Annotated in this window: 49 protein-coding genes (2 of these 49 only partly in view); 28 read left to right on the forward strand and 21 right to left on the reverse strand. The window is 68.9% G+C overall.

Features of this window, described 5'->3' with window-relative positions; all coding sequences use genetic code 11:
• From ACLFA2_RS10545 to ACLFA2_RS10585, 9 genes are all read left to right on the forward strand, one after another.
• Positions 1-655, forward strand: the end of a protein-coding gene (locus ACLFA2_RS10545; RefSeq protein ID WP_167255260.1) for a tripartite tricarboxylate transporter permease. It extends 1,001 nt beyond the left edge of the window; only the last 655 of its 1,656 coding nucleotides appear in the window; its start codon lies beyond the left edge, outside the window; the stop codon is at positions 653-655.
• Positions 652-1,521, forward strand: a complete 870-nt coding sequence (locus ACLFA2_RS10550) for a dihydrodipicolinate synthase family protein (protein ID WP_029264774.1) — start codon at positions 652-654, stop codon at positions 1,519-1,521. Before ACLFA2_RS10545 ends, ACLFA2_RS10550 begins: the two co-directional genes overlap by 4 nt.
• A gap of 119 nt (positions 1,522-1,640) precedes the next feature.
• A complete protein-coding gene (locus ACLFA2_RS10555; RefSeq protein WP_021201700.1) occupies positions 1,641-2,081 on the forward strand; it encodes a DoxX family protein in 441 nt (146 codons plus the stop codon).
• A gap of 280 nt (positions 2,082-2,361) precedes the next feature.
• Positions 2,362-3,678: an ABC transporter substrate-binding protein gene (locus ACLFA2_RS10560; protein WP_021201701.1), complete on the forward strand. Its 1,317-nt coding sequence runs from the start codon at positions 2,362-2,364 to the stop codon at positions 3,676-3,678.
• Between the two features lie 79 nt (positions 3,679-3,757).
• Entirely contained in the window at positions 3,758-4,648 is an 891-nt protein-coding gene (locus ACLFA2_RS10565; RefSeq protein WP_021201702.1) for a carbohydrate ABC transporter permease, read from the forward strand.
• Positions 4,645-5,532 (forward strand): carbohydrate ABC transporter permease, encoded by an 888-nt coding sequence (locus ACLFA2_RS10570; RefSeq protein WP_021201703.1) that lies wholly within the window; start codon positions 4,645-4,647, stop codon positions 5,530-5,532. Before ACLFA2_RS10565 ends, ACLFA2_RS10570 begins: the two co-directional genes overlap by 4 nt.
• Positions 5,529-7,040, forward strand: a complete 1,512-nt coding sequence (locus ACLFA2_RS10575) for an FGGY-family carbohydrate kinase (protein ID WP_426621264.1) — start codon at positions 5,529-5,531, stop codon at positions 7,038-7,040. Before ACLFA2_RS10570 ends, ACLFA2_RS10575 begins: the two co-directional genes overlap by 4 nt.
• Positions 7,037-7,693, forward strand: a complete 657-nt coding sequence (locus tag ACLFA2_RS10580; RefSeq protein WP_021201705.1) for a class II aldolase/adducin family protein — start codon at positions 7,037-7,039, stop codon at positions 7,691-7,693. Before ACLFA2_RS10575 ends, ACLFA2_RS10580 begins: the two co-directional genes overlap by 4 nt.
• A 9-nt stretch (positions 7,694-7,702) precedes the next feature.
• Positions 7,703-8,662 (forward strand): ketose-bisphosphate aldolase, encoded by a 960-nt coding sequence (locus tag ACLFA2_RS10585; protein ID WP_167255268.1) that lies wholly within the window; start codon positions 7,703-7,705, stop codon positions 8,660-8,662.
• A gap of 45 nt (positions 8,663-8,707) precedes the next feature.
• On the opposite strand, the gene ACLFA2_RS10590 is transcribed toward ACLFA2_RS10585, so the two are convergent.
• Entirely contained in the window at positions 8,708-9,505 is a 798-nt protein-coding gene (locus ACLFA2_RS10590) for a DeoR/GlpR family DNA-binding transcription regulator (RefSeq protein ID WP_029264769.1), read from the reverse strand.
• A 157-nt stretch (positions 9,506-9,662) separates the two neighbouring features.
• Between ACLFA2_RS10590 and ACLFA2_RS10595 the strand changes: the two genes are divergently transcribed.
• On the forward strand, positions 9,663-10,649 hold the full coding sequence (locus ACLFA2_RS10595) for a LacI family DNA-binding transcriptional regulator (protein ID WP_021201708.1): 987 nt from the start codon (positions 9,663-9,665) through the stop codon (positions 10,647-10,649).
• Between the two features lie 17 nt (positions 10,650-10,666).
• Here ACLFA2_RS10595 and ACLFA2_RS10600 read toward each other — a convergent pair whose 3' ends face one another.
• A complete protein-coding gene (locus tag ACLFA2_RS10600) occupies positions 10,667-10,957 on the reverse strand; it encodes a hypothetical protein (protein ID WP_021201709.1) in 291 nt (96 codons plus the stop codon).
• A gap of 194 nt (positions 10,958-11,151) precedes the next feature.
• Here ACLFA2_RS10600 and ACLFA2_RS10605 point away from each other — a divergent pair, with 194 nt between their 5' ends.
• The 3 genes from ACLFA2_RS10605 (at position 11,152) to ACLFA2_RS10615 (ending at position 15,560) form a co-directional block, all read left to right on the forward strand.
• Positions 11,152-12,687, forward strand: a complete 1,536-nt coding sequence (locus tag ACLFA2_RS10605) for an FGGY-family carbohydrate kinase (protein WP_426621265.1) — start codon at positions 11,152-11,154, stop codon at positions 12,685-12,687.
• Positions 12,684-14,318, forward strand: a complete 1,635-nt coding sequence (locus ACLFA2_RS10610; protein ID WP_021201711.1) for a hypothetical protein — start codon at positions 12,684-12,686, stop codon at positions 14,316-14,318. The genes ACLFA2_RS10605 and ACLFA2_RS10610 overlap by 4 nt, the downstream gene beginning before the upstream one ends.
• A 315-nt stretch (positions 14,319-14,633) precedes the next feature.
• Positions 14,634-15,560, forward strand: a complete 927-nt coding sequence (locus ACLFA2_RS10615; RefSeq protein ID WP_426621266.1) for an endo-beta-N-acetylglucosaminidase H — start codon at positions 14,634-14,636, stop codon at positions 15,558-15,560.
• Between the two features lie 43 nt (positions 15,561-15,603).
• Here the strand turns inward: ACLFA2_RS10615 and ACLFA2_RS10620 are convergent, their stop codons facing one another.
• Genes ACLFA2_RS10620 through ACLFA2_RS10635 form a run of 4 tightly spaced genes read right to left on the reverse strand, consistent with a single transcriptional unit; the run spans position 15,604 to position 21,994 of the window.
• The gene (locus tag ACLFA2_RS10620; RefSeq protein WP_426621267.1) at positions 15,604-18,834 is read right to left on the reverse strand and encodes a GH92 family glycosyl hydrolase; all 3,231 of its coding nucleotides are present in this window, start codon (positions 18,832-18,834) and stop codon (positions 15,604-15,606) included.
• Complete coding sequence (locus ACLFA2_RS10625) at positions 18,831-19,766, reverse strand: carbohydrate ABC transporter permease (protein WP_021201715.1); 936 nt, start codon at positions 19,764-19,766, stop codon at positions 18,831-18,833. Before ACLFA2_RS10625 ends, ACLFA2_RS10620 begins: the two co-directional genes overlap by 4 nt.
• Positions 19,763-20,689: a carbohydrate ABC transporter permease gene (locus tag ACLFA2_RS10630; protein ID WP_021201716.1), complete on the reverse strand. Its 927-nt coding sequence runs from the start codon at positions 20,687-20,689 to the stop codon at positions 19,763-19,765. Before ACLFA2_RS10630 ends, ACLFA2_RS10625 begins: the two co-directional genes overlap by 4 nt.
• 3 nt (positions 20,690-20,692) lie before the next feature.
• Entirely contained in the window at positions 20,693-21,994 is a 1,302-nt protein-coding gene (locus ACLFA2_RS10635) for an ABC transporter substrate-binding protein (protein ID WP_021201717.1), read from the reverse strand.
• Between the two features lie 231 nt (positions 21,995-22,225).
• On the opposite strand from ACLFA2_RS10635, the gene ACLFA2_RS10640 reads away from it, so the two are divergent.
• The gene (locus ACLFA2_RS10640) at positions 22,226-23,536 is read left to right on the forward strand and encodes a glycoside hydrolase 5 family protein (protein WP_021201718.1); all 1,311 of its coding nucleotides are present in this window, start codon (positions 22,226-22,228) and stop codon (positions 23,534-23,536) included.
• Between the two features lie 7 nt (positions 23,537-23,543).
• Here the strand turns inward: ACLFA2_RS10640 and ACLFA2_RS10645 are convergent, their stop codons facing one another.
• Entirely contained in the window at positions 23,544-24,575 is a 1,032-nt protein-coding gene (locus tag ACLFA2_RS10645) for a LacI family DNA-binding transcriptional regulator (protein WP_021201719.1), read from the reverse strand.
• Between the two features lie 159 nt (positions 24,576-24,734).
• Between ACLFA2_RS10645 and ACLFA2_RS10650 the strand changes: the two genes are divergently transcribed.
• The 3 genes from ACLFA2_RS10650 to ACLFA2_RS10660 all read left to right on the forward strand — a co-directional run bounded on the left by ACLFA2_RS10650 (position 24,735) and on the right by ACLFA2_RS10660 (position 29,858).
• Positions 24,735-26,324, forward strand: coding sequence for a family 20 glycosylhydrolase (locus ACLFA2_RS10650; RefSeq protein ID WP_426621268.1), 1,590 nt, complete (start codon positions 24,735-24,737; stop codon positions 26,322-26,324).
• A complete protein-coding gene (locus ACLFA2_RS10655; protein WP_167255276.1) occupies positions 26,317-29,337 on the forward strand; it encodes an alpha-mannosidase in 3,021 nt (1,006 codons plus the stop codon). Before ACLFA2_RS10650 ends, ACLFA2_RS10655 begins: the two co-directional genes overlap by 8 nt.
• A gap of 110 nt (positions 29,338-29,447) precedes the next feature.
• Positions 29,448-29,858: an MmcQ/YjbR family DNA-binding protein gene (locus ACLFA2_RS10660; RefSeq protein WP_031208403.1), complete on the forward strand. Its 411-nt coding sequence runs from the start codon at positions 29,448-29,450 to the stop codon at positions 29,856-29,858.
• A 63-nt stretch (positions 29,859-29,921) separates the two neighbouring features.
• Here ACLFA2_RS10660 and ACLFA2_RS10665 read toward each other — a convergent pair whose 3' ends face one another.
• A complete protein-coding gene (locus ACLFA2_RS10665) occupies positions 29,922-31,004 on the reverse strand; it encodes an SEC-C metal-binding domain-containing protein (protein WP_167255278.1) in 1,083 nt (360 codons plus the stop codon).
• 53 nt (positions 31,005-31,057) lie between these two features.
• Here ACLFA2_RS10665 and ACLFA2_RS10670 point away from each other — a divergent pair, with 53 nt between their 5' ends.
• A complete protein-coding gene (locus ACLFA2_RS10670) occupies positions 31,058-31,426 on the forward strand; it encodes a VOC family protein (RefSeq protein WP_029259327.1) in 369 nt (122 codons plus the stop codon).
• Between the two features lie 18 nt (positions 31,427-31,444).
• Here ACLFA2_RS10670 and ACLFA2_RS10675 read toward each other — a convergent pair whose 3' ends face one another.
• Complete coding sequence (locus tag ACLFA2_RS10675) at positions 31,445-32,032, reverse strand: hypothetical protein (protein ID WP_426621269.1); 588 nt, start codon at positions 32,030-32,032, stop codon at positions 31,445-31,447.
• A 125-nt stretch (positions 32,033-32,157) separates the two neighbouring features.
• Here ACLFA2_RS10675 and ACLFA2_RS10680 point away from each other — a divergent pair, with 125 nt between their 5' ends.
• Positions 32,158-33,390: a glycosyltransferase gene (locus ACLFA2_RS10680; protein WP_426621270.1), complete on the forward strand. Its 1,233-nt coding sequence runs from the start codon at positions 32,158-32,160 to the stop codon at positions 33,388-33,390.
• Between the two features lie 5 nt (positions 33,391-33,395).
• Positions 33,396-34,625 carry a glycosyltransferase gene (locus ACLFA2_RS10685; protein ID WP_426621271.1) on the forward strand — a complete coding sequence of 410 codons (1,230 nt, stop codon included), beginning with the start codon at positions 33,396-33,398 and terminating at the stop codon, positions 34,623-34,625.
• Positions 34,626-34,673: 48 nt separating this feature from the next.
• Here ACLFA2_RS10685 and ACLFA2_RS10690 read toward each other — a convergent pair whose 3' ends face one another.
• Together ACLFA2_RS10690 and ACLFA2_RS10695 are read right to left on the reverse strand one after the other, a co-directional pair.
• Entirely contained in the window at positions 34,674-35,264 is a 591-nt protein-coding gene (locus ACLFA2_RS10690) for a hypothetical protein (RefSeq protein WP_315072045.1), read from the reverse strand.
• Positions 35,265-35,307: 43 nt separating this feature from the next.
• Complete coding sequence (locus tag ACLFA2_RS10695) at positions 35,308-35,469, reverse strand: hypothetical protein (RefSeq protein WP_021201728.1); 162 nt, start codon at positions 35,467-35,469, stop codon at positions 35,308-35,310.
• An 84-nt stretch (positions 35,470-35,553) separates the two neighbouring features.
• Here ACLFA2_RS10695 and ACLFA2_RS10700 point away from each other — a divergent pair, with 84 nt between their 5' ends.
• The gene (locus tag ACLFA2_RS10700) at positions 35,554-36,528 is read left to right on the forward strand and encodes a GlxA family transcriptional regulator (protein WP_029259322.1); all 975 of its coding nucleotides are present in this window, start codon (positions 35,554-35,556) and stop codon (positions 36,526-36,528) included.
• Between the two features lie 38 nt (positions 36,529-36,566).
• Here ACLFA2_RS10700 and ACLFA2_RS10705 read toward each other — a convergent pair whose 3' ends face one another.
• A complete protein-coding gene (locus ACLFA2_RS10705; protein ID WP_021201730.1) occupies positions 36,567-37,268 on the reverse strand; it encodes an NRDE family protein in 702 nt (233 codons plus the stop codon).
• Positions 37,269-37,335: 67 nt separating this feature from the next.
• Here ACLFA2_RS10705 and coaBC point away from each other — a divergent pair, with 67 nt between their 5' ends.
• Together coaBC and ACLFA2_RS10715 are read left to right on the forward strand one after the other, a co-directional pair.
• A complete protein-coding gene (gene coaBC, locus ACLFA2_RS10710; RefSeq protein WP_347123799.1) occupies positions 37,336-38,535 on the forward strand; it encodes a bifunctional phosphopantothenoylcysteine decarboxylase/phosphopantothenate--cysteine ligase CoaBC in 1,200 nt (399 codons plus the stop codon).
• A gap of 149 nt (positions 38,536-38,684) precedes the next feature.
• Complete coding sequence (locus ACLFA2_RS10715; protein ID WP_021201732.1) at positions 38,685-40,895, forward strand: ATP-dependent Clp protease ATP-binding subunit; 2,211 nt, start codon at positions 38,685-38,687, stop codon at positions 40,893-40,895.
• Positions 40,896-40,996: 101 nt separating this feature from the next.
• Here the strand turns inward: ACLFA2_RS10715 and ACLFA2_RS10720 are convergent, their stop codons facing one another.
• From ACLFA2_RS10720 to ACLFA2_RS10735, 4 genes are all read right to left on the reverse strand, one after another.
• Positions 40,997-41,503, reverse strand: coding sequence for an ATP-binding cassette domain-containing protein (locus tag ACLFA2_RS10720; RefSeq protein WP_426621272.1), 507 nt, complete (start codon positions 41,501-41,503; stop codon positions 40,997-40,999).
• Between the two features lie 13 nt (positions 41,504-41,516).
• Positions 41,517-43,274: an excinuclease ABC subunit UvrA gene (locus ACLFA2_RS10725; protein ID WP_426621273.1), complete on the reverse strand. Its 1,758-nt coding sequence runs from the start codon at positions 43,272-43,274 to the stop codon at positions 41,517-41,519.
• A gap of 71 nt (positions 43,275-43,345) precedes the next feature.
• Complete coding sequence (locus ACLFA2_RS10730) at positions 43,346-43,933, reverse strand: nitroreductase family protein (RefSeq protein ID WP_426621274.1); 588 nt, start codon at positions 43,931-43,933, stop codon at positions 43,346-43,348.
• A 140-nt stretch (positions 43,934-44,073) separates the two neighbouring features.
• Complete coding sequence (locus tag ACLFA2_RS10735) at positions 44,074-44,982, reverse strand: LysR family transcriptional regulator (protein WP_426621275.1); 909 nt, start codon at positions 44,980-44,982, stop codon at positions 44,074-44,076.
• 147 nt (positions 44,983-45,129) lie between these two features.
• Here ACLFA2_RS10735 and ACLFA2_RS10740 point away from each other — a divergent pair, with 147 nt between their 5' ends.
• A complete protein-coding gene (locus tag ACLFA2_RS10740; protein ID WP_426621276.1) occupies positions 45,130-48,615 on the forward strand; it encodes a proline dehydrogenase family protein in 3,486 nt (1,161 codons plus the stop codon).
• Positions 48,616-48,762: 147 nt separating this feature from the next.
• Here ACLFA2_RS10740 and ACLFA2_RS10745 read toward each other — a convergent pair whose 3' ends face one another.
• The 5 genes from ACLFA2_RS10745 to ACLFA2_RS10765 all read right to left on the reverse strand — a co-directional run bounded on the left by ACLFA2_RS10745 (position 48,763) and on the right by ACLFA2_RS10765 (position 54,108).
• A complete protein-coding gene (locus tag ACLFA2_RS10745; protein WP_021201737.1) occupies positions 48,763-49,851 on the reverse strand; it encodes an ABC transporter permease in 1,089 nt (362 codons plus the stop codon).
• Positions 49,848-50,732, reverse strand: coding sequence for an ABC transporter ATP-binding protein (locus ACLFA2_RS10750; protein WP_021201738.1), 885 nt, complete (start codon positions 50,730-50,732; stop codon positions 49,848-49,850). Before ACLFA2_RS10750 ends, ACLFA2_RS10745 begins: the two co-directional genes overlap by 4 nt.
• A gap of 206 nt (positions 50,733-50,938) precedes the next feature.
• Complete coding sequence (locus tag ACLFA2_RS10755) at positions 50,939-52,111, reverse strand: benzoate/H(+) symporter BenE family transporter (RefSeq protein WP_426621277.1); 1,173 nt, start codon at positions 52,109-52,111, stop codon at positions 50,939-50,941.
• A gap of 54 nt (positions 52,112-52,165) precedes the next feature.
• Entirely contained in the window at positions 52,166-52,846 is a 681-nt protein-coding gene (locus ACLFA2_RS10760; protein ID WP_021198207.1) for a response regulator, read from the reverse strand.
• Complete coding sequence (locus ACLFA2_RS10765) at positions 52,843-54,108, reverse strand: sensor histidine kinase (RefSeq protein ID WP_021198208.1); 1,266 nt, start codon at positions 54,106-54,108, stop codon at positions 52,843-52,845. The genes ACLFA2_RS10760 and ACLFA2_RS10765 overlap by 4 nt, the downstream gene beginning before the upstream one ends.
• A 150-nt stretch (positions 54,109-54,258) precedes the next feature.
• Between ACLFA2_RS10765 and ACLFA2_RS10770 the strand changes: the two genes are divergently transcribed.
• From ACLFA2_RS10770 to ACLFA2_RS10785, 4 genes are all read left to right on the forward strand, one after another.
• Positions 54,259-54,696 (forward strand): VOC family protein, encoded by a 438-nt coding sequence (locus tag ACLFA2_RS10770; protein ID WP_208323791.1) that lies wholly within the window; start codon positions 54,259-54,261, stop codon positions 54,694-54,696.
• Position 54,697: 1 nt separating this feature from the next.
• On the forward strand, positions 54,698-55,390 hold the full coding sequence (locus ACLFA2_RS10775; protein ID WP_021198210.1) for a winged helix-turn-helix transcriptional regulator: 693 nt from the start codon (positions 54,698-54,700) through the stop codon (positions 55,388-55,390).
• Entirely contained in the window at positions 55,387-56,040 is a 654-nt protein-coding gene (locus tag ACLFA2_RS10780) for a dihydrofolate reductase family protein (protein WP_426621278.1), read from the forward strand. Before ACLFA2_RS10775 ends, ACLFA2_RS10780 begins: the two co-directional genes overlap by 4 nt.
• Before the next feature lie 156 nt (positions 56,041-56,196).
• A protein-coding gene (locus ACLFA2_RS10785; RefSeq protein ID WP_426621279.1) for an MSCRAMM family protein crosses the window boundary here: on the forward strand, positions 56,197-57,671 show its 5' portion. The gene runs 553 nt beyond the window's last position; the window shows 1,475 of its 2,028 coding nt (coding positions 1-1,475); the start codon lies at positions 56,197-56,199; its stop codon lies off the right edge, out of view.

Below are 57,671 nucleotides of genomic sequence, written 5' to 3' on the forward strand. Positions count from 1 at the left end.
GATGATCATCTGGGGCATCACCCCCGGTCCCACACTCTTCACCAACCGCCCCGACCTGGTCGTCTCGATCGTGGGCATCATGCTGATCGCGACGATCCTCTCCCTCGCGCTCAGCCTGGTGCGCATGAAGGGCATGGTGAAGCTGCTCGACGTGCCGCAGCCGTATCTGTGGAGCGGCATCCTGATCTTCTGCATCATCGGCACCTACGCCACCTCGAACAGCCTCTCGACGGTCGTGACGATGCTCGTCTTCGGTGTGATCGGAGTGCTGCTCAAGCGCATGCAGGTGCCGGCCGGTCCGGTCGTGCTCGGCCTCCTGCTCGGACCGCTCGCCGAGGAGAACCTCGCCCGCACGCTGGCGATCCTCCCCACGCGTCCGTTCTTCGAGGTGGTCAGCCCCATCGCGCTCGTGCTGCTCGCCCTGGCCGTGCTCTCGATCGTGATGCCGGCCATCCGCGCCGCCCGGAGGCCCCGTGCCGAGCGCGCCTCGCTCGCGGACTCGATCCTGCACGACGACAGCATCCAGCAGATCGAGAAGGCACACGACGAGCTCGCCGCCCAGCCCGATCTGCTCACCTCCACCGTCCGCAACGTCGACACCTCAGGGCGTCGTGCCCGCAAGACCCGCAAGAACTCCGAGGAGACCGAGAAGTGACCCGCTATGACATCCTGACCGCCGTGCCCACCGCGTTCCACCGCGACGGCACCCTCGACATCGAGGGCTCGCGTGCGATCTTCCGGTTCGTCGCCGATTCGGGGAACGAGGGAGCGTTCGTGCTCGGCACGACGGGCGAGTTCCCCGCCGTGGACGCCGACGAGTTCGCGGCCATCGTGGAAGCGGCGTTGGCCGAGCTGCAAGAGCGCATGCGCGTGGTCGTGCACGTCGGTCGCCCCAGCACCTTCGAGGCCGTGCGGCTGACCCGTATCGCCCGCCGACTGGGCGCGACCGAGTTCGCCGCGCTGACGCCGTACTACCTGCAGGCCACGGACGACGCGATCTTCGAGTACTACCGCGCGGTGTCGGAGGCCGTCGGGGACGGGCGGCTGTACGTGTACATCTACCCGGCCCGCAGCGGCAACCCGGTGTCGCCGGAGCTCCTCGCGCGTCTCGCACGACTGCCCAACGTCGTGGGCGCCAAGATCAGCGAACTCTCCCTCGACGACATCGCCGCCTACCGTGCCGTCGTGCCCGCCGACTTCGACCTCTACACCGGCGCCGACCGCGACCTGATCGCGGCCGTCGAGGTGGGGGCGCAGGGCGTCGTGTCCGGGGTGTCGTCCGTCACGCCGAAGCCGTTCCGCGCCCTCGCGGACGCCGCGCGGTCCGGGGACGCGGCGGCCATCGTCGCTGCGCAGGCCGCGGTCGACGATGTGGTCGCGCTCATCGGTGGCGACATGGCCCGCATGAAGGAGGCGTACCGCGTGCTCGACGTGGTCGACACGCACTGCCGCATGGCGATCGCCGAGCCGAGTGCCGCCGAGCGCACCGCCGTCGCCGAGGTGGTGGCCGCGCACCGGTGACACGTCACAGGTGACACGGTCACAGGAGATGGAAATGTCGTCTTCCTAGCGTGGAACCAGGGAACGACCCTGCTCCGCGCCTGGCGCGCGGGTGTCCTGCCACGAAGGAAGAACTCCTCATGACGAACACCACAGCCCCCTCCGCCGCACCCTCGCTGGGACTCCTGGTCCTCCGCGTGGTCGTCGGCGCGATCTTCGCCGCACACGGCGCGCAGAAGATCTTCGAGTTCACGCTCCCCGGAACGATCGGCAGCTTCGCAGGCATGGGGATTCCGCTCCCGGAGATCGCCGGCCCTGTCGTCGCCTTCGTCGAGCTCATCGGCGGCATCCTGTTGATCCTCGGCCTCTTCACCCGTCCTGTCGGTATCCTGCTGGCCATCGACATGATCGTCGCGCTCATCGCCGTGCACCTTCCCGCGGGCCTCTGGGTCGGCGAGGGCGGCTACGAGTTCGTCGCCGTCCTCGGTGCGGCAGCTCTCGCCCTCGCGCTCACAGGCGCCGGGCGTTTCTCCCTGGACGGTGCGTTCCTGCGGGGACGCGCACCGGCCTGGCTGAGCTGAAGAACCTCCGCATCACGACGGATGCCGCGGCCCGAGGGGTCGCGGCATCCGTCGTCTGTGCGGGGTGTGTTGCGGAAGGGAAACCCGCATTCCGCGTCGTTGCGGCCTCCACGCGCACCTCCGCTTTCGTTTTCGACGACAAAGGTATGCGAAAACACAAAAAAGAAAAGACTTTCACTGAGGTTCCCCGTATTCCTGGCGTCAAATACGCAAATAAACCTAAACTGAGCGCATTCGGCATCTCGCCGAGGACTTTTACAGCGAAGTAAGGGGATTGCAGATGAAGCTCAAGAGGAGCCTGGCGGGAGTGGCCACGGTCATCACCGCCCTCGGAGTCACCGCCTGCGCCGGCGGCGCAGCGCCGGACGCGTCGGGAAACGCCTCCAGCGACACCATCACGTTCCGCTCGTGGAGCCCGATCGAGCAGACGACCCGTCAGATGATCGAGGCCTTCCAAGCGGAGAACGACGGATCGAAGATCGACGCGACGATCTTCAACTACCCGGAGTACCTCGTCGACCTGCAGAGCCGTGCCAGCTCGAACACGATGCCCGACGTGCTCGGCCTGCAGCCCGGAGCGCTCACCCAGCAGTACCGCGAGAACCTGATGCCTCTGCAGGACTGCGCCGCCGAGACCTGGGGTGACGACTGGCAGAGCAAGTTCTACCCGATCGGCATCGAACAGGCCCGAATGGGCAACCCCGAGGGCGACGACAACTTCTACTCGCTCCCCATCCTCACCCAGACGGTCAACCTCTGGGCCAACTCCGAGATCTTCGACGACGCCGGTCTGAGTGTGCCGAAGACCTGGGACGAGCTCGTGCAGACCACGAAGGACCTGAGCGGTGGCGACGCCGCCCCGTTCCTCCTGCCCGCGAAGGACTCCTGGCTGCGCAACGTCGTCTTCCTGCAGATCGCCAACAACGTCTCGCCCGGAACCGTCTATGAGGCAGAGGCCGGTTCCGTGCAATGGACAGACCCGGCCATCGTGAAGGCGTTCGAGTACTGGGGCAAGCTGTTCTCCGACGGCATCGCCCAGGACGGTGCGATCGGCCTCGACGCCTACCCGTCGGCGGTGAACCAGTTCGAGGCGGGCAACGCCGCCATGATCCCCCTCGGTGCCTGGTGGATCCAGCAGTCCGACCCGACCAAGTCCGACATCCCGCCGCTGTCGGAGGGCATGTCCGGGTACGAGCCGTTCCTGTTCCCGACCATCCCCGGCGGTGCCGCCGAGCCGCAGTTCGTCGGCGGCATCGACGTGAGCCTGGGCATCTCGAAGAACACGGCCAACCCCGACCTCGCCTGCAAGGTGCTCACCGACTTCATCGCCGGCTCCGCCGCGCAGAAGCTCGTCAACACCATGAACGATGTCCCCGCCGTCACCGGTCTCGCTCCGGAGAAGTTCACGAGCGAGAAGCAGGAGCAGATCTGGAACCTGTTCGTCGACGAGTGGCTCCCGCAGGTGAAGTACTCGCGCTACTTCGAGTCGCCCAAGCTCGACCAGGCCGTGGCCGATGCGCTCGCCGCCATCGCGACCGGTGACGCCACTCCGCAGGAGGCAGCGGAATCCGTCCAGGCCGTCCAGGACACCCTGTAGCTCAGGAACCTGTGGCAGCAGTGGAGTTCGTGCAGGGTCCGGGACCTCTTCCCCGGACCCTGCGCCGAGAGGAGCGCGCATGAAGATCCTGACGAGAGAGCGGCTGGTCGGCCTGGCCTTCCTGGCACCGACCCTCATCCTGTTCGCCGTATTCGTCGTGTACCCGATCGTGTACAACGTGCAGGCGAGCACGCTCGACTGGGACGGTGTCAACGTCGGCACGGCAGTCGGCATCGGCAACTACCTGGAGCTGTTCCAGGATCCGACGTTCCTCATCACGCTGCGCAACTCGGCGTTCTGGATCGTGCTGACGATCGTCCCCCAGGGCGTGATCGGCTTCCTCCTCGCCGTCGCCCTCAACCAGGGGCTCCGCGGCAGCACGATCTACCGGGCGATCTTCTTCATCCCCGCGATCCTCTCGCCGGTCGTGGTCGGGATCGTGTGGCAGCGCATCCTCGACCCTTTCAACGGCGTGCTCACCGCCATCGGCAAGGCCACAGGGCTCACCTTCCTCGGCGGCAACTACCTGGCCGATCCGCAGACGGCGATCTTCGCGGTGATCTTCGTGAACGTCTGGATGTGGACCGGGTTCTCGATGCTGTTCTACCTCGCGGGGCTGCAGCTGATCGATCCCAGCCTCGTGGAGGCGGCGCGCATCGACGGCGCCAACGGTTTCCAGACCATGGTGCGGATCACGTTCCCCCTGCTGAAGACCACCACACTGTCGCTCGTGCTCCTCGGGATCATCGGTTCGCTCAAGACCTTCGAGCTCGTCTACGTGCTCACGCAGGGCGGACCCAACCACGCGTCGGAGATGCTGCCCACCTTCGCGTTCCTGGAGGCGTTCCAGCTGCAGAACGTCGGGTACGCCTCGGCCATCAGCGTCGTGCTGCTCGTCGTCGCCGTCGTGAGCTCGCTCTCGATGGTGCGGGTGTTCGGCGCCGGATTCATCACAGGAGACGAGAAATGACCGCGACGAGCGAGACCCGCACCCTGATCGTCCCGAAGGACACCGTCGGCCGTCACCGCCACGGTGCTCCCGGACGCCGCGTCGGCTGGCTGCACTTCGTGCTCGTGCCGCTCGCCGTGCTCTGGCTCGTACCGATCATCATGGTCGTCGGGCTCTCGATGATGCCGCCGAACAACCCCGGCACGCAGTTCTTCGGGCTGTTCCCCGCGGAATTCAGCGTCAAGAACTACCTCACGATCTGGGACCAGAACCCGATCCTGTTGCACCTGCTCAACAGCCTCCTCATCACGGTGCCTTCGGTGCTGCTGGTCTGTCTGCTCGGATCGATGACCGCGTTCGCCCTGGCCCGACTGCGGGTTCCGCTGAAGGCCCTGATCTTCGGGGTGCTGATCCTCGCGCTGATCCTCCCGATGTCGAGCATCGTGGTCGCGACGTTCCGCATCCTGCAGTCGATGCAGCTGTACAACAACCTCCTCGGGCTCGTCCTGGTGTACAGCGCACTCGGCCTGCCGTTCGCGGTCATCATCATCCGCACCTCCTACCTCGCGATCCCGCTCGAGACCTACGAGGCCGCACGACTCGACGGGGCGAACAGCTGGCAGATCTTCTGGCGCATCTACCTGCCGCTCGGCAAGCCCGCCCTCGCCGTGGTCGCGGTGTGGCAGACGATGATGAGCTGGAACGACTTCCTGCTGCCGCTCGTCACGCTCGGCGACAACGAGCTCAAGCCGCTCACCCTCGTGCCGCTCGCCTACCGCGGCATGTACCTGTCACAGCCGGGGGCACTGTTCGCGATCCTGGTGCTGATCTCCATCCCGGTCGTGCTGCTGTTCGTCTTCATCCAGAAGTACCTGGTGAACGGCCTGTCGGGAGCGATCAAATGAGCGTCATCGGCCTCGATCTCGGAACCAGTGGCGTGCGGGCCGTCGCCTTCGCCGCAGACGGACGGACGCTCGGTGGGGCGTCGGCACCGCTGATGCTGCGGCGCGACGGTCGCGGGCGCGTCGAGCTCGATGCCGAGGAGATCATCGTCGCCGCCGAGAGCGTGGTGCGCGCAGCGGCGGCGGAGGCAGAGCAACTCGGCGACGCGGTGCAGGCGATCGGCTTCAGCGTGCTCGGCGAGGCCGTCGTGCCTGTCGACGGGGCCGGCGTACCGCTCGCTCCGGTGGCGGTGAGCATGGACACGCGCGGCATCGAACACGCCGCCGTGCTGGGTGGGCGGCTCGGAGACGGCCGCTTCACCGCGATCACCGGACAGCCGTTGCACGGGATGTTCTCGGTCTTCAAGATCATGGCCGGCGATGATGCCTGGTCTGCGGCCGCGGGTTACCGCTGCATCGGGGATCTGGTCGCCGAGCGGTGGAGCGGTGTCGCTGCCATCGACCTCGGTCAGGCCGCGCGTACCGGCATCCTCGACGTCGATCGAGGCGAATGGAGCAGCGAGATCCTCGAAGCCGTGGCCGCCTCCGCCCCGTGGGTGCGGGAAGACCGGCTCCCGGTCCCCGTGGCATCGGGAACCGTGATCGCCGGCGTCCACGACCAGGCGGCTGCCGTGCTCGGCGTCGCACCCGGCACGCGCCTGGTTGCCGGCACGCACGACCAGGCGGCTGCCTTCCTCGGCGCCGGCGGAGAGGCGGGAGTGCGGTCCGTGATCGCGCTCGGGTCGAGCGACTGCCTCTCCGTCGCCACCCGCGAACGCCCGCGTGGACTCGAGTCGACCGGCTTCGCCAGCTACCGACTCGATGACGAGACATGGATCACCCTCGCCGGAACCGCCGCAGGCGGATGGGCGCTGGAATGGCTGGCGACCCTCCTGGGCCGTGACGTCGGCGATGTGTTCGGCGCGCTCGCCGAGGATCCGCCCTCTCTCCTCGTGCTGCCGTACCTCGCCGGCTCCGGCACCCTCGACAACGACCCCTCCGCGCGCGGAACGATCCACGGCCTCACGCTCGACACGACCGTGCCGCAACTGGCGCGAGCCGTCGTGGAGGCCGCAGGCTTCGAGTTCCACAAGATCATCGCGGCCCTGGACCGCCACGGGGTCCGCGTCGATGACCTCCAGGTCACCGGCGCAGGTTCGGAGAACGCCGAGGCGCTCTCCGCCCGTGCCGCCGCGGCCGGGACGCGACTCACGCCAGTCGCCCGTGACGCATCCGCCCGTGGGGCGGCGATGCTCGCACTCCGCGGTCTCGGCGCCGATTCCTCGGATCTCCTCGTCGCCCCCGACCCCGCGGCTGCGGCCGAGCCCGACCCCGCATCGGGCGAGTGGTACGCCGCGCAGCGAGCCGCCTACGCCGCCCTCTACGACGTGACCCGCGGCATCGCGCCGCACCTGGCCCGGCCATCGTGGCCGACCCAGAACCCGCCCCACCAGAAGGAGAACACGAAATGACCGAGACGACGCTCCAGCTCGATTTCGACATCGACGCCGCGCGCGAGGAGATCCTCGACTACTGCCTGCGTTCGATGGAGTACGGACTCAACTTCAACACGCAGGGCAACATCAGCATCCGCGTTCCCGGCGTCGAGGACCGGTTCCTGATCACGCCGACCGACCTCGAGTACGACAAGATGAGCGCCGATGACATCGTGCTCGTGAACGGCGACAGCGAGGTGATCGACGGACGGCTCGGGCCGTCGAGCGAGGTCACCGTGCACATGGCCGTCTACCGGCGTCGACCCGACGTGAACGCGATCGTGCACTCCGAGCCGGTGTTCTCCAACGTCTGGGGCGTCGTGGGGTCGCCGATCCTCGGGACGCTGGTGAACATGGTGATCTACACCAAGGGCGACGTGCCGATCATGCCGTTCGAGCTCAGCAACAACACCGAATTCGGCGAGCACATGTGCGACGCGATGGGCGACCTCAACGCGGTGGTGTGGGCGAACCACGGCCTGCTCACGGTCGGGCCGAACCTGCGTGACGCGTTCAAGACCAGTGTCGCGGTGGAGTCGGCGGCCAAGGTGCAGGCTTACGCCCGCGCGCTCACCGACACCCCGATCGTGCTCGACTACGACACGCTCGGCATCACCGAGTCGCTCTGAGGATCGCGGATGGCACTGCAGACTCTGCGTACCGTGCTCGCCGACGCCGACGCGGGCGGCTACGCCGTCGGCGCCTTCAACGTGTCGAGCATCGATCAGGCGATCGCGGTGCTCGATGCCGCCGAGACGGAGCGTTCGCCCGTGATCGTTCAGGCGATCGCGGGGATGTCCGCCTACGACGACGAATCGCGCTGGTGGCACCGCCTGAGGGGTCTGGTCGCCGAATACGAGCATGTCCCCGCAGTGCTGCATCTCGATCACGGGCGCACCCATGACGACTGCGCGCGGGCCATGGACCACGGCTTCACCAGCGTGATGATCGACGCCAGCAGAGCGAGCGGCACCGATGAACCCGCCTCCTTCGCCGACAACGTGGCGCTCACGCGCCGGGTGGTCGAGGCGGCCGTGCCCTTCGGTGTGAGCGTCGAGGGCGAGCTCGGCACGATCGGCGGGGCGGAGGCGGGTGTCACCGGGGTGCTCGAGGAGATCGTGTTCGCCGACCCCGATCAGGCCGTCGAGTTCGTGGAACAGACCGGGGTGGACGCGCTCGCGGTGGCAGTGGGCACGAGTCACGGCTCGGTCAAGTTCACCGACGAGGCCGGAGGCCAACGGCTGCGGCTCGGCCTCATCTCGGAGATCAGAGGACGTCTGCCGGACACCTTCCTGGTGCTGCACGGTTCCTCGTCGGTGCCCGCCGAGGCGGTCGCCAGGATCAACGCACACGGCGGTGACGTGCGGCCCTCGTACGGGATCTCTCCTGAGCAGAAGGCGGAGGGGATCGCCGCAGGCATCCGCAAGATCAATCAGGGTACCGACTCCCACCTGGCCTGGAGTGCCGCGCTGCGCACATTCCTGCAGGAGAACCCCGCGGTGGTCGAGCCCAGCGAGCAGCTGCGCCCCGCGATGGGCGCATTCCGGGCGATGGTCACGCAGCGCATGCGTGAGTTCGGCTCCTCGGGTCGCGCCTGAGGCGCCGGCCCCGCAGGTGAGGCGTGACGAGCTCGATCTCGCAGGTCAGGCGAGCTCGATCGCGAGTCCGGCCTCTCGAAGCGTCTCCAGCTCGGCCGGAGGCGCTTCGACGCCGGTGATCAGCACGTCGACGCGCGCGATCGGAGCCACCTGGATCACCTGACTCTTGCCGATCTTCGAGCTGTCGGCGACCACGATGGCCCGCGCCGCCGAGTCGAGGTAGCGCCTCTTCATGGTCACCTCGGGGAGGCTGGAGTTCGTGAACCCCCGCTCCGACACCCCGTTGCAGCCGATGAAGCAGATGTCGCTGTGCACGGACCCGATGAACATGTCGCCCATCGGGTCGATGAGCGAGCGCTGCTTGTAGTTCACGGTGCCGCCGGTGACGACGACAGTGATCTGGTGCGGCTCCGCGACGCCGAGCTCGAGCGCGATCGTGAGGGAGTTGGTGAACACCACGACGCCGCGCAGATCCTCCCGGGCTCGCAGGGCGCGGGCGATCGCGAGCGTCGTCGTCCCGGCATCGAGCAGGATCGCCATCTCGCTCTCGACCAGCGCGGCCGCAGCATTGCCGATGCGTCGCTTCTCGGTGACGGCGCGCGTGAGGGCCCGCTCGTAGTCCGGGGAGTGGGCGGTGGACTTGATGCCCGAGATCGCTCCGCCGTGAACGCGCTGGATGACGTTCTCCTCGGCGAGGAGGTCGAGGTCGCTGCGCACCGTGACCTCGGACACGCTGAGGGTGCGGCTCAGCTCCTGCACGCGGGCGAAGCCCTGACGCTCGATGATCGACACGATCTGCTCGCGCCGCACCGTTGCGGGGACCGTCTGCGACCACTCTGGCATCCCCTCAGCGTACTCGGGACGGCGGAGCAGCCGACGGGTGCGCCGCCGGCGCCGCGCGATACTGTTGCACCTGTTGCACCACCCGGCTGCCGCATCATCCGGGCGTTGTCGGCGGGCGAGCCGGGGCAGCAGCAGTCGGCGGGAAGCAGAGGAGCGCATGGCAACGATCTACGACGTCGCCGCGCTCGCCGGCGTCTCGCCCGCGACGGTCTCGCGCGTCTTCAACGGCACGAGCGTGTCGGACGAGAAGGTCGCCGCCGTCCGTGCGGCCGCCGCGACGCTCGACTTCACGCCCAATCGGGCCGCCCGCTCGCTGCGTCGACAGAGTTCCGAGGTCATCGCCCTCGTGATCCCCGACATCGAGAACCCGTACTTCACCGAGATGGCGAGAGGGGTCGAGGATGTCGCCTCGGAGGCCGGGTACTCCGTCGTGCTCTGCAATTCCGATGCGCAGGTGGAGAAGGAGGCCACGTACCTCCGCATCGCGATCGCCGAGAACATGTCCGGCGTGATCATCGCGACCGCTGATGAGCACTCCGACCTCGACAGCCTCCTCGCCACCGGCCGGCCGGTCGTGGCCGTCGACCGCAGCACGACCTACGACATCGACGGCGTGGTGATGGCCAATCGGGCGGCAGGCACATCGGCGACGCGGAGTCTGATCGATGCCGGGCACCGTCGCATCGCCTATATCGGAGGGCCCGCGCACATCGACACCGCCGCCGAGCGCGCTGCGGGATGGCGTTCCGCGCTCGCCGCGGCATATCCCGATCTCGCCCTCGACGGCCTCGAGCGCTTCGCGACGTTCCGCGTCGACGGCGGGCGTGCCGCGATGGAGGAACTGCTCGCCCTCCCGGAACCTCCGGATGCGGTGGTGGCCGGCAACAATCTGATCGGTGTCGGAGCGATCCAGGTGCTCACGGAGCACGGACTCACCCCGCCGGACGTGGGTGTCGCCGTGATCGGCTCGCTGCCGTTCACGACGCTCTCGCCGAGTGTCGTGACCGTGGTGCGCCTTCCGGCGCGGCACATGGGTGTGACCGCGGCGCGGATGCTGCTCGAACGGATCAAGGGTGACACCCAGCCGGCGCGCACGGTCGTGCTGCGCAACGAGCTTCAGCCCGCGAGCGCCGTGCGGAGCTGAGCGGGCGGTCGGGCCGGCTACTGCGAGCGCCAGAACCGCGTCGCGAGGTTCGCCACCTCTTTGTCGAGGCTGTCGACCTTGTGCTCCAGGGCGTCGATGCGGCCGGTGAGCCGGCCCTCGAGACTCTCCAGCCGCCCGCTCAGATCGCCGCGCAGGCCACCGATCTCGCCCCGCAGCTCGCCGCGCAGGCCACCGACCTCGGCGCGGATCACCCGGCTGAACTGCATCGTCATGAGGGTCATGCCGCCGAGCATCATGGTCGTGAACACGCCGATCAGCGTCCATACCTGCGGGTCGTCCAAGCGCATGCCTCCAGTCTGATTCGGGGTGCCCAGAATGTCACGGTATTCCGGTGCTGGTCAGCCAGAAAGCTGCGGTCGGTGGGCGCACCACCCTTCGGCGTGAGTGGTGCAGGACGACTCGCGCCTTGCGTCATGAAATCGATTTCGCGTACAGTGGCGATTAAGCCCGGACTCCGTCGTCCGGGCACGAGGAGGACTCCATGCGCTGCACCCTCGGGGTGGACATCGGCACGTCCAGCAGCAAGGGCGTGCTGGTGGATGCCGGCGGTGGAATCCTGGCATCGGCGACCAGGGCGCACGATGTCGATCGTCCGCGCACGGGCTGGGTCGAGATGGACGCCGCGATCTGGTGGGACGAGTTCGTCGCGATCTCGGGGGAGTTGCTCGCCGCAGTCCCGGACGCCGAGATCGTCGGTGTGGGCGTCAGCGGAATGGGCCCCTGCATCCTCCTCGCCGACGAGCATGACGTCCCGGTGCGCCCGGCGATCCTGTACGGCGTCGACACCCGTTCGACCGTGCAGATCGAGCGCCTCACCCGGGAGCTGGGCGTCGACGACATCACCCGCATCGGCGGGTCGACGCTGACCTCGCAGGCGGGCGGACCGAAGATCGCCTGGGTCGCCGACGAGGAGCCCGCGGCGTGGGAACGGGCGCGGCGGCTGTACATGCCCGCGACGTGGCTCGTGCGCAAGCTCACCGCCGCCTACGTGCTCGATCACCAGTCCGCCAGTCAGGTGTCCCCCCTCTATGACATCGAAGGCGAATGCTGGCACGGCCCCTGGTGGGACCGATACGCGGCGCATGTCGAGCAGCCGACTCTGCAGTGGGCGGGAGATGTCGCCGGCGAAGTCACGGCCGAGGCATCGGCGCTCACCGGAATCCCCGCAGGCACTCCCGTGATCACGGGCACGATCGACGCCTGGACCGAGGCCGTCAGCGTCGGCGCGCACGAGGTCGGCGACCTGATGCTGATGTACGGCACCACGATGTTCATGGTCTTCACGAACGGTGCCGAGACGCTGCGGACGCCATCGATGTGGACCACGGCCGGTGCTTTCGCCGGCACCCGCAACCTCGCCGGCGGCCTCTCGACCTCGGGCGCGCTGACGGCCTGGCTCGCGGGGCTGACCGGCGCCGACTATCCCGAGCTGCTCGCCGAAGCCGAGACCTCGGGGGCCGGAGCGCGGGGCCTCCTCGTCCTGCCCTACTTCGCGGGCGAACGCACGCCGATCCAGGACCCGGACGCCCGGGGGGTGATCGCGGGACTCACGCTCGACCACACCCGCGGTGACCTCTACCGGGCCGCGCTCGAGGCCACGGCTCTCGGGGTGCGCCACAACGTCGAGACCATGCGCGCGGCGGGTGCGGACATCCTCCGCATCGTCGCGGTCGGCGGCGGCACCCAGGGGCGCTTGTGGTTGCAGATCGTGTCCGATGTCACCGGACTCGTGCAGGAGGTGCCCGCGACCACGATCGGGGCGAGCTACGGGGCGGCATTCCTCGCCGCGACCGCGACGGCCGCACCAGACGGGACTCCGGTCATCGCCGACTGGAACCCGATCTCCGAGCGCATCCACCCCGACGAGGCGGTGCGCCCGCTCTACGACGCCCTCTTCGACCGCTACGTGCGGCTGTACGAGGGGTCGAAGCCCGTCGTCCACGAACTCGCCGCTGCCCAGCGCGGCACGCCCGCGACCATCGACAACCCGACCCCCACCGCCCCGGAGGCATCATGACCACCTACACCCTGCCGACGCCGGCGACCCGTCCGGCCACCGCGCCGAAGACGGCATACATCATCACGTCCGGAGACCTGCGCGAGTCGGCGAACGTCGCCGGCTGGCCGACGCAGGTCGAGCTGGAGAGCGGCGTGACCGGTGTGCTGAACGCGCTCGGCTGGGAAGTCATCCGCCCGTTCGGCGTCGACCCCGAGACCGGCCATGGCTTCATCTCGAGCCAGCGGATGGGACTCGAGGTGTTCAAGAGCATTCCCGTCGATGCTCCCCTCGTCGTCGCCATCGCCAACTGGCAGTACTCCCACCACGTGCTCGCCGGTCTGCGGTCGCATGAGGGGCCGATCCTCACCGTCGCGAACTTCGCGGGGGACTGGCCAGGACTCGTCGGGCTGCTCGGGCTGAACGCGGGTCTGACCAAGATGGACAAGCCCTATGCGACGACGTGGTCGGTCGACTTCACCGATCAGTGGTTCACCGACGGCATCAGGGAATGGACCGAGACCGGTGCCATCGCCCACGACGCCTCGCACGTGCGCGCACTGCCCGCACTGCCGGAGAGCCCCGAGAAGCAGCTGGGTGAGGCGCTCGCGGCCGAGCTGCGCGCAGAGAAGGCGATCATCGGCGTCTTCGACGAAGGATGCATGGGCATGTACAACGCGATCTTCGACGACGAGCTGCTCAACGGGACCGGCATCTACAAGGAGCGGCTGTCGCAGTCGGCGCTGTACGCCGAGATGCTGAACGTCACCGAGGACGAGGCGGATGCCGCCTACGACTGGCTGATCGATGCGGGCATGACGTTCCGCTACGGCGACGACGCCGTCACCGAGCTCACGCGCGAACAGGTGCAGTGGCAGCTGAAGATGTACATCGCCGCGCTCCGCATCGCCGACGACTTCGGACTCGATGCGGTCGGCATCCAGTACCAGCAGGGGCTGAAGGACCTGGTGCCGGCGTCGGACCTGGCCGAGGGCATCCTGAACTCGACCGAGCGGCCGCCCGTCACCTCGCGCGACGGCTCACGCGTGCTGCACGAGGGGCGCGCGTTCCCGCACTTCAACGAAGCCGACGAGGGGGTCGCGGTCGACGCGCTCGTGACCGACCGGGTGTGGCGCGCGATGGGTCTCGTGCCCGACAACACCCTGCACGACGTGCGCTGGGGTGAGGACTACGACGGGCAGTTCGTCTGGGTCTACGAGATCTCCGGCTCGGTGCCCGCCTCGCACCTGGGCGGGTGGCAGAACGCCGAGGGCTGGCGCCAGGGCCACGTGTTCTTCCCGGCCGGCGGTGCGACCATCAACGGCGTCTCGAAGCCGGGTGAGATCGTGCTGTCGCGGGTGTTCATCGCCGAGGGGATCCTGCAGGCCGACATCTTCCGCGCCTCGGTCGTCGAGCTTCCTGCCGAGGAGACGCAGCGGCGCAAGGACGCCACCAACCCGGAATGGCCGATCGCGCACGTGGTGCTGCACGGCATCTCGCGTGACCAGTTCATGGCCCGCCACAAGGCCAACCATGCCCAGCTGGTCTACGCCCCGGATGCCGAGACGGCCGACAAGGCCTTGATCGCGAAGGCCGCGATGTTCGCCGGTATGGGCATCAAGGTCAACCTGGTGGGAGACGTGGCGGTCTGATCGGCTCGGGAGCTACTGCGATCGCCAGAAACGCGTCGCGAGATTCGTCAGCTCCGTGTCGAGGCCGTCGACCTTCGATTCGATGCGGCTGAGCCGACCGTCGACGCCGTCGATGCGCGCCGAGAGGAGCGGCCAGGTTGTCGCGGTATTCCGGTGTCCGTGGGTGACGTACCCAGTCTGCCGTCCCGGTGCAGGAGGAGAGGAACCACCTGCCGATCGACTTCTTCACCTCCGTCCACTTAAGCGATATAGTCGGCCGCAGGTCGCACCGATGCGGCCGGATCTCGATATCGATGAAGAAGGAGACGATCTGCCATGACTCAGTCACACGTCAAGATTCACCGGTTCCGAAAGGGGCTCGCGGCGCTCGCCGGGGTGGCGCTCGCCACGGTAGGAGCCGTCGCCGCCTCGCCGGCTGTCGCCGAGAGCCCCGCGACCGATCCGAAGGTGGTGGCGTACGTCGAGGTGAACTCGAACGATTTAGCGAACGTGGCCGACTACACGCTGGCGGATTCGGGCACGCCCGCCGTCGACATGGCGATCATCTTCGCCGCCAACATCAACTACGACGGCGAGAAGGCCTACCTGCACTTCAACGACCGCGTCACCGCGACGCTCGACGATGCCGAGAACCAGATCCGCCCTGTGCAGGCGCGCGGCACCAAGGTGCTGCTCTCCGTGCTCGGCAACCATCAGGGGGCGGGATTCGCGAACTTCACCTCGTACGAAGAAGCCGATGCCTTCGCCGCCCAACTCGCCGACGCGGTGACGACCTACGGGCTCGACGGCATCGACTTCGATGACGAGTACGCGCAGTACGGAGTCGACGGCACGCCGCAGCCCAACGCGCAGTCGTTCGGATGGCTGGCGACGGCTCTCCGCGATCGCCTGGGCCCCGACAAGATCATCAGCCTGTACGCGATCGGCGAGACGTACACCGTGACCGACTTCAGCCTGTTCGACGTCGCGGGCGTGATCGACTACGCCTGGAACCCGTACTACCCCACGTACAACGCGCCGACCATCCCGGGCTTCGGGGACAAGACCCGCCTCGGGGCTGCGGCGATCGACCTCGCGAACGTGAGCTCGTCGACGGCCGCGGACTTCGCCGAGCGCACGGTGGCCGACGGGTACGGCGTGTACGTCGCGTACAACCTCACCGCGACGGACCAGTCCGCGCTGCTGTCCGGGATCACGCAGCAGCTCAAGGGAGAGGCGACGCAGTACACGGCTGCGCCGTGATCCGGCCACATGCCGCGAGCCGGCCACGTGCCGTCTCGAGTGCTCAGTCCAGATCGAACACCTCGAGCTGACGGATCGTGACCTCGGCCTCCGCACGCACGCGGAGCGCCGGGGTCACGACCCGGTCGGTGAGCGTGAACGGCGTCGTGCGATCGCGAAGCAGAGCCTCCTGATGCGTCGTCGTCACGGGAGTCCAGTTCTCGTCCGCTCCCAGGATCTCCCAGCCCAGCGCAGACGAGTTCGAGGCGGCCGTCGTCGTCACACTGAGGTCGCTGACGCCGCGCGGCTCGGGGAACCGCCACCCGACCCATTCCCCGGCGCGGAGGGTGACGCCGGGATCCCCCGCCGGATCCCCGTCGTCGAAGACGCGCTCGGGGTGCGCGAGCGCCACGGAGGAGATGACCTCGCCCCCGGTCGAAGTCAGGTCCGCGCGCCAGGGTTCGGGGGTGTCGCGCGGAGTCGGCTCGCCGGTCTCGAGCGCGCACACGGGGTCGTCGCCGAAGACCAGGTCGAGCACGACGTCGCCGGCGAGAGCGTCGATCGGCAGCGTGGCCGACGCCATGGGAGCCCCGTCGAGTCGCGCCTCCTGCAGCACGTGGGCCGAGGGGGAGGAGCGTCGGGACCGGATGCGCAGGGTCGAGCCGTCGCCGCGATCCACGCGGATGTCGTCGAAGAGCGGTGATCCGATCCGCAGATGTCCGGAGGCGAGCTCGAGCGGGTACAGCCCGAGCGCCGCCCACAGCCACCACGCGCTCATCTCGCCGTTGTCCTCGTCGCCGGGGAAACCCTGGCCGATGTGCCCGCCGGCGAACAGCCGTCCGGCGAGCTCGTTCACGAGGGGCGCCGACCGCCACGGGCGATCGCTGAACGCGTACATGAAGGGGATGTGGTGAGCGGGCTGGTTCGAGATCGCGCACATCCCGGAACGCAGCGCCCTCGCCTCGCGTTGCTCGTGGATGACGGTGCCGTACGCGCCGCCGAACCGTTCGTCCGCGGTCTCCGGCTCCGCGAAGAGGGCGTCGAGGTGGCGGCCGAAGCCCGCTGGACCCCCGTAGAGCTCGGCGATGCCTGCTCCGTCGTGCACAGCCCCGACCGACATGCCCCAGGCATTCGTCTCGACGTTGTCTCCGCCCCAGGATCGCGGATCGAATCCGGGGGTGCGCGCACCGCTGTCGTCCCTTCCCCGGAAGAACCCCGTGCCCTCGTCGAACAGTGTGCGATACGACCGGGATCGATTCGCGAAGTACCGGGCGAAGGATCGATAGCGTGCTGATTCCGATCCGGAATCGACGTCGGAAGCCCGCTGCGCGGCGAAGCGGCCGAGTGCGGCATCGCTCACCGCGTTCTCGATGCTCCAGCTCATGCCCTCCGGTACGTCCGAGGAGATGTACCCCGTGAATCGTCCCCTCGCGATGCCCTTGCGCCCGCGGCGTGCGTCCGGCCCCGGCTCGCACGCGTTCCGCCACCCGCTCTCGAATGCGCCGACCCAGTCGAACTCCACGCCCCAGCGGGCCGCGTCGGCGAAGATCTGGTCGCTCGAGGTGCCGACCATGCTGTCGACGTACCCCGGCGCGCTCCATCTCGCCATCCACCCTCCGCGGCGATACTGCTCGAGCTGGCCTTCGAGCAGCGTCCCGGCGAGCCCCGGATCGAGCAGGGCGAGCGCCGGCCATTCCGTGCGATAGGTGTCCCAGTACCCGTTGTTCACGACGAGCTTCCCGTCGACGGCCGGTGCCTCCTCGCCGGAGGGGTGTCGTGCGGCGAACACATCGGCGAACCGCCAGGCGGGCGTCTCCGGGGTGCCCACGTTCTCGGCCGCGCTGTTGGGGTACAGGTGCATGCGGTGCAACGCCCCGGCGATCCGGGAGCGATGCTCTTCGTCGGCGAGCGTGCGATAGGGAAGGTCGGCGTCGGGCAGCGGCGGGATCGTCACGCGCGACAGCAGCCGATTCCACGAGGCGGCGCCGGCGTCGCGCAGTTCCTCGTAGGCGACCGAGGGCGGTGCCTCGGTCTGCAGAGCATGCCGGGCCTGCGCCACGGAGAGGAAGGAGAGGCCGATCCGCACTTCGAGCGACCCACGTCCACCGACGGAGCCGGCGACCGCACCGCGTCCGTCGTCATCGAGCGGGCCCTGCGCGAGCGCCGGACCGTCCCCATTAGCGTCATCGCCGGGATGCCGCACCGCTCCCGCGAAGTAGCACCGGGGCGCATTCCCCCACTCCTCGGATCCCTCCGGGATCCACCCCTCGAATCCTCCGGCGTCCGTCCAGGCGAGGTGGCCGTCGTCGGTGAGCTGGTCGATGATGAAGCCGACCGGGGCATCGGGGTCTGCGCTGTGCACGCGGAAGACGGCCCCGTGCGCGGTCGCGGTCATCTCGACGCGCAGGCCGTCGCCGAGCTCCGCCGCGTACTCGTGCGGTCGCGCGCGCTCGGAACCGTGAGTGATCCAGCGGCGGCGGCCGGCGCGGTGCGAGGTGGGCGTGCCGAGGAACGGCATCAGCTGCAGCACGGAACGATCGCCGATCCAGGGGCTCGGCTGATGGGAGAACTGCAGGGCTTCGAGACGACGCCCCTGCGGGTCGTCGTGCACGAAGGGGCGGTAGGGCCAGCGGGAGTCCTCCGCATCGGTCGACGGCGTGACGAACGTGAATCCGTGGGGGAGGGCGACCGCCGGGATGGTGTTGCCGCGCGAGAACCGCGGGCCGGAGTGCGAGCCGCGTCGGGTGTCGACGCGTTCGACGGGGGCGACGTCGGCCGGCGTCGGCGTCTTCTGCTCGACCTCGACCTGCACGTAGCCCGTGCATCGGGCGGGGAGGTCCGCGGCGTGGGGAAGCGAAACGGTGCCGAGCACGAGCTCGACCACACCGCGGCGGCCCGCCGAAGGGGCGAGCGAGACGGTGTCGGCGTTCCACTGCTCGGGCAGGCTCCATCGGGCGTCGAACTGTGCGTGCGCCGTGACAGGGAAGTCGTAGCGGTCGCGCACGGCGGCGACATCGCTCAGTCGCGTGCCGTCGGCGAGGCGCACGTCGACCGTCACGGCGAGGGCCGCGTGCGGGGCCAGGGTTGCATCGGGACCGTCGGCGTAGAACGCCCAGTGCAGCACGGTGTCCGGGGTGATCTCGAGATCGTCGAACCCCGGGACGTCGATCCGCTGCTCGCCGGCGGAGGGGTCGAACACGAAGGCGTGCACCGGGCTCGACAGCACACCCGATCGGGGACGGGACGACGGGGGATCTGCCGGCCCGTCCGCCGGCGTGAGATGCACGGCGCTCACCCCTTGATCGCGCCCTCCTGCACGCCCTTGAAGAAGAACCGCTGCGTGAACGAGAACATGATGACGATCGGCACGAGAGCGATCATGGTGCCGGCCGCGATCAGGCGCGGGTCGACCGAGAAGCTGCTGTTCAGGTAGGCCATCCCGACCGTCAGCGTGTACTTCGACGGGTCGGACAGCACGATCAGCGGCCAGAGGTAGTCGTCCCAGGCGCCGATGAAGGCGAAGATCGCGACCACCGAGACCATGCCGCGGATGTTCGGCCACACGATGTGCCGGATGCGCTGCCAGGTCGTCGCACCGTCGACGGTCGCCGCATCCAGCACGTCCTTCGGGATCATGCGGCAGGCGGTGGCGATCAACAGCACGTTCATCGCGCTGATCGCGCCGGGGAGGAAGACGCCCCAGAGGGTGTCGGCCAGGCCCAGGGCGCGGATCGTGAGGAAGTTGCTCGTCACCGTGACCTCGCCGGGGAAGAGCAGCGTCGAGAGCAGGATCCCCATGACGATCCACTTGCCACGGAACCGCATGCAGCCCAGCGCGTAGCCCGCGAAGGTGGCCAGGACCACGTTGCTGAGGACCGTGCCGACCGAGACGAGCAGCGAGTGCCAGGCGTACAGGTACACCGGGACGATGTCGGCGACCCTGGTGTAGTTCTGCAGGGTCGGCTCGCGCGGGATGAGCTCGGGCGGGAAGGAGTAGATGTTCTCCTGGGCGCCCTTGAACGAGGTCGACAACTGCCAGAGGAACGGTCCGATGACGATCACGAGGACGAAGAGGAGGAGCGCGTATCGGCCGATCAGCCCGCCGAGGGTCGGCTTGCTGAAGTCGCCGGAGCCGCGGCGGCGGAACATGCGCTCGCGGGTCGGTGCAGCCGGCTCCTCGGAGGCGCGGACGTCTTCCGCTGAACGGGGTGGCGTGAGCGTGCTCATGCGGAGACCTTCGCCTTCTTCTCGCGATTCATGACGGCGATCGCGACGAGCGGGATGAGGGTGAGCAGGAACAGCGCCACGCTGATGGCGGAGGCGTACCCGATGTTCCCGTTGAGGCCGGATCCCACCTGACGGATGAGCATCACGAGCGACATGTCGTATCCCCCGGGACCGCCCGTGCTCTTGGACAGCACGTCGAGCTCGGCGAAGACCCTCATCGCCGACACGGCGATGAGCACCGAGATGAGCAGCATCGCGCCGCGCACGGAGGGGATGGTGACGGACAGGAACCGGCGGAACGAGCCGGCGCCGTCGAGCATCGCGGCCTCGTGCAGCTCCTTGCCGACGTTCCCGAGCGCCGCGAGGTACACGACCATGTAGTAGCCCAGGCCCTTCCAGACCGTGAGCAGGATCGCGCAGCCGAGCAGCAGCCACCGGTCGACGAGGAACGCCATCGGCTTGTCGATCAGCCCGAGGAACTCGAGCGTCTGGTTGATGATGCCACGGCTGTCGAACAGCCAGGTCCAGATGAGGGCGACCACGACCACCGAGGCGATCACGGGGAAGTAGAACGTGGTGCGGAAGAACGAGATGCCGGGGAGCTTCTTCTGCACGAGCAGCGCCAGCAGCAGCGGGAGGATCGTGAGCAGCGGCACGCACACGACCACGTAGATGAGGCACGTCGTCAGGGCGTTCCAGAACATCTCGTCGCCGAACATGCGCTCGTAGTTCGCCCCGCCCACGAACTCGGGGTTCCGCAGCGGCCGGGCATCGGTGAAGCTGAGGAAGACCGTGTTCAGGAAGGGCCAGAGCGCGAACACCAGCACCCAGGCGACGGCGGGCCCGAGGAGCAGCCAGGGTGTGAACCACCGATGGGTTCTCATCGTCTTCCTGCCGGCCCGGATGCCGGTGTTCGCACGCATGGCTTACTTGTCCACGCGGTTGGCGTTGGCGTACTCGACGATCTTGTCGAGCTGGGCCTTGGAGTCCGCCTCGCCGTTGACGGCGAGGGCGATCTGCTGGGTCATGTAGGTGGCCATGTCGGAGGTCCACTGGAACGGCAGCGCCTTGGCGTCCTTCATCGCGCCGAAGACGGTATCGATCGCCGAGAGCTGCTTCTCGTCGGTGACGGTGGAGGCGATGTTGTCGACGACCTCGTCGCCGCCTTCGGCGGTGCCGGGGGCGGTGCCGACGGCGAGCGACGAGAAGGCCACCTGGTTCTCCTGGTTCGTCGCGAACTCCGCGAATGCGAGTGCGGCTTCCTTGTTGTCGGAGTCGGCCGAGACGTTGAGGCCCTGCACGTACAGGGGCGCGATGCCGAGCCGCGGCGTGGCCACCGTGCTCGCGAGCAGTGCCGGTGCGTCCTTCTGCAGATCGGTCGTGAAACCGGTGCCGCCGGTCGTGAAGGCGACCTTCTCCTGGATGTACGCCTCCGCATTCCCGCCGTAGTCGCCGGTCAACGCCTCGGCGGGCATCGCGCCCGCCGCGTACGCGTCGGCGTACTTGTCGATGATCGCGGCGGCCTCGTCGGTGTTGAAGTCGAACTCTCCCTTGTCGTTGATGACCTCCATGCCGGCGGCAGTGAACGTGTCGAGGGCCGGGATGGAGGAGAGGAGCTGCACCTTTCCGCCGGACTCCGTCGCCACGTCCTTCGCGAGCGTGAGGAGTTCGTCGACGGTGGTCGGGAGGTTCTCCTGGGTGACGCCGAAGGGAGCGAGCTGGGCGAGGTTCCACCAGGACGCGTCGCTGGAGAGGTACCACGGCAGCCCGTAGGTGCCTTCCATGCCGGGGTACTGGCTGTAGGCCTCCCAGGCGCCGGTGTTGTAGCCCGACTTCAGGTCGGGATCGGCGGTCTCCAGGTCGACCAGCTTGCCCGCCGCCACCAGCGGGTAGGCGATGTCGGGCGGGAGGTTCAGCACGTCCGGAAGAGTGTCGGCGTTCGCCTGGCTCAGGATCTTGTCCTGGTAGCCGTCGCCCGGCTGGTCGAGCCACTCGACGGTGACGTCGGGGTGCTCCTTCTCGAAGGCATCGATCAGGTCTTCGAAATAGGGAGTGAACTTCTCGTTCTTGAGCGACCATGTCTGGAACTGGATCGTGCCGCTGAGCTCGCCCGAGGTGTCGATGGGGCCCGAGGCGCCGGAAGAGCCCCCGCCTCCCGTGCAACTCGTCAGCGCCAGAACGCCGATGCTGAATGCTGCCAGAGCGACAATGCGTGTGGGAACTTTCATCGTGCTTCTTCCTCGAGGCGGGCGAATCCGCGTGACGTCCGGATCAGCGGCCTGCGCACACCGGGGACTACAACGCTTTAGCAGATGAAACCATCCGATCTCCTCCCTGTCAAGACGGTCCGTCGACGGAATACCGGTGACCGGCATCGCAGGGTGGATCACCTGTTGCTCAAGCGTTATAGTGGTGCGAAATCCGCCCTCTCCGAAGGGCATGTCCGAAAGGCCTGACACATGATGCAGCGCGGCGCCCTCGATGCTCCTCTGAGGTTCGGGGCGAACTACACGCCGTCGAAGAACTGGATGCACTCCTGGCTCGACTTCACCCCCGACGACGTGCGCCGCGACTTCTCGGCCCTCGCGGAGCTCGGCCTCGACCATGTCCGGGTCTTCCCGCTGTGGACCGTGCTGCAGCCGAACCGCACTCTCATCCGCGAGAAGGCGATCGACGATGTGCGCGCCGTCGTCGACATCGCCGGCGAGTTCGGCATGGACGCCAGTATCGACGTGGTCCAGGGGCACCTGTCGAGCTTCGACTTCGTGCCGTCGTGGTTGTACACGTGGCACGACAAGAACATGTTCACCGATCCGCGGGCGCTCGAAGGTCAGGTCGCGCTCGTCGACCGGCTCGCCCGGGGTCTGCGCGACGCTCCGAACTTCCTCGGGCTGACGCTCGGCAACGAGACGAACCAGTTCTCCGCGCACACGCATCCCTCTCCCTGGCCGGTCACGCAGGACGAGGCCGGCGGCTGGATCTCGGCCCTGCTGCAGGCGGCGGAGACCGCGGCGCCCGGGCTCCCGCACGTCCACAGCGAGTACGACGCCGTCTGGTACATGGACGGTCACGGCTTCACCCCGGCGCATGCCTCGCGGCTGGGGGCGATGACCACGATCCACTCCTGGATCTTCAACGGCACCGCGCAGCGCTACGGTGGCCGTTCCGTCGCTTCCGATCGCCATGCCGAGTACCTGATCGAGCTCTCCCGCGCCTTCGCGACCGACCCCGACCGCGTCGTATGGCTGCAGGAGGTCGGGGCGCCCTCGAACTGCCTCGCCGATGACGAGATGCCGGATTTCCTGGAGGCGACGGTGCGCTCCGCCGTGCGCACCGAGAATCTGTGGGGCATCACGTGGTGGTGCTCGCATGACGTGAGCCGTGACCTCGGCGACTTCCCCGAGTTGGAGTACACCCTCGGTCTGATCGGTCAGGACGGTGCAGCGAAGCCCATCGGCCGCCGGCTCGCCGAGATCATCCCCGAGCTGCGGCAACGGGTCGCGGCGCCCGCGAGAGACACCGCGATCGTCGTGGACGTCGACGAGCGCGAGGTTCCCGTGAGCCGGGCGGCGCTGAGCCCCGGCGGAGCGGTGTTCCAGGCCTGGGTCGACGCGTGTGCCGCCGGCCTCGATCCCGCACTGATCACGTCCCGTGACGCGCTCGATCCCACTGCGCTCGATGCGCGGGGGATCCGCCGACTCATCCGTCCCGATGCATCGGCCGATGTCGTCGACCCCTACGGATCGGTCAACACCGTCGTTCCGAGCTGAGGGCGGCTCACCCGAGGCGGGAGGGCGGGGCCGTGCTCTCGCGCGCGGTGAGCACGGGTGTCGGACCCTCGACGCTGGGCAGGTTGGCTCCCGCCTCGATCTGCTGCAGCAGGAGAGTGGCGGCGCGTTCGCCGAGCTCGAAGGTGTCGCGCGTCATCGCCGTGATCGAGGGGTTGATCAGACCGGCGATCACCGAGTCGTCGAACGAGGCGAGCGAGACGTCGCGCGGAACCGCGCGTCCCATCTCCTGCGCGACGCGCAGGCCGGCGACGGCCATCACGTCGTTGTCGTAGACGATCGCCGTCGGTCGCTGCCGGCCCGACAGCAGCGCCCGCGTCACGGCGGAGGCGCGGGCGGGCGAGAAGTCGGTCGTGATGACCTCGCCCTCGAGGCCGTCGACGGTCATGCGCTCGAGCACCTCGGCGCGCAGTCGCGTGTGCTCGAGTTCGGCCGGACCGGCCACGTAGGCGATGCGGGCGTGGCCGAGGGCGGCGAGGTAGGAGAAGAGGGTCTCGGCGACCGTGTCGTCGCCGATCCAGACGCTCGGCACCGAGCCTTCGGGGGAGGGCTCGGACCCGATCATGACGGCGCGCGCGTCGAGGGCCTCGATGCGTCCGATGCGCGGGTCGTCGTCGCGGGGGTCGATGAAGATGAAGCCGTCGACCTGGTTGGAGGAGCGCCACTGGCGGTGCACCTCCATCTCCTCCGCGATGTCGGCGACCAGTCGCAACTGCAGGCTCACCTTGCTCTCCGACAGCCGCGACTCGATGCCCGCGATCAGGTCGGTGAAGAAGGCCTCGGAGCCGAGGGAGCGGGCGGGGCGGGCGAGGGCGAATCCGACCGTGTTCGCGCGGGCCCCGACGAGTGCCCGGGCCGCGGAGCTCGGCTGCCAGCCGTTCTCCTCGACGATCGTGAGGATGCGATGCCTGGTCTCGTCGCTCACGCCGGGGCGGCCGTTCAGCGCGAACGACACCGCACCGGGGGAGACCCCCGCCATGCGCGCGATATCGGCGATCGTCACGCGTTTCGCCGGGCTCATAGTCCCTCACCCTACTTGATCGGTTTAGCCTCGGGAAAGAAGCGCCGACGTGCCTTAGACTCTTCGACTAGATCGCTTTAGTACACCAGATAGCATCAGTCGCAGCGCATCACCAGCAGACCCGAATCAGCCCTCACCGTCGAGCCCGGAGATCCCCCCATGCATGACGACACGTCGCTCGCCGAGGTGGGCACTCGTCTGCAGTCGGCAAGAGGTGAGGAGATCGCGCGATGGCTGGCGATCCCGCAGCCGACGACCCTCGCGCTCAGGGTCGGGGCCTGGCGCCCGTCATCCGTACGGGTCATCGCCGAGGAGCCCGAGTACGCGCGGGAGGCGGAACGGCTGTCGGGCGAGCTCGCAGCCCTCGGCATCCCGAGCGGCGAGGCCGCGGTGATTCGGCTGCGGCGCGGGGACGCCGACGGCGACGGCGACACGGCCGGCGACAGCGAGTCGTTCGAGATCGACGTCGACGCCGACATCGACGTGCGGGCGGCCGGAGCCGCCGGAGCGTTCCGGGCGACGCGACAGCTGCTGCACAACCTGCGCGCGCAGGGGCGGGTGCCGAAGGGGCGGGTGTCATCGGTCCCTGTGGTGGCGGAACGGGGCTTCCACCTCGACGCCGCCCGCCGCTACTTTGCTGCCTCGTGGATCATCGCACTGCTGCACGCGCTCGCCGACGTCGGGATCACGACGTTCCAGTGGCACCTCTCCGACAACGAGGGTTTCCGCATCGGGTCGACAGCCTTCCCCGAGATAGTCTCCCCCGCGCACGTCACCCGCGTGGAGGCAGCGGCCGTGGCGGACGCGGCCGCTGACCTGCACATCGACCTCGTGCCCTCGCTCGACATGCCAGGGCACCTCCGCCACGCCCTCTCCGTGCACCCGGAGCATCGGCTGCCGGCAGCTGGCGGACCGTGCACCGACCATGCGCTCGACATCACCCGTGCCGAGTCCATCGACTTCGCGTCGGCGCTGATCGACGACGTCGCCGCCGTGTTCCCGCACAGCACGAACTGGCACCTCGGCGGAGACGAGTTCGTCGACTTCGCCCGCATCGACGAGTACCCCGCGCTCGCAGAAGCGGCACGAGAGCGGCATGGGCCATCCGGCACCGGTTTCGACCTGCTGACGGGTTTCGTGAACGAGATCGCCGTGCATCTCCGTGCGAAGGGGCTCGCCCCCCGGGTCTGGAACGACGGGATGCTGCGTAGTGGAGAAGTCGTCCTCGATCACGACATCGTGCTGACCTGGTGGACGAACTGGCATGCGCAGATGCCGTCCCTCGGGGTGGGCATCGAAGCCGGCAATCCGCTGGTGAACTTCCACGATGCGCTGTTCTACTACGTCCTCGGAGAGAAGGCGGGCTACCTCTACCCGACGAGCGAGCGCATCTGGGAAGCCGACTGGCATCCCGGGCTGTTTCCGTCTCTTCCTGGCGGGGCGCGGCAGGAGATCCGGCCGCCCTATCCGCAGCGGCTCCTCGGAGCGTCGTTCTCGGTCTGGTCGGACGATGCCGCAGCGCAGACGCCGGTCGAGGTCGCAGACGGCATCCGTCGACCACTTCGCGCCATGGCCGAGCGCGCCTGGAACGGAGGGAGCTCGCTCTCGCACGACGACTTCTGCGCGATCGATGCGGCGATCGGTGTCCCGACTGCCGTCACCACGACCGCATCCACCAGCCACACGACCGCCACCAGCCACACGACCGCCACCACCCACCTTCGAGCCCGGAGATCCACCCATGCATGACGACACCTCGCTCACCGTCGGCCGCGTCAAGCGCGTACTCGAAGAGCGCATCCGCCCGGCGATCCACTCGGCCTCCGTGCCGTTGGACGTCGAGATCCACGAGCTGCCCGGCGAGCCGATCGCGCCCGCGGAGGGACTCGCCCTCGACTACGCGCCCGGCGCTGTCGGCGCTCCCTGGGGTCCCGCGTGGGGCACCACGTGGTTCAAGCTCACCGGTCTGGTGCCGTCCGAATGGGCGGGGCGGCGTGTCGAAGCTCTCATCGACCTCGGCTTCGACGTGAACATGACCGGTTTCCAATGCGAGGCCCTGGCCTATCGCCCGGGTGGCGCGGACGGCGACCCGATTCCCGTGAAGAGCATCAATCCGCGCAACCAGTGGGTTCCGATCGCCGAGACGGCTGCGGGAGATGAGCCCGTCGAGCTGTACCTCGAGGCCGCGTCCAACCCGGTGCTCCTCGACTACCACCCCTTCCTGCCCACGCAGGAGGGCGACATCCTCACCTCCTCGAAGGAGCCGCTCTACCGCGCGCGGCGGATGGACCTGGCCGTGTTCGAGCAGGAGGTCTTCGACCTGTCCCTCGACCTCGAGGTGCTGTTCGAGCTGCAGGCCGAGCTGCCGGCGACGTCGCCCCGCCGCATGCGCATCCTGCAGGCCATGGACGATGCCCTCGACGTGCTCGATCTGCAGCACATCGTGCAGACCGCTCCCGACGCCCGCGCCCGCCTCGCCGAGGTGCTGGCCGCTCGGGCCGAGGCGAGTGCGCACCGCATCTCGGCCGTCGGGCACGCGCACATCGACTCGGCCTGGCTGTGGCCGGTGCGCGAGACGATCCGAAAGGTCGCACGCACGACCTCGTCGATGACGACGCTCATCGACGAGCAGCCCGAGTTCCAGTACGGCATGTCCAGCGCGCAGCAGTACGCCTGGATCAAGGAGCACCGCCCCGAGGTGTGGGAGCGGGTCAAGGCCGCTGTCGCCTCCGGGCGATTCCTGCCGCTGGGCGGCATGTGGGTCGAGTCCGACACCGTGATGCCGACCGGCGAATCGCTCGTGCGGCAGTTCTCGCACGGGCAGCGGTTCTTCGAGCGCGAGTTCGGCATCCGCTCGAAGGGGGTCTGGCTGCCGGACAGCTTCGGCTACTCGCCCGCCCTGCCGCAGCTGATGCGCCGTGCCGGTTTCGAGTGGTTCTTCACGCAGAAGATCTCGTGGAACCAGCAGAACGTCTTCCCACACCACTCGTTCCTCTGGGAGGGCATCGACGGCTCGCAGGTGTTCACGCACTTCCCCTCCATGGACACGTACAACTCGCAGCTGAGCGGCATGGAGGTCGCGAAGGCGTCGCGCCAGTTCAAGGAGAACCGCCTCAGCTCGCGGTCGATCGCTCCGGTCGGCTGGGGCGACGGCGGCGGTGGCACCACCCGGGAGATGACAGGCAAGGCTGAGCGCCTGCGCGACCTCGAGGGCAGTGCGCAGGTGGTGTGGGAGCACCCGGACGTCTTCTTCGACGCGGCGAAGGCGGAGCTGCCGAATCCGGCCGTGTGGGTCGGCGAACTGTACCTCGAGCTGCACCGCGGCACGCTCACCAGCCAGCACGCCACGAAGGCGCTGCACCGTTGGGCCGAGCACGCGCTGATCGAGGCCGAGCTGTGGGCCGCGACCGATGCCGTGCGCACCGGCGCCGACTACCCGCAGGCCGAGTTCGACCGGTTGTGGCAGGCCGTGCTGCTGCACGAGTTCCACGACATCCTGCCCGGCACCTCGATCGCGTGGGTGCACCGCGAGGCCGTCGCGGTGCTGTCGGATGTGCTGTCGGACGCGCGCGACATCGCCGATGCCGCCCGCCGCTCGCTCGCCGGCGACGGTGATCGCGCACTGCGCTTCGAGCCGACGTCCGTCGGGTATGCCACGAAGGGCGGCCGCGCGCTCGGGGCGGCGTTCGTCGCCGAGCCCACGGCAGCACCGGTGTCGCTCACGGAAGAGAATGGCGGCTGGCGCCTGGAGAACGAGCTCGTGTCGGTGCTCGTCTCGGCCGAGGGACTCATCGTCTCGGCGGTCGACAAGGCCTCCGGGCGTGACGCCGTCGCGCCGGGTAAGGCCGCGAACCTGTTCCAGCTGCACCAGGACTTCCCGAACATGTGGGACGCGTGGGACATCGATCGGTACTACCGCAACAGCGTCGACGACCTCACCGGGGTCTCGTCGATCGAGGCCTCGGTCGTGAACGGCGTCGCGCAGATCGTGGTCGTCCGTGCGTTCTCGGAGTCGACGATCACCCAGACGATGCTCCTCGCTCCGGATTCGCGCACCGTGCTGCTGCGCAACGAGGTCGACTGGCACGAGACCGAGAAGCTGCTCAAGCTCGCCTTCCCGCTCGACATCCAGGCCGCGCACACCGAGGCCGAGACCCAGTTCGGGTTCCAGTCGCGCGTGACGCACACCAACACCAGCTGGGAGGCCGCGAAGTTCGAGACGTCGATGCACCGTTTCGTGCTCGTGCGCGAGCAGGACTTCGGCGCCGCCCTCGTGAACGACTCGATCTACGGCTACGACACGTCGCGCGAGGTCTCGGACGATGCCGTGACCACGACGGTGCGGCTCTCGTTGCTGCGGGCGCCGCGGTTCCCCGACCCCGACACCGACCACGGCGTCCACGAGATCGAGGTCGGCTTCGTGATCGGCGCGGATGCCGCGATCGCCACGGCCGAGGGCATCCGGATCAACACCCTCCCGTCGATCGTGCGCGGTGAGCGGGAGGTAGAACCGCTCGTCTCCGTGCAGGGCGAGGGGATCGTCGTGTCGGCCGTCAAGCTGGCGGACGACGGCTCGGGTGATGTGATCGTGCGTGTGTACGAGGCGCTCGGCCGTCGCGCGGTCGGTGAGCTGTCGGTCGGGTTCGCACACCGAGACGTGCGCGAGGTGAGCCTGATCGAGGACGACATCGACGAGGCGCGGATCGGTGGCGAGCTGCGGCTGCGCCCGTTCGAGGTGCGGACGCTGCGCATCGTGCGCTGAGTGAAGTGTGATCAGGCGCACGCGCGGGATCAGGCGGAATGTCCGCGGAAGGGCCTGATCTCGCGTGCCTGCCGGTTGTGGCGACCGGTGCCCGGGAGGACGATGGCGAGATGGTGAGCATCGAGGATGTGCGCGCGTTCGCCCTCGCCCTTCCCGGCGCCGAGGAGTCGGTGAGCGGTCACACGGGTGAGGCTGCCTGGCGGCTGAAGAGCGGACAGTTCGCGTGGCTCCGCGGCCCGAGCGCGACCGACCTGCGGGAGCTGGCGGAGCTCGGACGTGAGTGGCCGGCGGGAACGGTGCTCGCGGTGCGCGTCGCCGACCTCGAGGAGAAGGAGGCGCTGCTCGCCGCAGAACCCGACGTGCTCTTCACCATCCCCCACTTCGACGGATACCCCGGATTGCTCGTGCGTCTCGACGCCGTCGACCGCGCCCGGATCGAGGAAATCATCACCGACGCCTGGCTGGTGCGGGCGCCCTCCCGCGTCGCGAAGAAGTGGCTCGCGGAGCGCGGGCTGGAATGAGAGAGGCGCGGACGTGGACGTCGGCCAGGCGGCGCGGTCCTCGCTCGCGGCGCTCCCTCGCGATCAAAGCCCCGTCGAGCTCGCTGGATCGGAACCATGTCCGGCCGCGGGCGTCCCCGGCGATCCGCTGCGAGACGAGATGGTCTCTAACCGGGGGCGCTTCCACGAAGTATCCGACGGGAGCCAGATTCCTGAGCAGCAGTCGGCGAATGGAAGGCCCGAACCGCACGGGCAATCTTCCTGATCCTCGATCGGTCGATCGGGGACCATGTCTCCCGACGAGAGTGTGTCGTCGTTCTCATCGATCCACTCATTCATGCCGGTACGCCAATACGTGTCCATGCCGAGGTGCCAGGCGGCGGATTCACCCAGGACCTGTGCGGTGTCCTCGATCCACCGCGCCGCAGGTCCCAGGAACGCCGTGAAATGCCACCCGGCCAGAACGATATGTGAGAGGCAACCCCCGAATCCCCGGAACTGGACGATGTTGGCCTGTGCCCGTGGGTTGACATCCGGTATGACCGTGTTGGCGAGCCGATAGCCCTCCACGGCGAGTCGGCTCGCAGGGTAGACGTCGGACACGATCATCTTCACCAGCTCATTGGTCTCGCCGCGTGAGAGCGAGTTTCGGGAGTAGAGCGTCGCTGGTGAGAGATGTGCCTTCAAGACGATCCCCGCAAGCGCCCTCTTCACAAGCGTCGTGTCGACACCAGCCAAAAGGACGTCGCCGTCGGACGGCGACGCCGTGACAGAGATGGATGTGAGCGCTGGGGTTGTGCCGCTGGTCAGGGTGGAGAGGTAGCGCTCGGCATCTCCCAACCGCTGGTCACACTCCCGGCAGAACAGGTAGCTCTTGATGAAGTCCTGTCGTTTCGTGACGACGCCGCGAGAGTTGTAGACGCCGAGCAGCCCGCCTTCGTTCTTCGCCCAGCGGGCTGCCCACTTCGGCGTGACGTGCCCCAGGACCAACGGCTTGACCGTTCGGCACAGTCCGCATGGCTGAACGACTTCAGCTCTGAGGTCACTCCCGACGATGAGCGACGAGCGAGGCCCTTCGATGATGGCCTCGCGGCTTCGCGTGGGGCGAATCGCACCAGACACGGCTCTCGGCTGTCTCTGCTCCCGTCTCCTCGATGCATTTCCCACGTCGGCAATGTTTCCATAGCATCGACGTGGCAGTGATGCGCTAGAACGGGAGCATGACTTCAGACGTGACGGGGATCGGCGGCCTCTTCTTTCGCAGCAGGGATCCGGAGGCACGGGCCACGTGGTATCAGCAGCATCTCGGCATCAGCGCCGGTCACACCGGCACCTGGCAGCAGGACGCGGGGATGACCGTCTTCGCGCCGTTCCCCGCCGACAGCGACTACTTCGCCGCCGACCAGCAGTTCATGCTGAACCTGCGCGTCACCGACATCGAACAGCTCGCCGTGAGGCTGGAATCCGAGGGCATCCCGGTGGAGCGCCGAGACGAGTGGAACACCGAGGAGTACGGGACGTTCGCCCGCATCCACGATCCCGAAGGTCTCGCGATCGAGCTGTGGCAACCACCGGCGGAATCGTCTTGAACCGAGCCGCTTCCGCGCTCAGGCCGGATCGAGGCGCAGCACGTCGGGCGATTCGCCGCCGGTGAGGTCGTCCGCGATGCGGAGGCTGCGCGCCAGATCGTCGAGCGCGCCGATCAGTGTGCCGAACCGTTCCTTGTCGCTGCACACCGCGGTCAGGGTCACCAGGTGGGTCCCGGTGTCCCAGGTGTACGTCGCGAACGGCGGCGACGCCGGCGACGGCGGCATCGGTACCAGCAGCTTCTCGCCCACGCCGAGCCGGGTGGGGAACGACTCCGTGTCGTCGTAGTCCATCGGCATCGAGGCCCGCGCGATGCGCACATCCGGCGTCAGGACCTGTGCGGTCGCCATCGCCACGACAAGCTCCGCCTCGGCCTTCCACGTCCACACCAGCACGCGTCCGTCTGCCCGCTTCATGAGCATCGGCGCCGCCTGGCTCATCGCCCACGCGCCGAACTTCGAGCCCGGCCGCTCCGTCGCCCCCACGGCCGCATTGACCTGACCGAGCAGCATCCGGATCGCGGCCTTGCGGTGGCGGCGGCCCTTCCAGCCGAGCGAGTCCGTCACGGGAATCCACAGCTGGGGATCGGCGTCGGCAGTCAGTCGCATGGCTCCACGGTATCGGCTGCACCTGAGGGATGCCCGGTACGCCTCGGCCGCGCGAACAGGGCCCTCGGGTAGAGTGGCCAGCGCCCGACCAGGGCTTTCCCTTGGCCGCCACATCGTAAGGCAGCATGTCTGTGACCTCCTCCGACGATCCGATCGATCCGTCGAGCGGCCCCGCCGCCGAACCCGCGCCCCGACCATTGAAGATCGTGATCGGCTGCGACACGTTCGCGCCCGACATCAACGGCGCCGCCCGGTTCGCCGAGCGTCTCGCCGCCGGCCTCGTGCAGCGTGGCCACGACGTGCATGTCGTCGCCCCCAACCAGGCCTATCGCCGTGCGCAGCCGCACACCGAGGTGATCGAGGGCGAGCCGATGACGCTGCACCGTCTGCCGTCGTTGCGCTGGGCGCCGCACGACTGGCTGCGCTTCGTGTGGCCGTGGCGCTCGAAGCACTACGCCCGCAAGGTCCTCGACCATGTGCAGCCCGACGTCGTGCACATCCAGTCGCACATCGTGATCGGCCGCGGTCTCGCGTACATCGCGCACGAGCGCGGGATCCCGGTCATCGCCACGAACCACGTCATGGCCGAGAACATCCTCGACCACACGACCATGCCGAAGTTCATCGACGACCTGGTCCTCAAGTTCGCCTGGGCCGATGCGAAGCGCACCTTCGACATGACCCGCGCGATCACCACTCCCACCCGTCGCGCCGCCGACTTCCTCGAGAAGACCGTCGAGGTGAAGGGTGTGATCCCGGTCAGCTGCGGCATCGACCGCACGCAGTACACGCCGGTGATCGCCCCGCGCGACGAGAACCGGATCATCTTCGTCGGCAGGCTCACCGCCGAGAAGCAGGTCGAGGTCATCCTCAAGGCGATGACGAAACTCGACCCGGCGCTGGAGACGACGTTCGACATCGTGGGCGGCGGCGATCAGCGCAAGCAGCTGGAGCACCTGACCGCGCAGCTCGGACTCGCCGACCGTGTGACCTTCCACGGACGGACGAGCGATGAAGAGCTCCGCGCCCTGCTGTCGCGCGCGAGCCTGTTCGTGATCGCCTCGATCGCCGAGCTGCAGTCCATCGCGACGATGGAGGCCATGGCCTCGGCTCTGCCGATCGTCGCCGCGGACGCCGTCGCCCTTCCGCACCTCGTGCACCACGGTGAGAACGGATACCTGTTCGAGCCGGGCAACGTCGATGCGCTCGCCGCGCGCCTCACCGACGTGCTCACGGCGGAGCCCGCGGAATACCAGCGGATGGAGCAGGCATCGCTCGACGGCGTCGCCATCCACGACATCAACCGCACCCTCGACACCTTCGAGGCGCTGTATCGCGACGAGCCGCTGCCGGAGTAGCACGCATGCACATCGTCTTCTTCGGCGACCAGCACCTCGACTCGCTCGGCGGTGCGCAGGTGTCGATGCGGCTCCAGCGGGAGTTCCTCGAGCGTGCCGGTCACATCGTCACGGTGGTCGCCCCGAAGATGCACGGGTCGAGCCATTCATCCGGCTCGCACGGCGGCGCGTACATCGACCTGCCGTCGATGCCGATCACGACGGATCGCGAGTACGCGATGAGCTGGCCGGGGCGTGGGAGCGACCGCTTCCTCGACAAAGCCATGACCCATCGTCCCGCGGTGGATCTGGTGCACGTGCAGGCCGACTTCTGGGGCGCGTTCATCGGGCACCGTTACGCGCAGCGCCACGGCATCCCGGTCGTGCACACCATGCACAACCGCGTCGACGTCGGCATCGCCGCCGTCACCCCGCTGCACGGGCCGGTGCTGGCGGCGCTGAACATCTGGCGCCGGATCGCGATGCGCGGCATCGGAGTCCCCGTGCCCGGCACCGACGGCTGGGCGTTCCTGCGAGGACTCGCCGCCGGAGCATCCGCCGTCACCGCGCCCTCGACGCACTTCGCCCGCCGCCTCGAACAGCACGGTGTCTTCCCGCACGTGGACGTGATCTGGAACGGCATCGACGACGACCTCCGCGCGCAGACGCTCAACGCCGGGCCCGCAGACCGCACGCCGGGACGCCCGCGCTTCGTGTGGCTCGGCCGGATGAGCCCCGAGAAGCGACTGCTCCCGTTCCTGGAAGCGTTCATCGCCTCCGGCATCGATGCGGATCTCGAGATCATCGGCGGCGGAGCGCAGCGTTCCGCGGCAGAGAAGATCGTGCGCGGGCGTGGGGGCATCCGATTCGCCGGCCGGTTGACCTACCCGCAGACGCTGGCGCGGATCGCCGCGGCCGATGCCCTCGTGCAGACGTCGATCGGCTTCGAGACCCAGGGCATGACCCCGTTCGAGGCGGCGACGCTCGGAACCCCGTCGGTGATCTGCGACCCCGACATCGCGGCGGAGCTCGGCGGCGGACTCTGGGCCGTTCCTGATGCCGAGGAGTCGGCGAGCGGACGAGGCCTCGAAGCCCAGCGCACGGCAGCACTCGCCGAGACGCTGCGGCAGGCCGCATCCGATATCGCCGCGGGCACCGCACCCACCCCGCTCCCCGAAGTGGCCGAAGCCTTCCGGCAGTCGTCGCGCACGGCGGCGATGGTCGAGGTCTACCGGAGGGTTCGCGCCGACAGCTGAACCGGCGCTGGCTCAGAGGTAGGCCCTGTCTCAGAGGTAGGCGCCGTCTCAGAGGTACTGGTACAGGGCGATCGTCAGTCCGGTGACGGCGATCCCGATGGCACCGGCCCCCGCGATGCCGACGGCGATGCCCGTGAGCAGCCGATTCGTGGGCCGGCGCACCGCGATCAACCCCAGCACGAGGGCGACGACGTAGGCGAAGAAGCTGAGGATCCCGATGCCGTTGTCGAACGCGAGCATGAACGCGAATCCGCCATCACCGCCGTAGACGAACGGCCGGGCGACGGAGCTGAACAGGTTGACCGCGAGAGTGGCCACCGCGATCACGAACGCCGCGACCGCGAGCGGGTTGCCGGTCCGGGCCTGCGCCGGGGGTATCGCCTGGCCGGGGAACGGGGGATGCCCCGGTGCGTACGCCTGCCACCCGGGAGCGGACGCCGGATACGCGGGCGGAGACGACGGCGGAAAGGGCGTCGAGGAAGCCGTCGAGGAGGGAGGTGAGCCGTCGGGCGCGGGTGACCGAGACGGAGGCGGCGGGGTCGAGCGCTGCGGCGCGGCCGGATACTGCGCTGCGGCCGGATACTGCGGTGCGGCGGGCAGATGCGCGGTCGGGACGGGAGGCTGCTGAGGCTCGCTCATGACGACGAGCGTAGCCGCCGCTGCGAGGATCGGCGGCAGGCGATCAGCGATAGACGTGCCCGGACTCGGCCTGGTGGCCGACGTCGCGGCCGGCGACGCGCGTCCAATCGGTGGGGGTGCGTCGGTAGCCGTCCCGGCGCAGTTCGATGACGGTGGCGACGGTCGCCCACGCAGCGAGGAGGAGGAGTGCGATGAGGAGTACCATGGCAGAAACGCTACGTTCGATGTCGAACAGCCACGAGTGGCAGAATAGACTATGAACGTCGGAAAACTGCCAACAGGAGTGAGTATGAGGACGGTCGCCTGCGTCATCCAGGACGGGTTCGCGCCCTTCGAGTTCGGCGTCGCCTGCGAGGCATTCGGCCTCGACCGCGCCGACGACGGGGTGCCGAACTTCGACTTCCGCATCGTCGCTCCCCGTGCCGGTGTCGTGACCTCGAAGATCGGCTTCTCGGTCAACGTCGAGCACGATCTGACCTTCGCCTACGACGCCGACCTCGTCGTGTTCTGTCCGCTCCCTCGGGAGAGGTGGGGCGACATCGATCCGCTCCTGCTCGACCTCGCCCGTCACGCGGTGGCACGCGACGCCTGGGTGATGAGCGTGTGCAGCGGGTCGTTCATCCTCGCCGCCGCAGGAGTGCTCGACGGTCGGCGCGCCACCACGCACTGGATGTACGCGCACGTCATGGCCGACATGTACCCGCAGATCGACATCGACCCCGACGTGCTGTTCGTGCAGGACGGCAAGATCATCACGAGCGCGGGCACGGCCGCCGGGATCGACGCGTGCCTGCACCTGCTGCGGCAGGAGGTGGGAGCGGAGCTCACCAACCGCATCGCCCGCCGCATGGTCGTGCCGCCGCAGCGCGACGGCGGGCAGGCGCAGTTCATCGATCGCCCGATCCCCGTGGTTCCCACCGACTCGCTCGCGGCCGTCGCCGACTGGGCGGTCGAGCACCTGCGTGACGACCTCGGCGTCGATCAGCTGGCGGCCAAGGCCCTGATGTCACCGCGCACCTTCGCCCGTCGGTTCAAGGCCGAGTACGGCGCGACGCCCGCGGCCTGGTTGGCGCGTCAGCGCATCATCCATGCGCAGCGGATGCTGGAGCGCACCGACCTGCCGCTCGAGCACATCGCCGACGAATGCGGGTTCGGCTCGGCGGCCGTGCTGCGGCAGAACTTCGCCCGGGTGCTCGGCCTCACCCCCACGGCCTATCGCGCGCGGTTCTCCTGTGCCGAGGAGTCGGCTGTTCCCGCCGCCTGAGCGGGTATCGGCTCCTCGGCGGTCCGCTACTCGGTCCGCTACTCAGTCCAGTGGGCCGGCGAGGGGAGCGTGACGTCGTTCACCTCGACGCCGCCGGGGGTCACCGTGGCGATGCAGTACAGCAGCGACTGCGTGGGGTAGCCATGCGGACGGTTGTCGCGGATGATCGCCCGGTCATCCTCCGCGGGCAGCGCGGTCGAGGAGGCGAGCAGCGCGGTCCACTCCGTCGTCCAGTCGTCGCTGTCCGCCGTCGGTCCCAGGGCGCGGAACTCCGGCAGCCAGGCCTCGATGCGCGGGGTCGTCGCGTCGTCGAGGTCGTCATGCGCGATCATGTGCGTGCCGGGATCGATGGTCGTCTCGCGCAGCTCGACACCGTCCCACGACAGCACCCGTGCACCCTCGGGGCGCACCTCGAGCAGGTTGAAGCCGTGCATGGCCAGCGGGGCGACGGGGGAGCGGCCCCTCACCGACTCCAGCGCGAGAGCGCCACGAGAGACGGCGCGCGCATCGGGAAGGCCGCCCACGTCGGCGCGGTTCAGCAGCACGGCGAGCCGACGTTCGGCGGGGTTCGCGGCGAGCCAGGCGCCACCGGCGCGGCGATCGCGGATCCCGACCACGCCGGGGTAGTCCTCCGGCCACCAGGCTCCGAGCGAGTCCCATGCGCGTAGCGGGTCTTCATCGCGGACCGCGAGAAGACGTGCGGATCCGGCATTCTCGACATCGATCACGACCGTGCACACGGTCCCCAGTCTAGGTCGGGGATGAGGTGTCGGCCCATGGCGGCGGATGCTGGGGCAGAATCGAGACGTGAACATCGTCGTCGGAGTCACGGGCGGCATCGCCGCGTACAAGACGGTGCACCTCGTGCGCCTGCTCACGAAGGGTGGGCACGACGTGACCGTGGTGCCCACCGAGGATGCGTTGCGCTTCGTGGGATTGCCCACATGGGAGGCGATCAGTCGGCACCCGGTCACCACGAGCGTGCACGAGGATGTGGCGAAGGTGCGGCACGTGGCTCTCGGTCAAGCCGCCGAGCTGGTGATCGTGGCACCCGCGACCGCGAACTCCCTCGCGAAGATCACCGCGGGCCTCGCCGACGACCTGCTGGGCACCACGCTGCTCGCCACCGAGGCCCCGGTGCTGATCGCTCCGGCGATGCACGCGGAGATGTGGCGGAATCGCGCGACACAGGCGAACATCGCCACGCTGCGTGAGCGCGGCGTCCACATCGTCGGCCCGGCCGACGGAGAGCTCGCCGGCGGTGACAGTGGACCCGGCCGCATGTCGGAGCCGGAGGACATCTTCGCCGCGGCGCAGGCGCTGCTGGCCCCCGGTGACCTCGCCGGGGTGCGGGTCGTGGTGTCGGCCGGCGGCACGCGGGAGCCGATCGACCCCGTGCGCTTCCTGGGCAACCGCTCCAGCGGCAGGCAGGGCGCGGCTCTCGCGGCCGAAGCCGCCGCGCGCGGCGCCGAGGTCACCCTGGTCTCGGCCAACATCTCGGGCGATGTGCTCGCCGAGGTGCGGCATCCGTCGATCCGCATCGTGCCGGTCGGCGCGGCGGCGGAGCTCTCCGCGGCGATGAAGCGGGAATCCGCCGACGCCGACGTGGTCGTCATGGCCGCGGCGGTCGCGGACTACCGCCCGGTCGAGGTGTCGGAACGCAAGCTCACCAAGGAGGGCGGCGGGATTCCGGCCATCGAGCTGGTCGAGAACGAGGACATCGTCGCGGCACTCGCCTCGTCACGCCGACCGGGGCAGTTCGTCGTCGGTTTCGCCGCGGAGACCCCGGAGGACGAAGCCGAACTGCTCGCCCGCGCGCGCGGCAAGCAGCGGCGCAAGGGCGTCGACCTGCTGGTGGTGAACGAGGTCGGCTGGGAGCGCGGGTTCGAGTCCGCCGAGAACGCGGTGCACATCCTCGGGCCGGGTGGTGTCGACGCCGGGGTGGCATCGGGGTCCAAGCGCGCCGTCGCGGCGGCGATCTGGGATGCCGTCCGGCGCGAGCGCTGAGCGCAGGATCGGCGACGGCGGGCGGGGGAACGGACTGGAGGAGAATCTCGGCGAGTGCTAAACTTGAGTCAACACAACTCAACTTTGATCCCGCCTCCCGATCCGGCAGGCGGGAGACGACCAGAAGGAGCATCTCCAAGGAGGAGCGCATGACCACCCCGCAGACCGGCAACCAGAACCAAGAGCAGCAGTCCGCCCTCGAGCAGTTCGGCATCAACCTGACCGACCGCGCCCGCGAGGGCAAGCTCGACCCCGTGATCGGACGAGACAGCGAGATCCGTCGCGTCAGTCAGGTGCTCACCCGCCGCACGAAGAACAACCCCGTGCTGATCGGTGAGCCGGGCGTCGGCAAGACCGCCGTCGTCGAAGGACTCGCCCAGCGCATCGTCGCGGGCGATGTCGCCGAGTCCCTCAAGGACAAGGAGCTGGTCACCCTCGACATCTCCGCCCTCGTGGCCGGCGCGATGTACCGCGGGCAGTTCGAGGAGCGGCTGAAGCAGGTGCTCAAGGAGATCACCGAGTCCGACGGACAGGTCATCACGTTCATCGACGAGCTGCACGTGCTGATGGGTGCCGGCGGCGGCGAGGGGTCGGTCGCGGCCTCCAACATGCTCAAGCCCATGCTGGCCCGCGGTGAACTGCGCCTGATCGGCGCGACCACTCTCAACGAGTATCGCGAGTTCATCGAGAAGGACGCCGCCCTCGAGCGCCGCTTCCAGCAGGTCTACGTCGGAGAGCCCTCGGTCGAGGACACGATCGCGATCCTCCGCGGACTCAAAGGTCGCTACGAGGCCCACCACGGGGTCACGATCTCCGACAGCGCCCTCGTCGCCGCCGCCGCGCTCTCGAGCCGCTATCTTCCCGCGCGCCAGCTTCCGGACAAGGCGATCGACCTGATCGACGAGTCGATGTCGCGGCTGAAGATGGAGATCGACTCGTCTCCGGTCGAGATCGATCAGCTCAAGCGCCAGGTCGACCGCATGAAGCTCGAAGAGCTCGCGCTCAAGCGGGAGAAGGACGCCGCCTCCAAGGAGCGTCTGAGTGCCCTGCGCGAGCAACTCGTCGGCATGGAGAAGCAGCTCGCCGAGCTCGAGGCCCGGTGGGCGCGAGAGCGGCAGGGGCTGAACCGGGTCGGTGAGCTGAAGAAGCAGCTCGACGACGCGATCACCCAGCGCGACCTCGCCATGCGCAACGCCGACTACACGAAGGCCTCGAAGCTGGAGTACGAGACCATCAAGCGTCTGGAGCGCGACATCGCCGAGGCCGAGCAGGCCGAGGCTGCGACGCCGGCGGAACCCCGCATGGTCAACGAACAGGTCACCGACGAGGACATCGCCGCCGTGATCGCCGCGTGGACGGGTATCCCTGTCGGGCGTCTGCTGCAGGGCGAGAGCGAGAAGCTGCTGCACTTGGAGCAGGAGCTCGGCAAGCGCCTGATCGGTCAGAAGGACGCCGTGAAGGCCGTATCGGATGCCGTGCGCCGTTCGCGTGCGGGTATCAGCGACCCCGGTCGGCCGACCGGATCGTTCCTGTTCCTCGGCCCCACCGGTGTCGGAAAGACCGAGCTGGCCAAGGCGCTGGCCGAGTTCCTCTTCGACGACGAGCACGCCATGGTGCGCATCGACATGTCGGAGTACGGCGAGAAGCACTCGGTCTCGCGACTCGTCGGCGCCCCTCCCGGATACATCGGATACGAGCAGGGCGGTCAGCTGACCGAGGCCGTGCGACGTCGCCCGTACAGCGTGATCCTGCTCGACGAGGTCGAGAAGGCCCACCCCGAGGTGTTCGACGTGCTGCTGCAGGTGCTCGACGACGGTCGCCTGACCGACGGTCAGGGGCGCACGGTCGACTTCTCGAATGTGATCCTGATCCTCACGTCGAACCTGGGATCGCCGATCCTCATCGACCCGGTGCTCGCACCCGATGAGAAGCGCGATCAGGTCATGGCCCTCGTGCGGCAGGCATTCCGTCCGGAATTCCTGAACCGACTCGACGACATCGTGATGTTCTCGGCCCTGAGCGAGGACGACCTCGCCCAGATCGTGGAGCTCTCGGTCGACCAGCTGCACGACCGGCTGCGCGACCGTCGCCTCACACTCGCCGTCACCCCCGATGCGCGGGCCTGGCTCGCCGAGCGCGGGTACGACCCCATGTTCGGTGCGCGACCGCTGCGCCGCCTCATCCAGAGCGAGGTGCAGAACAAGCTCGCCACCGCGCTGCTCTCGGGCAACGTGCACGACGGCGACACCGTGCGGGTCGACGTGGCCGCCGACGGGGCGGGCCTCGTGCTCACCTCGACGACGCCCGACCCCGAGCCGGAGGAAGACGACGTGATCGAGGCCGAACTGCTCGAGGACTGAGCTGCTCGAGGACTGAGCTGCTCAAGGGCTGAGCTGAGACGCACAGCAGAGGGGCTCGTGGATGATCCACGGGCCCCTCTGCCCGTCTGATGCGCCCTGCTTCAGGGGTGCGGGCGAGACGCTGCCGCGAGCGCCCGACCGGTGAGGGAGTCGTCGTCGCCCGAGATCTCTGCCGGAGTGCCGGTGAAGATCAGCTGACCGCCATCGGAACCGGCACCCGGACCGATGTCGACGACGTGGTCGGCGCGGGCGACCACGCGCAGATTGTGCTCGACCACGACCAGCGTCGCCCCCTCGTCGAGCAGGTCGTCGAAGAGGGCGTTGACGGTGTCGACGTCGGTCGGATGCAGTCCTGAGGTCGGCTCGTCGAGGATGATGCGGTCGGCGCGATCGCGTTGCGGCTCGCTGAGGTGCCGGGCCAGCAGCAGCCGTTGCTTCTCGCCGCCGGAGAGGGTGTCGAGCGAGCGTCCGACCGGGATGTAGCTCAGGCCGGTGCGCTGCACCCAGTCCAGCGCGTCGACCACGTCCGGGTGGTCGGAGAAGAGCGCGCTGACCTCGGCCGGCGTCGACGCCAGCACGTCGGCGATCGAGGAGCCGTCGACCTGCACGCCGAGCGCGGTCTCATTGAAACGCAGCCCTCCGCAGGCATCGCACGGGAGGGAGACGTCGTCGAGGAATGCGAGCTCGGTCGTGATGTGTCCACGGCCGCGGCAGGTGGGGCACCCCCCCACGGGAGTTGAAGCTGAACCAGGAGGCATCGAGCCCTGAGGAGCTTGCGAACACCTCGCGCACCGTGTCGGCGATACGCAGCATGCTCAGCGTCGTCGACCGCGCTCCGCCCCGCAGCGGGTCCTGCCCGACGACCGTGAACTCCGGGTGCTGGCGCGGCAGCTCGGCGGTCGCGAAGGAACTCTTGCCCGACCCCGCGACCCCTGTGACGGCGGTGAGCACGCCGAGCGGGATGTCGACGTCGAACCCGCGGAGGTTGTGCGCGCGCGCATTCCGCACGGCGACGCGGCCCGAGGGAGTCCGAGTCGTCGCACGGATCGTCAGTGGCTCGGCGAGCACACGCCCCGTGAGGGTGTCGGCGGCGCGGAGCGCTACGGGGGTGCCCTCGAACTGCACGATGCCGCCGCCGGAGCCCGCCCCCGGCCCGAGGTCGACGACGTGATCGGCGACCGCGATCACCTGCGGATGATGCTCGACGACGAGGATGGTGTTGCCGGCGTCGCGCAGCCGCTGCAGCAGGGCCACCAGCCGCTGGATGTCGGCGGGGTGCAATCCGGTGCTGGGCTCGTCGAACACGTAGGTGACGTCGGTGAGGGCGCTGCCGAGGTGGCGCACGATCTTGACGCGCTGAGCCTCGCCGCCGGACAGCGTGCCCGATTCGCGGTCGAGTGTGAGATAGCCGAGGCCGACCGAGAGCAGGGCATCGAGCACGTGGCGGACACCGTCGACGGCCGGGGCGACGCGGGGATCGTCGAACTCGTCGAGCAGAGCATGCAGGTCGGACACCGGCATCTTCATCCAGTCGACGATCGAGCGTCCGTCGATGAGGCTCGATCGCGCCGCCTCGTTGACCCGCGCACCGCGGCAGTCCGGACACATGTGATGTGTCACGAGCCGGTCGAGCTCCTCGCGCACCGAGGCCGACATCTTCACCGGGCGCTGCTTCAGGAACACATCGCGCATGCGCGTGATCACCCCGTCGAACCGGGCGCTCTGCGGGAACCGCGGATCGGGGTCGTCGAGCTTGAGCTTGTCGGCGTAGAGGAACTGGTCCATCTCCTCGGCCGTGTAGTCCTTGAGCGGCTTCTGGCGGTCGAACAGTCCGCAGTACGCGAAGCGCTTCCACCGGTACACCCCGGGGCGGAACAGGCTGAACCGGACCGGTCCCTCGTCGATGTTCTTCTCGGGGTCGATCAGCGCGTCGATGTCGATGTCGTACACCGTGCCGAGGCCTTCGCAGGTCGGGCACATGCCGGACGGGTCGTTGAACGAGTAGGCGGGGGAGTAGCCGGCGGAGGGCTCGCCGACGCGTGAGAAGACCAGGCGCACCAGCGATGCCAGGTCGGTCGCGGTCGCCACGGTCGAGCGCGCGTTGCCCGTGAACCGGCGCTGGTCGATCAGGACCGTGAAGGTCAGCCCGTCCATGGCCTGGACGTCGGGTGCGGGCATCTGCGGCAGCCGGGCACGGATGAAGGTCGAATAGGAGTCGTTGACGAGTCGCTGCGCCTCGGCGGCGATCGTGTCGAGCACGAGGGACGACTTGCCCGAACCCGAGACGCCGGTGAAGACGGTCAGCAGCTTCTTGGGAACGTCGACGGAGACGTCGCGGAGATTGTTCGTCCGCGCGCCGGTGATGCGGAGGAGGTCCATCCGCACACGCTAACGGGGCCCCCGGACAATCCGGAGGCCCCGTCGGTGCAGAGGTGTCGAGAGCGCGGAGGTCAGGCGCTGAGGATGACCGTCTCGGCGATCGGGCGACGTACGCGCGGAGCGACCTCGCGCTCCTGCAGCACCTCGGGCAGAGCCTCGATGTCGCCGAACTCGCCGACGGCGAAGACCGTGAAGGGCGCGAAGCGCTCCTCGAGGTCGGCGAACTCGCGGACGACCTCGGGATCGAAGCCGCTCATCTGGTGCACGACCAGGCCGTCGTGATGTGCCTGCACCGAGAAGTGCGCGACCGCCTGGCCGAGGTCGTAGAGGGCATGCGTGATCGGGGTGCCGTCGGCCGTGGCCGTCTCGGCGATCGCGACGACGAGCACGGCCGCGTTGCCCGCCCAGGCCTGGTTGAAGCCCATCAGGGCGTCGACGACCTGCGCGTGCAGCGCGGTGCCGCGACGGGCGACGATGAAGCGCCAGGGCTGCGTGTTGTTGGCGGACGGCGTCCAGCGGGCGGCCTCGAGAGCGGTGGCGAGCTTGGCCTCGTCGATCGAGCTCTGCGCGTCGAAGGCGCGGGGGCTCCAGCGGCCGGCGAGGACGTCGAGGACGGGGTGCTCGGTCGGTGCGGTGCGGTCGATGACGGGAGTGCTCACAGAGGTGCCTTTCGGAAGGAGGGGATCGGACTCCTTCGTCCGGGTATACGGGTGCCAACAGATGCATGTGCATGCATATTCCCGGGGATTCCTCCGTGTCGGCGCCGGACGGCGTTCGGTCGGAGAGGGAGGTCGTGCATTCAGACCGGGAGATTGTGCGACGCCGCGTCGGCCAGCGCACTGCGCACCGCGCGGATCGAGGGGGCATCGGCCGACACCCGCCGTGCCGAGGAGAAGATCTCGCGCCGCGGTTCGTGGGGGAGGGGTGCCAGATCGACGGTCGGGGTGTCGCCCGCCCAGACGAGCTCCGGCAGCAATCCGACCGCGAGCCCGGCATGGATCAGCCGCACGTGCGCGGTGAGGTCGGCGATCTCGAAGCGCACGTCGGGCTCGAACCCCGCGGTGCGGCAGAGCTGCTCGGCCCAGGCGCGGGAGGCGGTGCCGGCGGGTTCGAGCACCCAGGGCTCCTCGCTCGTCGACCAGAGCTCGGCGAGCGCATCCGCATGCCGTGGTGCTCCGGGCCGTCGGGCGAGCGCGATCGCATCGTGCGCGAGCATCACCCGGTCGAGGTCGGCGTGGATCGGTCGGGTGTGCCCCGGGTACTGCTCGGCGAGGATCAGGTCGAAGTCGCGGCTGGACACCCCGACCAGCCCGGTCTCCGGATCGCACTCGGTGACCTCGACGCGCAGGGCCGGATGTCGGTCCTTGAGAGCCTCGAGAGCCCGCGGGAGCAGGGAGTGCGCCGTCGACTGGAACACCGCGATGCCCACGGTCCCGGTCACCTCGGTGAGCGATTCGGCCACGGCGACCTCGGCGTGCTCGAGCTGATCGAGGATGCCGATGGCCTCCGCGACGAGCACGTTCCCCTGGGGCGTGAACTGCACTCCACGCCCCACGCGTCGCAGCAGCGGCACACCCACATCCCGCTCCAGGGCGCTCAGCTGCTGCGACACCGAGGCCTTGCTGTACGAGAGGGCGTCGGCTACTGCCGACAGCGTTCCGCGGCGCGAGAGCTCCACGAGCATCCGCAGTCTGTTGACGTCCAGCACAGTGGTCCCTTGCTCTGCGGATATTGTTCAGCTTGAATGAACAGAATCCACGCAAATCGGTTGATAGACGGAGCCTACCGAGCGGCAGGACAATGAACCAGCCCGCACACGAAAACCCGGTGTGCGCTCTCTTGGAAGGTCCCACCGATGCCTGTCGCCGCCGACACCACCACCCCCCGCACCGAAGACGTCGCCGCCCTGGTGAAGCGCTGGCTCGTCGAGAGCGAGACCCACCCCGTCGAGCCCGCCGCCCAGCGCCTGTCCGAGGTGCTCAAGGACCCGAACGGACTCGCGTTCACGGTCGGCTTCGTCGACGGCGTGATGCGTCCGGAAGACCTGCGCGTCGCCGGCCGTAAGCTCGCCGAGCTGAGCGACATCACCCCGTCGCTGCTGCCCGGCTACCTGCGCGCCGCGATCAAGACGGGCGGCTTCTGGGCGCCGAAGCTCCCCGGCGTGGTCGTGCCGATCTCGCGTCGCGTGCTGCGCGCCATGGTCGGGCACCTCGTGCTCGACGCCACGCCCTCCAAGCTCGGCCCCGCGATCGCGAAGCTGCGCAAGAGTGGCAACCGGCTCAACCTCAACCTGCTCGGCGAGGCCGTGCTCGGCGAGCGCGAAGCGGGACACCGCTTGCAGGGCACCCGCGACTTCCTCGCCCGCGACGACGTCGACTACGTGTCGATCAAGGTCTCCAGCGTCGTGAGCCAGCTGTCGATGTGGTCGTTCGACGAGGCCGTGGCCGATGTCGTCGAGAAGCTGACCCCGCTCTACGAGCTCGCCGCGAAGGCCGAGGCGAAGGGCAAGGCCAAGTTCATCAACCTCGACATGGAGGAGTACCGCGACCTCGACCTGACGATCGCGGCCTTCACGAGCATCCTCGACCAGCCGGGGCTCGAGAACCTCGAAGCCGGCATCGTGCTGCAGGCTTACCTGCCCGACGCCCTCGGTGCCATGCAGCACCTGCAGGAGTGGGCCGCCGCCCGCCGTGCCAAGGGCGGAGCGCCGATCAAGGTGCGCGTCGTCAAGGGCGCGAACCTGGCGATGGAAGAGGTCGACGCGGCGATCCACGGCTGGCCGCTCGCCACCTACGGCACCAAGCAGGACTCCGACACCAACTACAAGCGGGTGCTCGACTGGGCCATGACCCCGGAGCGACTGGACGCCGTGCGCATCGGCATCGCCGGCCACAACCTGTTCGATATCGCCTACACCTGGCTGCTCGCCCAGGCGCGTGGGCTCGCCGACCCGTCCGGCGCCGATCCGCTCGTCGAGTACGAGATGCTGCTGGGCATGGCGACCGGGCAGGCCGAGGCCGTCCGCAAGGACGTCGGCCGCCTGCTGCTGTACACGCCGGTCGTGAACCCGGCCGAGTTCGACGTCGCGATCGCGTACCTGGTGCGCCGCCTCGAAGAGAACGCCAGCCCCGAGAACTTCATGTCGGCCGTGTTCGAGCTGGCTTCGAACCCGACGCTGCTCACCCGCGAGCGGGAGCGCTTCGAGCGCTCGCTGGCCGCGCTCGCGACCGATGAGGCGGGATTCGTCCCCGGCCCCCACCGCGTGCAGGACCGTACCGTTCTGGATTCCGACGCCGAGGCGCCCTCCGGAACCACCACCGGCTTCGAGAACCAGGCCGACACCGATCCGGCCATCGCCGCGAACCGTGCATGGGGCCGCGAGATCCTGAGCCGCTCGGTGGGCTCGACGCTCGGCCTCGACACCATCGCGATCGCCAAGGTCGAGACGGATGCCGAGCTCGACGGCATCTTCTCCGCAGCGACCGCCGCCGCCGAGAAGTGGGCAGCGCTCCCTGCCGCTGATCGCGCTGCCGTGCTGCATCGCGCGGGAGACGAGCTCGCCGCGCGCCGTGGTCAGCTCATCGAGATCATGGCCCACGAGGCGGGCAAGACCATCGCCGAGGCCGACCCCGAGATCAGCGAGGCCATCGACTTCGCGCACTACTACGCCGAGCGCGCGAAAGACCTCGAGACCGTGTCGGGTGCCGACTTCGTGCCGTCGAAGGTCACCGTGGTCACGCCGCCGTGGAACTTCCCCGTCGCCATCCCCGCGGGTGGGGTGCTCGCGGGTCTGGCCTCGGGTTCGGCCGTCATCATCAAACCCGCGAAGCTCACGCAGCGCTGCGGCGCGGTGATGGTCGAGGCGCTGTGGGCCGCCGGTGTGCCGCGCGACCTGCTCGCGCTCGTCGACCTCGCTTCGCGCGACCTCGGTACGCGCCTCGTGGCCGGTCCTGCGGTGGATCGCGTGATCCTCACGGGGGCGTACGAGACCGCGCAGCTGTTCCGCTCGTTCCGCGCCGACCTGCCGCTGCTCGCCGAGACCAGCGGCAAGAACGCGATCATCGTGACGCCCTCGGCAGACCTCGACCTGGCGGCCGCCGACGTGGCTCGCAGCGCGTTCGGCCACGCGGGGCAGAAGTGCTCCGCAGCGTCGCTGGCGATCCTCGTCGGATCCGTCGCCGACTCGAAGCGATTCGAGCGTCAGCTGGTGGATGCCGTGACCTCGATGCGCGTCGGCCTGCCCGATGACCCCGCCACCCAGATGGGCCCGATCATCGAGCCGGCGAACGGCAAGCTGCTCACCGCGCTCACGAAGCTCGAGAAGGGCGAGCGCTGGCTGGTCGAGCCGCGCAAGCTCGACGACGAGGGAAAGCAGTGGACGCCCGGTGTGAAGACCGGCGTGCGCGAGGGCTCGTACTTCCACCTCACCGAGTTCTTCGGGCCGGTGCTCGGCATCATGCACGCGAAGGACCTGGACGAGGCGCTGCGCCTGCAGAACGCTGTCGACTACGGCCTGACCGCCGGCATCCACTCGCTCGACTCCGACGAGGTCGCCACCTGGCTCGACCGTGTCGAGGCGGGCAACCTGTACGTGAACCGCGGCATCACCGGCGCGATCGTGCAGCGTCAGCCGTTCGGTGGCTGGAAGCGCTCGGCCGTCGGAGCGGGCGCCAAGGCCGGAGGCCCGAACTACCTCTTCGGTCTCGGCGAGTGGACCCCGGCCGAGCTTCCGGCCGCCGCCCCGAGCGCGGCCGTCGTGCCCGCGGTCGGCGCACTGCTGGACGCGACGGCCTCCGAGGTCGACACGGCCGAGGCCGAGTGGCTGCACCGCGCCGCCGCATCCGACGAGCGCGCCTGGGTCGACGAGTTCGGCGCGGTGAGCGACAAGTCCGGGCTCGGGGTCGAGCGCAACCTCTTCCGCTACCGTCCGGTCGCGGTCGACGTGCGCATCGGCGAGAGCGCGCCGCTGGTCGACGGTGTCCGCGTGCTCGCGGCCGCCCTGCGCAGCGGCAGCCCGTTCACGGTGTCGGCACCGGCCCTGCCCGCACGCATCGAGAAGGCGCTGCGTGCGCACGGTGTGACCGTGAAGCACGAGTCGGACGCGGCGTGGACCAAGCGCTACGCCAAGGCGGCGAACTCGTGGCACCGCGTACGGCTGGTCGGCGGCGACGCCGCGGCCCTGCATGAGGCGCTCGACGGAAGCCCCGATGTGGCGGTCTGGTCGCACGCCGTGACCGGTGCCGGCCGAGTGGAGATGCTGCCGTTCCTGCACGAGCAGGCCGTATCGATCACGAACCACCGCTTCGGCAACCCGACCACCCTCGCCGACGGCGTGATCTGACCCGGGCTCGCTCCCGGAAGCGAAAACGGAGACGATCGATGCGGCCGTCCGCGTGTCATGTGCCGACACGCGGACGACGAGCATGATCGTCTCCGTTTTCGCACCCTTGCACGGGCGGGCGGGTGGCGGGTGGCTGGGTACGCAGCCTCAGCCGCGCAGCGCCTCGGAGAGCTTGACCCGGGATCCCATGCGCAGCAGCGAGTTCTCGTAGATCTTGGCGCCGATGACGATCGCCGCGACGCAGCTGAGGAGCAGGATCACCAGGCTCAGCAGCGGCTCCCACCACTGGGCCTCGCCGACGAACAGGCGCATCGGCATGCCGACAGGCGCCGAGAACGGCACGTACGACATGATCGTCAGCACCAGCGGGTTGTCGTTGAAGACGATGACCAGGATGTACGGGGCCATGATCAGCATCGTGATCGGGGTGGTCGTCGAACCGATGTCCTCCTGGCGGGAGACCATCGAGGCCGCAGCCGCGAACATCGCCGCCAGCAGGATGAAGCCGAACAGGAAGAACACCGCGAACCAGATGATCGGCGCCCCGAGCGTCGTGAGCACCTCGCGCTGACCTGTGACGATCAACCCGATCGTGGCCACGGCCGCCAGGGCGAGGATCTGCCCCATCGCCAGCACCGTGTTGCCGATCACCTTGCCCGCGAGCAGTGTGCGCGCCGGGATGGCCGACAGCAGCACCTCGACCACGCGGGTCTGCTTCTCCTCGACGACGCTCTGTGCGATCGTGCCGCCGAACGTCGCCGCTGCCATCATGAACACCAGACCGAAGGCGATCGCGATGAAGTACCGCAGCAGCGGGTTGGTGGTCGCCGGTTCCAGGATCACTTCCTCGGGAGTGATCGACAGGGCCGCGACGAGTGAGCCCGGCGCCTCCTGCAGCGCGACGATCGTGTAGCCCGAGGGGCCATCGCCCGGGAGCACCGCAGCGTCGACCTTGTCGTCGCGCACGAGCTGTTCGGCTGCAGCCTGGTCGGCGACCGTGGTGACCTCGACGTTCGGGATGGAGGAGACGGCGGAGGCGGTCTCCGCGGTCGCTGCGACCGGCATCGCATCGGTGTTCTTGCTCGCGAAACCACCGAGGATGATACCGGCGAGCGCGAGCACCAGCAGGATGCCGGTCGAGATCAGGAACGCCTTGCTGCGCAGCTTCGATCCGATCTCGCGTTCGGCGACGAGCCAGATGCCGTTCGAGGCGCGGACGGGGGTGGGGGCGCTCACTGGATGACCTCCTTGAAGATCTGGGCGAGGGACGGATGCTTGGGGGCGAAGCTGGCGACGTCGCCACGCTGCACGGCCGACTGCAGCACGCGCTGCGCCGTTTCGGGGCCGTCCGCGTCGAACAGCGCGTACCCGCCCTCGAAGTCGACGACCGTGACGCCGGGCTCGGCGCGCAGCCATCCGGCGTCGCCGGCCGAGACGAGCTCGTACCGGTCGCGGGCATGCTCGGCGCGCAGCGTGTCTCGGGAACCGGCCGCGCGGATCGTGCCGCCCGCGAGGATGACGAGGTCGTCGCACAGGCGCTCGACAACGTCGAGCTGGTGGGAGGAGAACAAGATGGATGCGCCCTTGGCGGCACTGGCCTGCAGGACTCCCGCGACCACGTCGACCGCGAGCGGGTCGAGGCCCGAGAACGGCTCGTCGAGGATGAGAACCTCGGGGTCGTGCACGAGCGACGCGGCGATCTGCGCGCGCTGCTGGTTGCCGAGCGAGAGCGACTCGATGGTGTCGTTCAGCCGCTCGCCGAGCCCGAGCTCCGTGAGCAGGGCGGTCGCGCGCTCCGTGGCCTCCTGCTTGCCGAAGCCGTGCAGGCGGGCGAGGTAGACGATCTGCTCAAGCACCTTCATCTTCGGGTAGAGGCCGCGCTCCTCGGGCATGTAGCCGAAGCGGCGGCGGTCGGCGGTCGTCAGCGGAGCGCCGTCCAGGTCGACACGGCCGCCGTCCGACGACAGCAGCCCCAGCACGATCCGCATGGTGGTGGTCTTGCCGGCGCCGTTGCCGCCGACGAAGCCCGTCAGCCGCCCGGGGGCGACCGTGAAGGACACGTCATCGAGCACGCGCCGAGAGCCGTAGCTCTTGGTGATGCCGGAGAGTTCGAGCATTCCTGTGGTCATGCCTTCACGTTACGGAGCGCGCCCGACTGCGGCATCCCCCGCACGGCGGACTCTGCGGGATCACCCGTGCGGGGGAGGGTGCACGGGATCTCGCCGAGTGCACGGGATCTCGCCGAATGCACGGGATGGAGACGCGGACAAGTCGTGCACTCGACGAGAAGCGGTGCACTCGCGGTGAGGGGTGGGGGGGAGTATCAGGGGCGGGGAGTGTGGAGCACCGTGCGGACGAGGAGTCCGGCGAGGAGGGCCCAGAACGCGGCGCTGACCCCGAGCACGGCGATCCCGGATGCGGCCACCAGGAAGGTCACCACGGCGGGGATCCGTTCGCCCGGCTCGTCGATCGCCTGCTGCACCGATGAGCCGAACGCGGCGAACAGCGCCAGACCGGCGACGGCCGGGATCACGGCCGTCGGCGCGAGCACCACCAGAGCGGCGAAGGCGGCCGAGAAGACCGCGAGGACGAGGTATGAGGCCCCGGTCGAGACCCCGGCGACCCACCGCCTCTTCGGGTCGGGGTCGGCATCCGGCGAGGCGGCGAGTGCCGCGCTGATGGCGGCGAGGTTGATGGCGTGCCCGCCCGCCGTCGCTCCCAGTGCCGTGCCGACCCCGGTGACCAGCATGGCGGGACGCCACGGCACCTCGTATCCGAAGCTGCGCATGATCGCGACGCCCGGCACGTTCTGCGACGCCATCGTCACGATGAACAGCGGCAGTGCGAGGCCGACGAGCGCGCCGACCGTGAACGTGGGTGCAGTGAACTCGAGGCGCGGGAGCAGCAGCGCGGGGTCGAAGGTCGCATGCTCCATCGTCAGCGACACCGCGACCACGACGGCGGCGGCGACGAAGGCCAGTGGCACCGCCCAGCGCGGTGCGAGGCGCGCGAACACCAGCCACGTGAGCACGACCGGCGCCACGCCCCAGGGGTTCGCGACGATCCCGGTGATCGGGGCAAGGCACAGGGGCAGCAGCACGCCGGCGAGCATCGCCTGCGCGATCGACGGAGGGATGCGGGCGATCAGCGCGCCGAGGGCCGGCCACAGCGCGGTGAGCAGGATGAGTGCGGCGGTCACCAGGAAAGCGCCGACCGCTGCCGGCCATCCACCCTCGACGGTGCCCGTGGCGACGAGCAGGGCGGCTCCCGGAGTCGACCAGGCGACCGTGATCGGCATCCGATACCGCCATGCGAGCACCACGCAGGCCAGACCCATCGTGAGGCTGGCCGCGAGAAGCCCGCTCGCCGCCTGCGCCGCGTTCGCCCCGACCGCGTCGAGCCCGGTCAGCACCACCGCGAACGAGCTGGTGAATCCGACGAGTGCCGTCACCACCCCCGCCAGGATCGGGCGGGACAGGGGTGCGGCTTCGGGCATGGCTCCGAGGGTATCGCGGAGACGGAGGGGCGCCGCGGATCAGGGGGTGCCGCGCTAGGCGAGACCCATGCGGTGCGCGAGCACGACCGCCTGCACGCGATCGCGGGCGCCCAGCTTCTGGAGGATGCGCGAGACGTGTGTCTTCACGGTGGCCTCGCCGATGAACAGCGCCTGCGCGATCTCGGCGTTGCTCCGGGCATCGGCGAGCAGCGTCAGCACTTCGGCCTCGCGCTCGGTGAGGGGCTCGGCGAGCGTGACGTTCGACACGCCGCTGTTCGTGGTCGCGGCCGCCGCCGGAGCAGGCGTCGCGGCGAAACGTGCCAGCACGCGGCGGGTCACCTCGGGGGCGAGCATGCCGTCACCGGCGGCGAGCGCCCGGACGGCCGAGATCAGATCCTCCGCGCCGGCGTTCTTGAGCAGGAATCCACCGGCCCCGGCATCCAGAGCACGGTACAGGTAGTCGTCGCGATCGAAGGTCGTCACGATCGCGATGGCCGCGTCGACCTCCGGGTCGGCGACGATACGTCCGGTCGCCTCGATACCGTCCATGTCGGGCATCTGCACGTCCATCATGATGACGTCGGGACGGAGGGCAGATGCCTTGGCGACGGCCTCAGCACCCGATGATGCCTCGCCGACCACGGTGATGTCGGGCTGGGTGTCGAGGATCGTGCGGAAGCCGGCGCGCAGCAGGGCATGGTCGTCGACGAGCAGGACACGGATCGGATCGTTCATCGGTTCCTGCTCGATTCGCTCGCGACGGGAAAGGGCACGCGGGCGCGCACGCGCAGGCCGCCGAACGGCCGGGGGATCACCTCGAGCGTGCCTCCGGAGGCCGCGGCGCGTTCCCGCATCCCGAGCTGGCCGAGCCCGGGGCGAAGCTGGGCGACCGGGCGCCCCGTGTTCACGATCTCGATCTCGACGCCGTCGTCGTCGTAGCGCACGCGCACGTCGGCTGTCGCGTCGGGGCCGGCGTGACGGCGGGCGTTCGTGAGGGACTCCTGCGCTATGCGGTACAGGTTCACGGCGACGAGCGAAGGGACGGGCGCGGGGTCGCCGATGACCGTGTACGCGGTCGGCAGTCCCGCCTCGGTCGAGGCGTCGACGAGTTCGGCGATGTCGTCGAGGACGAGGGTGGAGGCGGCATCGGTGGTCTCCCCGCCGGGGGCCCGCAGAGTCTCGAGCAGTTGCCGCAGCTCGTGGATGGCGTCGCGTGCCGATCCCTCGATCCCGGTGAGGATGCGCGCGGACTCCGCGGGGTCCCGTTCCAGCACCAGGCGGGCGGCTCCCGCCTGCACGCCCATGACCGATACGTGGTGGGCGACGACGTCGTGCAGCTCGCGCGCGATGCGCACCCGGTCGAGGGCGACGGCCTGAGCAGCGGTGACCTCCCGCTCGCGCTCCAGCTCGGCCGTGCGCTGCTCGAGAACCGCCAGTTGGCTGGCCGCAGCCCAGGAGCGCTCGCCGAAGTAGTACGCCCCACCGAAGTAGAGCACGTTCAGCAGCAGCTGGATGAGCATGAAGGCGACGTACGGCGACATGGCCCCGGCGATCACATCCGCCTTGTCGGCTTCGTTGATCGCATCGCGGTACATCGTGATCAGCAGCCACACGAACATGCTCACGATGATCCCGACGCGCACGATGATCGCGCGCCGGCGGTTGTTCATCCAGGCGCCTGCCGTGTAGATGGCGATGAACATCGCGATGTTGCCGACATAGATCTCAGGGATCCGGATCGTCACGGCGGTGAAGTAGGCGGCGACCACGATGACGGCGACCGTGCCGGGCCAGCGGCGGCGGACGGCCAGGGGAGCAGTGACGACCGCCGCGTACACGAGGGCCGTCCACAGCGGCGCCTGCTCATCGCCGTACATCTCGGCGATCGAGGAGAGTGCAGCGCTCAGCACGGCCCCGACGAACATGACGGCGGCGAGCAGGATGTCGCTGCGCCGCTCGCGCTCAGTCGGCGTGCGGAGGAACGGGGCTGCGGGCATCCCTCCACCGTAGGGCGGGGCCCGTTCCGACCGCATCCCCCGCACGGGGGACCGAATTGTTACTTGCTATTGACAAGCTTAGTTGTTTTTTGCAAGCTGGTCACGAAAGGGCTCACCGACCGATGGGCTCGCATCTCCGGAGGAGTCATCATGACCAAGGTGTTCGTCAACCTGCCCACCAGCGACCTCGACCGCGCCAAGGCGTTCTACACCGCGCTCGGCTGCGAGATCAGCCCCCAGTTCACCGATGAGAACGCCGCATGCATCGTGTGGAGCGATGACATCTACTTCATGGTGCTCAAGCGCGAGTTCTTCGCCACGTTCACCGACAAGCCGATCGCCGACCCGAACGAGGTCGTGCAGGTCTCCGTGGCCTTCAGTCAGGACTCGCGTGACGAGGTCGATGCGATTCTCGAGAAGGGTCTGGCCGCCGGCGGCACCGAGCCGAAGCCCGTGCAGGACTACGGCTTCATGTACTCGCGCGACCTCGACGACCCGGACGGCAACTCGCTCGGCTTCCTGTACATGACCCCCGAGGCCGTCGAGAACGGCCCGGACCACGTGGGCGACACCGCCGCGTCGGTCTGACATGGCGGCGCGCAGCTACGGCCAGTACTGCGGCGTGACGACGGCCGTCGAGCTGATCGGGGAGCGGTGGGCGCTGCTCATCGTCCGCGATCTGCTCGTCGGGCCCCGTCGCTACACCGACCTCAAACAGGGCCTGCCGCGCATCCCGACCAACATCCTGTCCACCCGGTTGAAGGAGTTGCAGGAGGGTGGGGTCGTGCGCCGGGTGCCGCTGCTGAACTGCGGCCTGGTGTACGAGCTCACCCCCTACGGCCGCTCGTTCGAGCCGATCATGCTCGCGCTCGGACGCTGGGGTTTCCAGGCGATGGGCGATCCCGCAGAGGGTGACGTCGTCACGCCCGACTCGCTCACGATGGCCTTGCGCACGGCGTTCCAGGAGGAATCCGCCGTGGATGCCGAGTACGAGCTGCATGTCGGCGACGTCGCCCTCCGTGCATCCGTGCACGACGGCGAGCTCCGCGTCGCGCAGATCACGCCGCCGGCGCCGCCGGTCGGCGGACGTCTTCCCGACGGCGCTCCGGACGCGGTGATCGTCGCCGGGCCCGGCATCCGTCGCCTCATCGGCGGCGAGGTCACCCCGGCGGAGGCCCTCGCGCAGGACATCGTCGCGGTCGTCCGGGGCGACGAATCGCTGCTGGACTCGTTCGCCGACACCTTCCGCATCGCACGACTGACAGTAGGGAGCACGACATGAACAGCCAATATCCCGATGAACAACAGGCATCCGGCCGGATCCTGATCGATCTCTTCACCTCTCTCGACGGCGTCGCCCAGGGCCCCGGCGGCACCGACGAGGACACCTCCGGCGGCTTCCGCTTCAGCGGCTGGCAGGCCGGGTATCCCTCCTCCGGGGTCGGTCCCGAGATCGAGAAGGGCATGCGCGGGCTCGACGCGCTGCTGCTCGGGCGCCGCACCTACGACATCTTCGCCTCGTACTGGCCACAGCACACCGAGGGGGAGTCGGGCGCCATCGGCACGCTCTTCAACCGGGTGCCGAAGTACGTGGCGACGCGGAATGCCGAACTCGCACTCGACTGGGAGGGCAGCACGCGCGTCGGTGCCGATCTGGCTGCCGAGGTGGCCGCGATGCGGGCGGCCCACCGCGAAGTGCACGTGATCGGCAGCATCGATTTCGTGCACACCCTGCTCGCAGAGGGACTCTTCGACGAGCTCAACCTCTGGGTCTATCCGCTGCTGCTGGGCGCGGGCAAGAAGGTGTTCGATGACGACGCGATGCCGAGCGTGCTGCGGTTGCTGGATCCGCCGATCACCGACGAGGCGGGTGTGACCCTGCTCCGGTACGGGCGCACCGATCGGGTGCCGGACGTCGGGACGTTCGAGTGATCACGAGGGGGGTAACTCCCGTGTATCGACTATTCCCTTCCTATGTGCTGATCCTCTAGGTTCGAGAGGAAAGCTGCCGGCGATCGGCGGATGAATCGAGACTGTACGCGACGGTGGGATCACCGAGCGAACGGACTCCCTCGCAAGGTGAGAAGAATGACGCGACGACGCGGGATGCTGCGGGCTGTGCTGGGCGGAATGGCGGCGATCGCGATCGCCCTGGGAGGTGCGACAGCCGTCGTGGCGGCGGAAGATCCCGCGCCAACGGGTTCGATGTCCGGGACGGTGACGGCCGACGTCGGAGGAGCGGCGCTGGCGGGCATCCAGGTCTCCGCACAGCGAGATGGCGCGCTCGGCCGGTCCGACGCCGTCACCGATGCGACTGGCGGATATACGCTCACCGGCCTGGCCGACGGAACCTACCTGGTCCGCTTCTCTGCGCCGGACCGCAGCTTCGCCACGGAGTACTGGAACAACGCCAGCGACTCACTCGGCGCGCAGCGCGTCACGGTGACGAACGGGTCTGCGGCGACGGGCATCGACGCCGCGCTCGCCCCCGCGCCCTCGGCGTCTATCACCGGAACGGTCACCCGCGAGGACGACGGGACACCGGTTTCGGGCATCGCCGTCTCGGTGACCGGCCCCGGCACGGCCTGGGCATCGGGCTTCACCGATGCGTCCGGCACTTACACTCTCAACGCCCTCCCCGCCGGCTCGTACATCGTGAGGTTCCAGCCGGAGGGAACCGATCTGAAGCGCGAGTATTGGCAGAACGCCTTCGACTACTCCCAGGCGACCCCTGTCGTCCTCGCCGAGGGAGAAGCTGTCTCCGGCATCGATGCCTCCCTCGTGGCCGGGGGCGCGATCGCCGGCGTCGTCACGCGCGCCGATGACGGCGCGCCTCTCGCAAACGTCACGGTGAACGCGCTCGATGCGAACGGAGAGATCGTCGCCTTCGCGCGCACCAACCCTGCCGGCGCGTACGTTGTCGGCGGACTTCCTGCCGGTTCGTATCGCGTGCAGTTCGGCGCGCCCGCTCCCGGACTCGTCACGGAGTACTGGGAGAACGCGTACAGCTTCAACGCTGCGAAGGTCGTCGCCGTCGGTGAACTGCAGACGACCGCCGGGGTGGACGCGGCTCTTGACTCGGTCGGGTACATCAGCGGTTCGGTGACCAAGAGCGCAGACGGCTCTCGTGCACTCACCGCTATCACCGTCGCCGATGTGGAGGACAGCAGTCACGCATACTTCCTCGGCGTCGCGAACGACGGCACCTATCAGGTGGCCGTCGCGCCTGGCACCTATCGCGTGCACTTCGCGCCGTATGAGCCCGGTCTGCGAGCCGAGTACTGGGCCGACGCCTACACGGCGGGGACCGCGAACCCTGTCACGGTGACGTCCGGTGCGAACGTCGTCGGAATCGACGCGGAACTCGACGCGGCTGCCCTCGTGACCGGCACGGTCTCTCTCGACAGCAGTGAGGGGAGAGAGGTCATCGTCGAGGCCTGGTCCGGAAACGAGATCGTCGGCACGACCTTCGCTGATCTTCAGACCGGCGCGTATTCGCTCGCCCTTCCTGAAGGGTCGTTCATCCTGAAGGCCTCGGCCAACTTCTACAACGACAGCACAAC

It is taken from the genome of Microbacterium sp. As-52 (assembly GCF_049949185.1).
Taxonomy (GTDB): Bacteria; Actinomycetota; Actinomycetes; order Actinomycetales; family Microbacteriaceae; genus Microbacterium; species Microbacterium maritypicum_A.

Coding starts and splice junctions, on each gene's coding strand:
- ACLFA2_RS10555 (WP_021201700.1), top strand. CDS start 1,641: ATGACGAACACCACAGCCCCCTCCGCCGCACCCTCGCTGGGACTCCTG.
- ACLFA2_RS10560 (WP_021201701.1), top strand. CDS start 2,362: ATGAAGCTCAAGAGGAGCCTGGCGGGAGTGGCCACGGTCATCACCGCC.
- ACLFA2_RS10565 (WP_021201702.1), top strand. CDS start 3,758: ATGAAGATCCTGACGAGAGAGCGGCTGGTCGGCCTGGCCTTCCTGGCA.
- ACLFA2_RS10570 (WP_021201703.1), top strand. CDS start 4,645: ATGACCGCGACGAGCGAGACCCGCACCCTGATCGTCCCGAAGGACACC.
- ACLFA2_RS10575 (WP_426621264.1), top strand. CDS start 5,529: ATGAGCGTCATCGGCCTCGATCTCGGAACCAGTGGCGTGCGGGCCGTC.
- ACLFA2_RS10580 (WP_021201705.1), top strand. CDS start 7,037: ATGACCGAGACGACGCTCCAGCTCGATTTCGACATCGACGCCGCGCGC.
- ACLFA2_RS10585 (WP_167255268.1), top strand. CDS start 7,703: ATGGCACTGCAGACTCTGCGTACCGTGCTCGCCGACGCCGACGCGGGC.
- ACLFA2_RS10590 (WP_029264769.1), bottom strand. CDS start 9,505: ATGCCAGAGTGGTCGCAGACGGTCCCCGCAACGGTGCGGCGCGAGCAG.
- ACLFA2_RS10595 (WP_021201708.1), top strand. CDS start 9,663: ATGGCAACGATCTACGACGTCGCCGCGCTCGCCGGCGTCTCGCCCGCG.
- ACLFA2_RS10600 (WP_021201709.1), bottom strand. CDS start 10,957: ATGCGCTTGGACGACCCGCAGGTATGGACGCTGATCGGCGTGTTCACG.
- ACLFA2_RS10605 (WP_426621265.1), top strand. CDS start 11,152: ATGCGCTGCACCCTCGGGGTGGACATCGGCACGTCCAGCAGCAAGGGC.
- ACLFA2_RS10610 (WP_021201711.1), top strand. CDS start 12,684: ATGACCACCTACACCCTGCCGACGCCGGCGACCCGTCCGGCCACCGCG.
- ACLFA2_RS10615 (WP_426621266.1), top strand. CDS start 14,634: ATGACTCAGTCACACGTCAAGATTCACCGGTTCCGAAAGGGGCTCGCG.
- ACLFA2_RS10625 (WP_021201715.1), bottom strand. CDS start 19,766: ATGAGCACGCTCACGCCACCCCGTTCAGCGGAAGACGTCCGCGCCTCC.
- ACLFA2_RS10630 (WP_021201716.1), bottom strand. CDS start 20,689: ATGCGTGCGAACACCGGCATCCGGGCCGGCAGGAAGACGATGAGAACC.
- ACLFA2_RS10635 (WP_021201717.1), bottom strand. CDS start 21,994: ATGAAAGTTCCCACACGCATTGTCGCTCTGGCAGCATTCAGCATCGGC.
- ACLFA2_RS10640 (WP_021201718.1), top strand. CDS start 22,226: ATGATGCAGCGCGGCGCCCTCGATGCTCCTCTGAGGTTCGGGGCGAAC.
- ACLFA2_RS10645 (WP_021201719.1), bottom strand. CDS start 24,575: ATGAGCCCGGCGAAACGCGTGACGATCGCCGATATCGCGCGCATGGCG.
- ACLFA2_RS10650 (WP_426621268.1), top strand. CDS start 24,735: ATGCATGACGACACGTCGCTCGCCGAGGTGGGCACTCGTCTGCAGTCG.
- ACLFA2_RS10655 (WP_167255276.1), top strand. CDS start 26,317: ATGCATGACGACACCTCGCTCACCGTCGGCCGCGTCAAGCGCGTACTC.
- ACLFA2_RS10660 (WP_031208403.1), top strand. CDS start 29,448: ATGGTGAGCATCGAGGATGTGCGCGCGTTCGCCCTCGCCCTTCCCGGC.
- ACLFA2_RS10670 (WP_029259327.1), top strand. CDS start 31,058: ATGACTTCAGACGTGACGGGGATCGGCGGCCTCTTCTTTCGCAGCAGG.
- ACLFA2_RS10675 (WP_426621269.1), bottom strand. CDS start 32,032: ATGCGACTGACTGCCGACGCCGATCCCCAGCTGTGGATTCCCGTGACG.
- ACLFA2_RS10680 (WP_426621270.1), top strand. CDS start 32,158: ATGTCTGTGACCTCCTCCGACGATCCGATCGATCCGTCGAGCGGCCCC.
- ACLFA2_RS10685 (WP_426621271.1), top strand. CDS start 33,396: ATGCACATCGTCTTCTTCGGCGACCAGCACCTCGACTCGCTCGGCGGT.
- ACLFA2_RS10690 (WP_315072045.1), bottom strand. CDS start 35,264: ATGAGCGAGCCTCAGCAGCCTCCCGTCCCGACCGCGCATCTGCCCGCC.
- ACLFA2_RS10695 (WP_021201728.1), bottom strand. CDS start 35,469: ATGGTACTCCTCATCGCACTCCTCCTCCTCGCTGCGTGGGCGACCGTC.
- ACLFA2_RS10700 (WP_029259322.1), top strand. CDS start 35,554: ATGAGGACGGTCGCCTGCGTCATCCAGGACGGGTTCGCGCCCTTCGAG.
- ACLFA2_RS10715 (WP_021201732.1), top strand. CDS start 38,685: ATGACCACCCCGCAGACCGGCAACCAGAACCAAGAGCAGCAGTCCGCC.
- ACLFA2_RS10725 (WP_426621273.1), bottom strand. CDS start 43,274: ATGGACCTCCTCCGCATCACCGGCGCGCGGACGAACAATCTCCGCGAC.
- ACLFA2_RS10740 (WP_426621276.1), top strand. CDS start 45,130: ATGCCTGTCGCCGCCGACACCACCACCCCCCGCACCGAAGACGTCGCC.
- ACLFA2_RS10750 (WP_021201738.1), bottom strand. CDS start 50,732: ATGCTCGAACTCTCCGGCATCACCAAGAGCTACGGCTCTCGGCGCGTG.
- ACLFA2_RS10755 (WP_426621277.1), bottom strand. CDS start 52,111: ATGCCCGAAGCCGCACCCCTGTCCCGCCCGATCCTGGCGGGGGTGGTG.
- ACLFA2_RS10760 (WP_021198207.1), bottom strand. CDS start 52,846: ATGAACGATCCGATCCGTGTCCTGCTCGTCGACGACCATGCCCTGCTG.
- ACLFA2_RS10765 (WP_021198208.1), bottom strand. CDS start 54,108: ATGCCCGCAGCCCCGTTCCTCCGCACGCCGACTGAGCGCGAGCGGCGC.
- ACLFA2_RS10770 (WP_208323791.1), top strand. CDS start 54,259: ATGACCAAGGTGTTCGTCAACCTGCCCACCAGCGACCTCGACCGCGCC.
- ACLFA2_RS10775 (WP_021198210.1), top strand. CDS start 54,698: ATGGCGGCGCGCAGCTACGGCCAGTACTGCGGCGTGACGACGGCCGTC.
- ACLFA2_RS10780 (WP_426621278.1), top strand. CDS start 55,387: ATGAACAGCCAATATCCCGATGAACAACAGGCATCCGGCCGGATCCTG.